Annotated in this window: 53 protein-coding genes and 2 pseudogenes (1 of these 55 only partly in view); 40 read left to right on the forward strand and 15 right to left on the reverse strand. The window is 64.4% G+C overall.

The window, feature by feature from the left end; genetic code table 11:
• Positions 1-71 precede the first annotated feature (71 nt).
• Entirely contained in the window at positions 72-470 is a 399-nt protein-coding gene (locus tag EV140_RS00005) for an IS5 family transposase (RefSeq protein WP_422386071.1), read from the reverse strand.
• Positions 471-604: 134 nt separating this feature from the next.
• Here EV140_RS00005 and EV140_RS00010 point away from each other — a divergent pair, with 134 nt between their 5' ends.
• The 6 genes from EV140_RS00010 to EV140_RS00035 are packed head-to-tail and all read left to right on the forward strand — an operon-like array spanning position 605 to position 6,948.
• Positions 605-1,483 carry a substrate-binding domain-containing protein gene (locus tag EV140_RS00010; protein ID WP_130279828.1) on the forward strand — a complete coding sequence of 293 codons (879 nt, stop codon included), beginning with the start codon at positions 605-607 and terminating at the stop codon, positions 1,481-1,483.
• A gap of 60 nt (positions 1,484-1,543) precedes the next feature.
• Positions 1,544-2,323 carry an ATP-binding cassette domain-containing protein gene (locus EV140_RS00015; protein WP_130279830.1) on the forward strand — a complete coding sequence of 260 codons (780 nt, stop codon included), beginning with the start codon at positions 1,544-1,546 and terminating at the stop codon, positions 2,321-2,323.
• Positions 2,320-3,369: an ABC transporter permease gene (locus tag EV140_RS00020; RefSeq protein ID WP_130279832.1), complete on the forward strand. Its 1,050-nt coding sequence runs from the start codon at positions 2,320-2,322 to the stop codon at positions 3,367-3,369. The genes EV140_RS00015 and EV140_RS00020 overlap by 4 nt, the downstream gene beginning before the upstream one ends.
• A gap of 47 nt (positions 3,370-3,416) precedes the next feature.
• A complete protein-coding gene (locus tag EV140_RS00025) occupies positions 3,417-4,634 on the forward strand; it encodes an ROK family protein (protein ID WP_338418527.1) in 1,218 nt (405 codons plus the stop codon).
• A 48-nt stretch (positions 4,635-4,682) separates the two neighbouring features.
• Positions 4,683-5,537 carry a nuclear transport factor 2 family protein gene (locus EV140_RS00030; RefSeq protein WP_130279836.1) on the forward strand — a complete coding sequence of 285 codons (855 nt, stop codon included), beginning with the start codon at positions 4,683-4,685 and terminating at the stop codon, positions 5,535-5,537.
• Entirely contained in the window at positions 5,521-6,948 is a 1,428-nt protein-coding gene (locus EV140_RS00035) for a glycoside hydrolase family 1 protein (protein ID WP_130279838.1), read from the forward strand. Before EV140_RS00030 ends, EV140_RS00035 begins: the two co-directional genes overlap by 17 nt.
• Before the next feature lie 620 nt (positions 6,949-7,568).
• Here EV140_RS00035 and EV140_RS00040 read toward each other — a convergent pair.
• On the reverse strand, positions 7,569-8,687 hold the full coding sequence (locus tag EV140_RS00040) for a substrate-binding domain-containing protein (protein ID WP_130279840.1): 1,119 nt from the start codon (positions 8,685-8,687) through the stop codon (positions 7,569-7,571).
• A 128-nt stretch (positions 8,688-8,815) separates the two neighbouring features.
• On the opposite strand from EV140_RS00040, the gene EV140_RS00045 reads away from it, so the two are divergent.
• The 11 genes from EV140_RS00045 to EV140_RS00095 all read left to right on the forward strand — a co-directional run bounded on the left by EV140_RS00045 (position 8,816) and on the right by EV140_RS00095 (position 21,559).
• The gene (locus tag EV140_RS00045) at positions 8,816-9,925 is read left to right on the forward strand and encodes an ABC transporter substrate-binding protein (RefSeq protein ID WP_130279842.1); all 1,110 of its coding nucleotides are present in this window, start codon (positions 8,816-8,818) and stop codon (positions 9,923-9,925) included.
• A 95-nt stretch (positions 9,926-10,020) separates the two neighbouring features.
• Positions 10,021-10,734: an ATP-binding cassette domain-containing protein gene (locus EV140_RS00050; RefSeq protein WP_198674296.1), complete on the forward strand. Its 714-nt coding sequence runs from the start codon at positions 10,021-10,023 to the stop codon at positions 10,732-10,734.
• Entirely contained in the window at positions 10,731-12,011 is a 1,281-nt protein-coding gene (locus EV140_RS00055; protein ID WP_198674297.1) for a sugar ABC transporter permease, read from the forward strand. Before EV140_RS00050 ends, EV140_RS00055 begins: the two co-directional genes overlap by 4 nt.
• Positions 12,012-12,119: 108 nt before the next feature.
• Positions 12,120-13,331 carry a Gfo/Idh/MocA family protein gene (locus tag EV140_RS00060; protein ID WP_130279844.1) on the forward strand — a complete coding sequence of 404 codons (1,212 nt, stop codon included), beginning with the start codon at positions 12,120-12,122 and terminating at the stop codon, positions 13,329-13,331.
• Complete coding sequence (locus tag EV140_RS00065) at positions 13,328-14,227, forward strand: sugar phosphate isomerase/epimerase family protein (RefSeq protein ID WP_241971213.1); 900 nt, start codon at positions 13,328-13,330, stop codon at positions 14,225-14,227. Before EV140_RS00060 ends, EV140_RS00065 begins: the two co-directional genes overlap by 4 nt.
• Positions 14,224-15,315, forward strand: coding sequence for a Gfo/Idh/MocA family protein (locus EV140_RS00070; protein WP_130279846.1), 1,092 nt, complete (start codon positions 14,224-14,226; stop codon positions 15,313-15,315). Before EV140_RS00065 ends, EV140_RS00070 begins: the two co-directional genes overlap by 4 nt.
• The gene (gene iolG, locus EV140_RS00075) at positions 15,312-16,322 is read left to right on the forward strand and encodes an inositol 2-dehydrogenase (protein ID WP_130279848.1); all 1,011 of its coding nucleotides are present in this window, start codon (positions 15,312-15,314) and stop codon (positions 16,320-16,322) included. Before EV140_RS00070 ends, iolG begins: the two co-directional genes overlap by 4 nt.
• A complete protein-coding gene (locus tag EV140_RS00080; RefSeq protein WP_130279850.1) occupies positions 16,319-17,206 on the forward strand; it encodes a sugar phosphate isomerase/epimerase family protein in 888 nt (295 codons plus the stop codon). The genes iolG and EV140_RS00080 overlap by 4 nt, the downstream gene beginning before the upstream one ends.
• A gap of 61 nt (positions 17,207-17,267) precedes the next feature.
• Positions 17,268-18,134 (forward strand): 5-deoxy-glucuronate isomerase, encoded by an 867-nt coding sequence (iolB, locus tag EV140_RS00085; RefSeq protein ID WP_130279852.1) that lies wholly within the window; start codon positions 17,268-17,270, stop codon positions 18,132-18,134.
• Between the two features lie 4 nt (positions 18,135-18,138).
• The gene (gene iolD / locus EV140_RS00090) at positions 18,139-20,019 is read left to right on the forward strand and encodes a 3D-(3,5/4)-trihydroxycyclohexane-1,2-dione acylhydrolase (decyclizing) (protein ID WP_130279854.1); all 1,881 of its coding nucleotides are present in this window, start codon (positions 18,139-18,141) and stop codon (positions 20,017-20,019) included.
• A gap of 70 nt (positions 20,020-20,089) precedes the next feature.
• Positions 20,090-21,559, forward strand: a complete 1,470-nt coding sequence (locus EV140_RS00095) for an NAD-dependent succinate-semialdehyde dehydrogenase (RefSeq protein ID WP_198674299.1) — start codon at positions 20,090-20,092, stop codon at positions 21,557-21,559.
• A 39-nt stretch (positions 21,560-21,598) separates the two neighbouring features.
• On the opposite strand, the gene EV140_RS00100 is transcribed toward EV140_RS00095, so the two are convergent.
• The gene (locus EV140_RS00100) at positions 21,599-22,339 is read right to left on the reverse strand and encodes an IclR family transcriptional regulator (RefSeq protein ID WP_130279856.1); all 741 of its coding nucleotides are present in this window, start codon (positions 22,337-22,339) and stop codon (positions 21,599-21,601) included.
• Positions 22,336-23,094 (reverse strand): IclR family transcriptional regulator, encoded by a 759-nt coding sequence (locus EV140_RS00105; RefSeq protein ID WP_130279858.1) that lies wholly within the window; start codon positions 23,092-23,094, stop codon positions 22,336-22,338. The genes EV140_RS00100 and EV140_RS00105 overlap by 4 nt, the downstream gene beginning before the upstream one ends.
• 144 nt (positions 23,095-23,238) lie before the next feature.
• Here EV140_RS00105 and EV140_RS00110 point away from each other — a divergent pair, with 144 nt between their 5' ends.
• Genes EV140_RS00110 through EV140_RS00125 form a run of 4 tightly spaced genes read left to right on the forward strand, consistent with a single transcriptional unit; the run spans position 23,239 to position 28,011 of the window.
• The gene (locus EV140_RS00110) at positions 23,239-24,138 is read left to right on the forward strand and encodes a transketolase (RefSeq protein ID WP_130279860.1); all 900 of its coding nucleotides are present in this window, start codon (positions 23,239-23,241) and stop codon (positions 24,136-24,138) included.
• Positions 24,135-25,070, forward strand: a complete 936-nt coding sequence (locus EV140_RS00115; protein WP_130279862.1) for a transketolase family protein — start codon at positions 24,135-24,137, stop codon at positions 25,068-25,070. Before EV140_RS00110 ends, EV140_RS00115 begins: the two co-directional genes overlap by 4 nt.
• 24 nt (positions 25,071-25,094) lie before the next feature.
• The gene (locus EV140_RS00120) at positions 25,095-26,111 is read left to right on the forward strand and encodes a 1-phosphofructokinase family hexose kinase (RefSeq protein ID WP_130279864.1); all 1,017 of its coding nucleotides are present in this window, start codon (positions 25,095-25,097) and stop codon (positions 26,109-26,111) included.
• A 55-nt stretch (positions 26,112-26,166) separates the two neighbouring features.
• Positions 26,167-28,011 (forward strand): phosphoenolpyruvate carboxykinase (GTP), encoded by a 1,845-nt coding sequence (locus EV140_RS00125; protein WP_130279866.1) that lies wholly within the window; start codon positions 26,167-26,169, stop codon positions 28,009-28,011.
• A gap of 174 nt (positions 28,012-28,185) precedes the next feature.
• Here EV140_RS00125 and EV140_RS00130 read toward each other — a convergent pair whose 3' ends face one another.
• The 3 genes from EV140_RS00130 to EV140_RS00140 are packed head-to-tail and all read right to left on the reverse strand — an operon-like array spanning position 28,186 to position 33,221.
• Positions 28,186-30,213: a hypothetical protein gene (locus EV140_RS00130; protein ID WP_130279868.1), complete on the reverse strand. Its 2,028-nt coding sequence runs from the start codon at positions 30,211-30,213 to the stop codon at positions 28,186-28,188.
• Positions 30,210-31,778: a glycoside hydrolase family 43 protein gene (locus tag EV140_RS00135; protein WP_130279870.1), complete on the reverse strand. Its 1,569-nt coding sequence runs from the start codon at positions 31,776-31,778 to the stop codon at positions 30,210-30,212. The genes EV140_RS00130 and EV140_RS00135 overlap by 4 nt, the downstream gene beginning before the upstream one ends.
• A 3-nt stretch (positions 31,779-31,781) precedes the next feature.
• On the reverse strand, positions 31,782-33,221 hold the full coding sequence (locus EV140_RS00140) for an MFS transporter (RefSeq protein WP_130279872.1): 1,440 nt from the start codon (positions 33,219-33,221) through the stop codon (positions 31,782-31,784).
• A gap of 130 nt (positions 33,222-33,351) precedes the next feature.
• Here EV140_RS00140 and EV140_RS00145 point away from each other — a divergent pair, with 130 nt between their 5' ends.
• Together EV140_RS00145 and EV140_RS00150 are read left to right on the forward strand one after the other, a co-directional pair.
• Positions 33,352-33,990 carry a TetR/AcrR family transcriptional regulator gene (locus tag EV140_RS00145; RefSeq protein ID WP_130279874.1) on the forward strand — a complete coding sequence of 213 codons (639 nt, stop codon included), beginning with the start codon at positions 33,352-33,354 and terminating at the stop codon, positions 33,988-33,990.
• Between the two features lie 80 nt (positions 33,991-34,070).
• Positions 34,071-35,015, forward strand: coding sequence for an alpha/beta hydrolase (locus EV140_RS00150; RefSeq protein WP_130279876.1), 945 nt, complete (start codon positions 34,071-34,073; stop codon positions 35,013-35,015).
• Positions 35,016-35,409: 394 nt separating this feature from the next.
• Here the strand turns inward: EV140_RS00150 and EV140_RS00155 are convergent, their stop codons facing one another.
• The 3 genes and pseudogenes from EV140_RS00155 to EV140_RS00165 all read right to left on the reverse strand — a co-directional run.
• A complete protein-coding gene (locus tag EV140_RS00155) occupies positions 35,410-35,775 on the reverse strand; it encodes a DUF2255 family protein (protein WP_130279878.1) in 366 nt (121 codons plus the stop codon).
• A gap of 15 nt (positions 35,776-35,790) precedes the next feature.
• The gene (locus EV140_RS00160; RefSeq protein WP_130279880.1) at positions 35,791-36,663 is read right to left on the reverse strand and encodes an aldo/keto reductase; all 873 of its coding nucleotides are present in this window, start codon (positions 36,661-36,663) and stop codon (positions 35,791-35,793) included.
• Positions 36,664-36,705: 42 nt separating this feature from the next.
• A pseudogene (locus EV140_RS00165) lies at positions 36,706-36,975 on the reverse strand (aldo/keto reductase); the annotation flags it as partial.
• A gap of 7 nt (positions 36,976-36,982) precedes the next feature.
• Here EV140_RS00165 and EV140_RS00170 point away from each other — a divergent pair.
• The 5 genes and pseudogenes from EV140_RS00170 to EV140_RS00190 all read left to right on the forward strand — a co-directional run.
• Positions 36,983-37,492 (forward strand): annotated as a pseudogene (locus tag EV140_RS00170) (transposase); the annotation flags it as partial.
• Between the two features lie 157 nt (positions 37,493-37,649).
• Positions 37,650-38,261, forward strand: a complete 612-nt coding sequence (locus EV140_RS00175) for a hypothetical protein (protein WP_130279884.1) — start codon at positions 37,650-37,652, stop codon at positions 38,259-38,261.
• Positions 38,262-38,786: 525 nt separating this feature from the next.
• The gene (locus EV140_RS00180) at positions 38,787-39,014 is read left to right on the forward strand and encodes a hypothetical protein (RefSeq protein ID WP_130279886.1); all 228 of its coding nucleotides are present in this window, start codon (positions 38,787-38,789) and stop codon (positions 39,012-39,014) included.
• A 15-nt stretch (positions 39,015-39,029) separates the two neighbouring features.
• The gene (locus EV140_RS00185) at positions 39,030-39,578 is read left to right on the forward strand and encodes a hypothetical protein (protein WP_198674301.1); all 549 of its coding nucleotides are present in this window, start codon (positions 39,030-39,032) and stop codon (positions 39,576-39,578) included.
• A 205-nt stretch (positions 39,579-39,783) separates the two neighbouring features.
• Entirely contained in the window at positions 39,784-40,179 is a 396-nt protein-coding gene (locus tag EV140_RS00190; protein WP_130279890.1) for a hypothetical protein, read from the forward strand.
• Between the two features lie 351 nt (positions 40,180-40,530).
• Here the strand turns inward: EV140_RS00190 and EV140_RS00195 are convergent, their stop codons facing one another.
• On the reverse strand, positions 40,531-41,292 hold the full coding sequence (locus tag EV140_RS00195; RefSeq protein ID WP_130279892.1) for a GntR family transcriptional regulator: 762 nt from the start codon (positions 41,290-41,292) through the stop codon (positions 40,531-40,533).
• A 131-nt stretch (positions 41,293-41,423) separates the two neighbouring features.
• On the opposite strand from EV140_RS00195, the gene EV140_RS00200 reads away from it, so the two are divergent.
• Positions 41,424-42,518, forward strand: a complete 1,095-nt coding sequence (locus tag EV140_RS00200; RefSeq protein WP_130279894.1) for a transaldolase family protein — start codon at positions 41,424-41,426, stop codon at positions 42,516-42,518.
• Entirely contained in the window at positions 42,515-42,940 is a 426-nt protein-coding gene (locus EV140_RS00205; RefSeq protein WP_130279896.1) for an acyl-CoA thioesterase, read from the forward strand. Before EV140_RS00200 ends, EV140_RS00205 begins: the two co-directional genes overlap by 4 nt.
• A 9-nt stretch (positions 42,941-42,949) precedes the next feature.
• Here EV140_RS00205 and EV140_RS00210 read toward each other — a convergent pair whose 3' ends face one another.
• From EV140_RS00210 to EV140_RS00220, 3 genes are read right to left on the reverse strand one after another with little or no spacing between them, the layout of a single operon-like run.
• Positions 42,950-43,729 (reverse strand): SDR family NAD(P)-dependent oxidoreductase, encoded by a 780-nt coding sequence (locus EV140_RS00210; protein WP_198674302.1) that lies wholly within the window; start codon positions 43,727-43,729, stop codon positions 42,950-42,952.
• The gene (locus tag EV140_RS00215; RefSeq protein WP_130279898.1) at positions 43,726-44,739 is read right to left on the reverse strand and encodes a sugar phosphate isomerase/epimerase family protein; all 1,014 of its coding nucleotides are present in this window, start codon (positions 44,737-44,739) and stop codon (positions 43,726-43,728) included. Before EV140_RS00215 ends, EV140_RS00210 begins: the two co-directional genes overlap by 4 nt.
• A 13-nt stretch (positions 44,740-44,752) precedes the next feature.
• Positions 44,753-45,943 carry a Gfo/Idh/MocA family protein gene (locus EV140_RS00220; protein ID WP_277871075.1) on the reverse strand — a complete coding sequence of 397 codons (1,191 nt, stop codon included), beginning with the start codon at positions 45,941-45,943 and terminating at the stop codon, positions 44,753-44,755.
• Positions 45,944-46,182: 239 nt separating this feature from the next.
• On the opposite strand from EV140_RS00220, the gene EV140_RS00225 reads away from it, so the two are divergent.
• A complete protein-coding gene (locus EV140_RS00225; RefSeq protein ID WP_130279902.1) occupies positions 46,183-46,380 on the forward strand; it encodes a hypothetical protein in 198 nt (65 codons plus the stop codon).
• Between the two features lie 117 nt (positions 46,381-46,497).
• On the opposite strand, the gene EV140_RS00230 is transcribed toward EV140_RS00225, so the two are convergent.
• Positions 46,498-47,526, reverse strand: a complete 1,029-nt coding sequence (locus EV140_RS00230; RefSeq protein ID WP_130279904.1) for a Gfo/Idh/MocA family protein — start codon at positions 47,524-47,526, stop codon at positions 46,498-46,500.
• 146 nt (positions 47,527-47,672) lie between these two features.
• Between EV140_RS00230 and EV140_RS00235 the strand changes: the two genes are divergently transcribed.
• The 9 genes from EV140_RS00235 to EV140_RS00275 all read left to right on the forward strand — a co-directional run.
• Complete coding sequence (locus EV140_RS00235) at positions 47,673-48,740, forward strand: substrate-binding domain-containing protein (RefSeq protein WP_157985563.1); 1,068 nt, start codon at positions 47,673-47,675, stop codon at positions 48,738-48,740.
• A 211-nt stretch (positions 48,741-48,951) separates the two neighbouring features.
• The gene (locus EV140_RS00240; RefSeq protein ID WP_241971214.1) at positions 48,952-49,905 is read left to right on the forward strand and encodes an ABC transporter permease; all 954 of its coding nucleotides are present in this window, start codon (positions 48,952-48,954) and stop codon (positions 49,903-49,905) included.
• A gap of 13 nt (positions 49,906-49,918) precedes the next feature.
• Positions 49,919-50,719: an ATP-binding cassette domain-containing protein gene (locus EV140_RS00245; RefSeq protein ID WP_130279910.1), complete on the forward strand. Its 801-nt coding sequence runs from the start codon at positions 49,919-49,921 to the stop codon at positions 50,717-50,719.
• Positions 50,720-50,821: 102 nt separating this feature from the next.
• On the forward strand, positions 50,822-51,796 hold the full coding sequence (gene iolC / locus EV140_RS00250) for a 5-dehydro-2-deoxygluconokinase (RefSeq protein ID WP_277871076.1): 975 nt from the start codon (positions 50,822-50,824) through the stop codon (positions 51,794-51,796).
• Positions 51,783-52,700 (forward strand): class I fructose-bisphosphate aldolase, encoded by a 918-nt coding sequence (locus EV140_RS00255; protein WP_422386070.1) that lies wholly within the window; start codon positions 51,783-51,785, stop codon positions 52,698-52,700. The genes iolC and EV140_RS00255 overlap by 14 nt, the downstream gene beginning before the upstream one ends.
• A 38-nt stretch (positions 52,701-52,738) precedes the next feature.
• On the forward strand, positions 52,739-54,286 hold the full coding sequence (locus tag EV140_RS00260) for a CoA-acylating methylmalonate-semialdehyde dehydrogenase (RefSeq protein WP_130279912.1): 1,548 nt from the start codon (positions 52,739-52,741) through the stop codon (positions 54,284-54,286).
• Positions 54,287-54,368: 82 nt separating this feature from the next.
• Entirely contained in the window at positions 54,369-55,283 is a 915-nt protein-coding gene (gene iolB, locus EV140_RS00265; RefSeq protein WP_130279914.1) for a 5-deoxy-glucuronate isomerase, read from the forward strand.
• Entirely contained in the window at positions 55,280-57,193 is a 1,914-nt protein-coding gene (iolD, locus tag EV140_RS00270) for a 3D-(3,5/4)-trihydroxycyclohexane-1,2-dione acylhydrolase (decyclizing) (RefSeq protein WP_130279916.1), read from the forward strand. Before iolB (EV140_RS00265) ends, iolD (EV140_RS00270) begins: the two co-directional genes overlap by 4 nt.
• Positions 57,194-57,219: 26 nt before the next feature.
• Positions 57,220-57,261, forward strand: partial view of a sugar phosphate isomerase/epimerase family protein gene (locus EV140_RS00275; protein ID WP_130279917.1) — the beginning only. It continues 828 nt past the right edge of the window; the window shows 42 of its 870 coding nt (coding positions 1-42); the start codon lies at positions 57,220-57,222; its stop codon lies off the right edge, out of view.

Raw genomic sequence — 57,261 nt, forward strand, 5'->3', positions numbered from 1 at the left:
CGCCGCTGCTCGCGGGCTTCCCTGTCGATCATGGTCATCAGTGTCGTCCTTTCGTAAGAAGCCGACACCCCTTACACACACCATCTGACACCCTCAAAGCCCCCTGTGTGGCGCGGAAGCGTCGCGCCGTGCTGGTGGACGCGGGCGATCGTCGAGTCGATCGAGACCACCCAGTCCAGCCTCCCGGCCGCCTCGGACCGCCGCTGCATCTCCGCGAGCAGCCGCTCCCAGGTGCCGTCCTCGGCCCAGCGCATGAAGCGCTTGTAGACCGAGTTCCACTTCCCGAACCGCTCCGGCACATCCCGCCACGGCGCACCCGTGCGGTACTTCCACGCCGCGCCCTCAACCGCCAGACGATGATCCGTCCACGACCTGCCCGCCGTCCTCACCGCTGGCAGCAACGGCTCCAGCACCACCCACACCTCGTCCGAGATCTCCTGTCGCACCACAGACCCAGACTCGCCGAACACCAACCCAAAACCCTTGATCAACACGCCCTAGTGGTTCGATCATCGCTCTCATCGGCTTGGCCGGCTGCTCCGGTCAAGCGACCGCCGACAATCCCGAGGGGTCGTCCGACTCTGCCATCCAGCTCGCCGGTGTAATGGCCAACGCCACCGACCCGTATTGGATCTCTGTGATGTGCGGCGCCGACGCAGCCGCCAAGGAGGCAGGCGTCGAGCTGAAGTGGTACACGACTCCGACGACGTCGACCGACACAATGTCTCAAGCATTCAACGCGGCGACACTGACCGAACCCGACGGCCTGATCCTGAACCCCTTCCAGGCGACCCAGTTCTCCACACAGGTCGGAGAGCTGATGCAGGACGGGATTCCGGTCGTGACGAGCACACCGCTCGATCCCGCAACGCAGTACACCGACGTCCCCCTCGCGACGGACGGCTCCAATTTCGTCGACGAGTTCATGAAGATCCTGCCCGAGGGTCCCGGCAGCATCGTCGCACTGGGAGGTATTACAGGGATCCCCGTGCTCGACGCGACGTGGAAGCCTCTCGAGGAAGCGGCCGCCGAGCAGCGTCCCGACATCACCGTGCTTCCGACGGAGTACACCGACTTCGATGTCACGAAGACCACCCAGATTGTCAACGGGCTTCTCCTGGCGCACCCGGACCTGAGTGTCATCATCGCGTCGACCGGCCCCGAGGGTCAGGGTGCGGCGGCGGCGGTGCAGCAGGCGGGAAAGGCTGGTGACGTCAAGATCTGGGCGTACGACGCGGTTCCCGCCGAGGTGGAAGCGCTCAAGGATGGAGTGATCACGGTCCTGGCCGCTAAGCCTGCGCAGGCAGCGGGAGAGAAGTATGTCGCAGTCCTCCTGGAAGCGATCAACGACAATCCGGACAAGGAAGCGGTCTCACCACTGTCCCCGGCGCTCGATCCACTGCCCCTGACCATCATCACCCAGGACAACGTGGACTCGCCTGAGGCGCAGGCCGCGATGTACAAGGAGACCTGCGACGCATGATCAGCCGGTTGGGAGGTCCGATCGGCGGATCTCCCAACCACTAATCGCAAGGAGTAGCACATGAGCAACGAAGCAACGAGGCCGGAGATTGCGATTGCCGGGCGTCATTTGGCCAAGAGGTTCGGCCACGTGCAGGCTCTGAGCGACGCCAGCATCACGGTGCCGTCGGGCAAAGTGGTGGCGTTGTTCGGCGACAACGGCGCCGGAAAGTCGACGTTCCTGAAGCTCCTCCTAGGCATCTACCAAAAGGATGCTGGGGAGTTGATCATCGGCGATGAGCAGGTGGAGCTGCACTCGGTTCGCGACGCCCAGCAACTCGGCGTCGACTGCGTCTATCAGGACCTGGCTCTCGCGCCCGATCTGTCGGTTGTGGACAACATGTTCCTCGGGCATGAGCTGACCCGGCCGGGTGCGCTCGGCTGGGCCGGCTTCGTCGACCGGAAGGAGATGGAGGAGCGCGCCGATGCCGCCCTACGGAACCTGTCCATCAAGTTGCCATCCCTGCGCGTCGCTGTTCAGGATCTCTCCGGCGGACAGCGTCAAGCCGTCGCCGTCGCTCGGGCGGTGATGTGGTCGAGGACAGCTGTGCTGATGGACGAGCCCACCGCAGCGCTCGGAGCCAGGCAGAGCGAGATCGTCTGCGATCTCATGCGCAGCGTCGCCGAGAGCGGCCTTGGAGTGCTCGTCGTCTCGCACGACCTCCCACGCGCGCTCAAGGTCGCGGACACGGTCAACATTCTCTGGCGGGGAAAGACGGCCCTGGAGGCCCCGGCCGCGGGGCTGACTGTTCCCGAAGTCGTGTCCACGATGGTCGGCTACCAGGTTGGAGAGGCAGCATGAGTGCGACGCAGAACGCTCCTGCACAGGCGAAGGACGACGCCGCCGACACCCGAGCAGTCACGCAGGCACACCCGATCGTTCGCTGGCTCGGTTCCAGCGGAGCCTGGGTGCTTCTGCTCGATATCGCGCTCATCGCGCTGTTCTCGATCATCTCCCCCGGCAACGTGTTTTGGTCCCTGCAGAACCTGGAGTCGATGCTGCTGTCCGGCACGGTCACTCTGCTCCTCGCGCTCGGCATCGCGATGCTCCTCGGTGCGGGCGGCATCGACCTCTCCGTCGGAGCGAATCTCGTGTTCTCTTCGGTCGTGGCGGCTCTGACAATCCAGGCGCTCGCGCCGAATGGGGTCGCCTTCGCGCTGATCATGGGGGCAATCGCCGCGGTCCTCGCGGGTGCGCTGTTCGGCACCGTCAACGGCATCATCATCGGGGTCTTCGACGTCAACAGCCTGATCGCGACGCTCGGCACAACGGGGCTGGGCTTGGCGGCGGCGCTGCTGCTCACGGGCGGCTCGGACATCGGCGGCATGCCGGCAGAGCTTCAAGCCGGATTCGGGCTGAACACGCTGTTCGGCTTCATCCCGCTTCCGTTCCTCGTCGCCATCGTCGCCTGGGTCATCCTGTGGGTCGTGCTGAGGAAGACACGGTTCGGCTCTCGCACCCTCGCAATCGGCTCGCTCCGACTTGTTGCTTCGAGAGCCGGCGTTCGAGTCTCCTGGCATATCCTCTCGCTGGCCGTGATGACCGGCGTGCTCGCAGGCATCTCCGGATTCATATCTCTGAGCAACTACGGCGCAACAAGTGTAAGCGGGCATCCTAACGATGCACTCGCGGCGATCACCGCCGTCGTCATCGGTGGAACACGCCTCGAGGGCGGGAGGGTGAGCCTCGCGGGCACAATTTGGGGAACCGCGCTTTCCGTGATCCTGGTGGGCGGACTCGTGATCATGGGCGTGCCGTCCTTCTGGCAGCTCGGCGCCGTGGGCTTCGTGCTGATCGTCGCGGTCTGCCTGGACCGCATCCAGGCCCGGCGCCGACCGTCGCTCTGAAAGAAGGGGATCACCAACCGATGTCTGAGTCCATTGACCAGCTCGACATGCGCCAATCCAACCTCGCCCTCGTGCTGAGCGAGGTGATCCGCGGACCTCGAAGCAGAGCGCAGTTGGCCGACGACATCGGCATGACAAAAGGTGCCGTAGGCAGCCTCGTCAATGAGCTGATCGCTCGCGGACTGGTTCGACTCACCGAGGCCGCTAGCACCGGCGGGGTCGGTCGCCCGGGGCAGACGGTGGAGGCGGTCGCATCCCGCGCGCACGCCATCGGGATCAGCTTCAGTCCGCCCTACGTGATCGGCACAACCGTGAACCTCACCGGAGATGTCGTGGCCCAGGAGAAGGCGACGCTGGTCGAACGGCACACTCCCATTGAGGAACTGATCGTGATCACCCGCGGCATCGTCGACCGACTGCACGAGTCGGTGCGAACGACATCTCCCGACTCGGTGCTGGCAGGGGTTGCAGTCGGTGTGCCGGACCTGGTCGATCCCTCTGCGGGAATCGTCCGGCGATCTCCGACCATCGGACTCAGCGACTACCCGCTCGCGGCCGTGCTCCGGACCGCGCTGGGTGACATCACCCCCCAGGTGGCGATCGACAACGATGCCACCTACGGAGCCCTCGCGGAGGCGCGCCGCCTGGGTGAGGCGGGAGGTGGAAACCTGCTCTACCTGACCGGCTCGATGGCGATGGGGTGCGGGATCATCGCCCAAGGGGTGCCGTTCCGCGGCTCGACCGGCTATGCGGGTGAGGTCGGCCACATGGTGATCAATCCCGACGGGAAGCTCTGCGTATGCGGCAGCCTCGGATGCTGGGAGTCCGAGATCGGGTTGAATGCTTTCCTCACGCTGGCCGCGGACCCGGAAGATCCTGTGCGGGACACCACCATAGACGGGAACGAGCGCGTCGCCGCCATCGTGCAACGCGCGGAGGAGGGCGACCCGCGCGCGCTGCTCGCGATCCAGCAAGTGGCCCGATATTTAGGACTGGGGCTCGCGAGCCTGATCAACATCTTCAACCCGGAGGCGGTAATCCTCGGCGGGTATTTCATCCGGCTCTTCCCGTATCTTGTGCAGCCCGTGCAACGCATCGTGCACGAACGGGTGCTGTCCGAGCGCCTCGTTTCCTGTCGCATCCTCCACTCCGATCTGGAGATGTATGCCGGCGCCACCGGCGCCGGCATCGCGACCATCGACGCACTCGTGGCAGACCCCGCGAGTGTTCCGCGCCTCACCGCGACCTCCGCAGCAGCCCGCTGATCTCAGGCACGCGAAACCGTGCACGCAGTATCTACGAAAGGAAGCACTATGACCTCCACGACGCAGACGGATCGAGTGGGACATCAAGTGGATGTAGCCACCTCCCTCATCAACGGGCTCGTCAATGGCGATGTCGCGGGCGTGAAGGACCTGTTCGTCGGGCCTGCCGACATCGACGACCCCGCCGCGGGCCGACAGATCGACGGGGGTTTCGACCGCCTTGTCACGTCCTGGGCGCCGGCGAATTTAGCGCGGGTCAAGTCGGTCGAGCTCGCCCACCACACTGCCGGAAAGGATGGGAAGTTCGCGGGCTCGGAATTCCACCTTGTTCTCGAAAAGGACGGCGGAGACAAGGATCTCGACGTTGTCGTCATCAGTGAGTTCGATGAAAGCGGCGGCCTCGTCCGCAATCGGCTCTACTACCGACTGGCCCGGGTCACCGGTGTGCAGCACCTCCGAACGCGCATCCTCCCCGAGGAGCCCGTCCACCTCGAGCCCTTCAACCCCGTCTTGGACGCGTATCAGAAGGCGCTTCGCAAGGGCGACCCGGACGGCCAGGCGGACACCTTCTCGGAGGATGGCGTGTTCAACGGACATGGCGAATCTCAAGACCTGCGCGATGGCGTCGGGATGGGGATCTACCGAGGCCGTGAAGAGGTTCGCGCCGTGCTGCGCGAGATGTTCGACATCGGCGATGAGGAAGCCGGGCACGCAGGTGAAGAGCATGCTGGAGCCGTGATCGAGAAGCTGAACGTGATCGACGACGGCACGACGACCGTGCTGGAGTTCAACATCGTGCACCTCAACCACCCCGTCAACCGCACCTCCGCGGGGGTCGCAGCGTACGAGCTCGGCTCCGATGGCCTGATTAAGGAGGCGCGCGTCTATGACGAAGCATGGTGACAACGACTCCCATCCATTCCTATGGGGAGTGTCGACGGCGGCATACCAGATCGAAGGCGCCGCGGCCGAGGACGGACGTGGCCCCTCGATTTGGGACACCTTCTCGCACGAGCCCGGCCGGGTACTGCACGGCGACACCGGTGACATAGCGACAGATCACTACCACCGTCTCGAGGAGGATCTCGACCTCCTCAACGAGCTCGGCGTGGACGTCTACCGCTTCTCCTTCTCCTGGTCGCGGGTGCTCCCGACCGGCCGCGGGAAAGTGAACGAGCGAGGGCTTGAGTTCTACGACCGGCTCATAGACGGGCTGCTCGAGCGCGGCATCCTTCCGGTCCCCACGCTGTACCACTGGGACCTGCCACAGGTTCTCCAGGACGAAGGCGGATGGGCTGCCACGGCAACCGTCGATGCCTTCGTCGAGTATGCGGCCGTCATGGCAGCCCGCTACGCGTCGCGGGTGCGAATGTGGACGACGATCAACGAGCCGTGGGTCGCGACGTACCTAGGGAATGCGATCGGCGTACATGCCCCCGGCAACCGCGATCACGACATCGCTGCTCGAGTCCACCATCACATGCTCGTCGCTCATGCCGCCGCAGCCGCCCGGATCCGCTCCGCTGTGGAGGGGGCATCAGTCGGCATCGCGCTGAACATGAGCCACATCTACTCGGCCGTCGACTCGCCCGCATCGGATCGTGCAGCCGCGCTGGCGTTCGATCAGCTAGTGATGTCGTTTCTCGAGCCGCTCCGCTCCGGACGGTACCCAGAGGGCATCGCAGGATTCAGCGACCGCTGGACTGTTGGTGCGGGAATTGTCGAGGAAGGCCACCTTGCGGCGATAGCGGGCTCGCTCGACTTCCTATCGATCAACGAGTACCACCCGCGTTACGTCATCGACCCCACCGACATCGACGCGGCGCGGCTTGCCGGGTTCACAGGAGGCACCCCGTCCCCTTTCGCCCTCGGGCTTCCGTACCTCGACGTAGAACCGGCGGGCGTCGCCCACACCGTCAGCGGGTGGATGATCGACCCGCGCGGCCTGACGGACCTGCTTCTGCGTGTCAGCGAATTGGTACCCGAGCTCCCCTTGTATATAAGCGAGAACGGAGCGACCGCCCTCGACTACCGCGATCAGACCGGACATGTCGTTGACGATGCCAGGGTCGATTACCTCGACGGGCACATTCGTGCCGCCTTGGATGCCGTCGATCGCGGCGCGGACCTCCGTGGCTACTTCGCATGGAGCTTTCTCGACAACTTCGAATGGGCCGAGGGCTACTCTCAGCGGTTCGGCCTGGTCTATGTCGACTATCCCACCCAGGAACGCACGCCCAAGCGAAGCTTCGAGTGGTATCGCGCGCTCATCGAAGAGCACACTCTCGTCCCCAGCACCTCCGGCCTGAATTGAAAGACCAGTCCTGGTGAATCAGCCGAACATGAAAGTCCCATTTTGGCAGCCTGCTCCCTGGTGGAGTGATTGATCCCGGGTGTCGCCGATGACCACGCGGACCCGCAGAGGCGTGAAAGAGCGTGTGAACAAAGAGCCTGTTTGCAGGGTGTTTACGGGGGCCCGTTCTTCGGCGTATTCCCGTGGGTCTTCAGGACTGGATGCCGAGAAAGCCGTGAGTACACGTAACGGGCTAACGATCGTGTCCTTCCCGACGACTACTCGACCCAATTCGAGTTGCATACTCCGGACGCTGACAGGCGCCTCCTGGGCCTCTCCTCATCGTGCGGCAGCGTTCGGGGCGGGTGGTCAGCACCAGCCACAGAGTGTGCGAAGAGCACGGATCTCCCCTGCGAGGCGTCTTTCTTCGCGTTTGAGTAGCTTGATCGTCTTTCGGATCGCCGCATGCGCTTGCTGACGCTCCATCCAAGACCCCGCCGCCGCGCTGGCGGGCATCGCGGTTGACACATCGACGCGCTGATCCACCAGCTGCCGTGCGAGGTCATGGCGTCTCACAGTCAGGCGAGCACGCAGGTCCAATGAGGAACGCAACTCGGTCTGGTACTTCTCGCGTGCGTCATTCATGCCGGTTCCACCAGCGATGGGGACGCCGATGAACGCCGAATGATCAGTGACGGGGTGGCGACGTGCTCCCGCTCTTGAGCATCACCGGGTTCTTCGATCAGCATGGCGGCGGCAAGGCTACCGATTGCCTCGTTTCCCGGATCGATCGTGGTCAGCCCGATCTCTCGAAGGCCAGAGAGGTAGGTGTTGTCGTAACCGGTGAGAGCCACCTGATTGCCCGTGCGCTCCGCATAGCCGGCGATTGCCGCCATCGCGCCCACGGCCGCCAAATCATTCACGGCGGTAATCGCGGAGGGGGGTGCGGGATCGTCGAGTACCTGCTGCGCCGCGGCGTATCCGGCCGCCTCAGAGTAATCGGCCGCGCTGATGCGGATGTGGTCCCCAAGACCGAGCTCGACCATGGCTTCGCTATATGCCGCTGCCCGTGCGACCGAAACCGGGCCGCCTTCCCCGCCGAGGTGTGCGATACGCCTATGACCTTGCTCCGCCAAGTGACGTACCACCATCCGCATGCCGGCAGTATCGTCTCCGCGCACGGTGCGCGCGTGAGGCAGCCCTTCGGGGATGGCGCTGGCGACCACGACGGGAACATTGAGAGCGAGCCCGCCGATCTCCTGCATGTCGGGCACGGACCCGACGATGAGGATGCCTTTCGGACGCAGATCGTGAAAGAGACTCAGAAGTCGACGATCCAGGATGTGCTGATCGTCGAGACGAGGCAGCGCCGCGCTGGTCATCAGGCTCACCTCGCCTGCGGCGGCCAGAGTGAACCGAGCGGCGTCGACGATCTCCGCGAACAACGGATTGTGAAGATCCGCAACGAGGATTGCGAAGAACCCACTGCCGGTGCCGGCAAGAGAGCGCGCGACGAGATTCGGCCGGAATCCCAGTTCTTCGGCCGCATCGAGCACGAGCTGACGCCGAGTCTCACTCACCGTATGGGGACGGGTGTATACGAGCGATACGAGAGATTTTGAGACCCCAGCCCGCTGAGCGACGTCGCGAATGGTCGGGCGTTTCATCGGCTCGCCACTGCCTTCCGGTCGAGCGAGGCGCCGTTGGAAATTATCACGAAAAGATACCTTCGTCCGTCTGAAGAGAATTACTCTTGACATTCAGGGCATGATGACAGCATCATTATGTACCTGGACCGGTCCAAACCGCCAGGCGGCAACGAAGCTTTCTCACCGAATCTCGCATTCGGTGCGGCCGTTGCCCACTCCATAGCAACGAAGGACGTTCAATGAAGAAGTTCACTCCGCTGATCGTTGCGGTCAGCGCCCTCACGATCGTGTTGGCTGGATGTTCCGGTGGCAGCTCGGGTGGCGACGCCAGCAGCGACGCCGGCGGGGACGGTCAGCAGGTCTTCATGCTGCTGCCGAACTCGACCACGACCCGCTTCGAAGCGCGAGACGCACCGTACTTTGAGGAGGCGCTCGCTACTGAGGCCCCCGACGCGGAGCTGACCGTCCTGAACGCCGAGGGCGATCCAGCTAAGCAGCAGCAGCAGGTCGAAGACGCCATCACTCAGGGCGCGTCCGTGATCGTGCTCGTTTCGGCCGACGCGAACCTCGCCGCCGGCTCGCTAGCTCTGGCTGATCAGGCGGGCGTTCCCGTGGTGCTCTACGACCACGACGCCATCGGCGGTCCGGCGGCAGCGCAGGTGGTTTTCGATTCACTCGCCGTGGGCGAAGAACAGGGTGCGCGGGCGGCTGAGCTCGCAGAAGCCATGGAAGGCGAGGGCTTGAAGGTGGCCCGCATCATGGGCAACCCCGGGGAGTACGGCACTGAGCAGTACACCAAGGGTCAGAACGAGCACCTGCAGCCGCTCATCGACAGCGGCAAGATCGAGGTCGTCTGCGAGCAGAACATCACCAACTGGGATCCCGTGGTAGGCCAGGCCTTCATGGAGGACTGCCTCGCTCAGCAGAGCAACGACCTCGACCTGATTGTCGCCATGAACGATGGTCTGGCCGGTGCATCGATTGCTGCACTCACAACTCAGGGTCTCGAAGGGACGATCCCCGTGACCGCCGGTCAGGACGCCACCGTTGAGTCGTTGAACTACATCGTTCAGGGCTTCCAAGACAGCACCGTCTTCAAGGACCTGCGCCTCCAAGCGGAAGGGGCCGCCAAGATCACTGCGGCACTGCTGCGCGGCGAAGAGGTGCCTGAAGACCTGATCAACGGCGAAGTGGACAACGACTTCCAGATGGTCCCCGCAATGTTCCTCCCTGTATCGAACGTGACCATCGACAACATCCAGGACGTCGTTGACGCCGGGGTGTGGACGTGGGAGCAGATCTGCCAGGGCGCTGAGGAGACCGAAGTGTGCGTGGAGAATCTGCCGTGAGTGACAACACCGCTCAGGTGGTCCGGCCCTCGAGAGACTTCGAGGGCCAGGCCCCCATCCTCAGCCTCACCGGGATCAAGAAGGCTTACGGCGCAGTGACCGTGCTGCGCGGTGTCGATCTTCAGATCCGCCCTGGCGAGGTGGTCGCCCTCGTCGGTGACAACGGCGCCGGCAAATCCACCCTGATCAAGACCGTCGCGGGCATCGTCCGGCCGGACGAGGGCGAGTACATCTTCGACGGCAAGCAAGTGGACATCCGGACGCCCAACGACGCGACGTCGCTCGGGATCCAGACCGTCTACCAGGACCTCGCGCTATGCGACAACCTCGATGCGGTGCAGAACCTGTTCCTGGGCCGTGAGCTCGCCGGAGCCCCCATCTTCGGGCGACGGGTGAAGCGTGCCGAGTCGCAGAAGCGTGCGAAAGAGGTGCTGCGCCAGCTGCGGCTGGACAGCATCTCGCTGACCCGCCCCGTGGGCGCGATGTCGGGCGGCCAACGTCAGAACATCGCCATCGCACGGTCCATTCTGTGGAAGCCGAAGCTCGTTCTCTTCGACGAGCCGACCGCGGCGCTCAGCCACAGCGCGGCCGCGCAGGTCGGGGAGCTCATCAAAGGCCTCGCCGCTGACGGTCTCGGGGTCCTCGTCGTCTCGCACGACATCCACCAGTTCGTCATCGACGTGACAGACACCACCTACGTCCTCCGGCTCGGCCGGGTCGCCGCCCGCTTCAACTCCAAGGAAGTGTCCGGCGAGACCATCGTCAACTCGATGGTCGGCGGCAATGAGGGAGTGAACTCAGCAGGATGAGCACACACAACACGGGGCCTGCCGGCACGACCGGCATTGGCGATCCCGACACGGATATCGCGATCGAGACGCCTTCGGGCACGATCCAAACTCCTCCGCAGAAGCCGAATCGTCGGCAGATGCTGACTGCCCTGGCAACCAATTTCCGCGCTCTGCCGGTACTGGTCGCCCTCCTCGCGCTGGTGATCTTCTTCTCCACACAGTCGGACGTCTTCCTGTCCAGCAGGAACATCTCCAACCTCCTGGTGCAGACCGTCGTCACCGGCACAATCGCACTTGGGCTGGTTTTCATCTTGCTCGTCGCCGAGATCTCCCTGTCGGTAGCGGCGATCAGCGGTGTCACCTCGGTGTTCATGGCCAAGTTGGTCGTCGAGGCCGGTGTTCCTGGCTGGCTCGCGATCGTCATCGCGATTTCGGTGGGCGTCCTCATCGGAATCCTCACCGGAGCGTGGGCGACCCGGTTCCTTGTACCCACGTTCGTCGTGACGCTGGGCCTGGGACTCGTGCTGAACGGCATACAGCTCGCGCTCCTGCCGGATTCGGGTCGTTACAGCCTGCTAGGCACTGGCATTGAGGACATCGCCGGCACCTACCTCACCGGAGTGTGGTCCTGGGGTTTCCTGGTCCTGGCCGTCGCCGCGGTCGGTCTGCTCGCGCTGAGCCGCTACGGACGAAACCGGTCCTTCGGCATCGAGACATCGTTGCTGCGGGTGGTTATTCTGCCCGTCGCGGCCATGGCGATCATCGGCGGCGTCCTCGTCGCCGCTCTGAACAGCAGCCAGGGCGTGCCTCTCCCGGTTGCCATCTTCATGGTGCTGCTCGGACTTGCCGGCTATTTGCTGAGCGAGACCAGATTCGGTCTGCACCTGTACGCGGTCGGCGGCAACGTCGACGCGGCAGCGCGATCGGGCATTTCCGTCCGCCGCATCAAAATGATCGCCTTCGCGATCAGCGGCGGCCTTGCGGCCCTCGCGGGTGTGATCGCGGCATCGCGGCTGCTCGGCGTCTCCGTCTCGTCCGGCGGCGGCATCGGTGGTGGTGCACTCCTGCTGAATGCCATCGCCGCAGCCGTGATCGGCGGCGTCAGCCTTTTCGGCGGTCGCGGACGCGCCTCCTCGGCGCTGCTCGGCGCCTTGGTGATCGGCACCGTCAGCAATGGACTGAACCTGATGGGTGTCGAAACCCAGGTGCAGCTCATCGTCACCGGCGTGCTCCTCGTCCTGGCAGTCACCCTGGACCGGACCATCGAACGTGCCACCGGACCCACCACCAAATAGACCGACTGCGTTGGCCGGCCCGCTCCGCAAAGCGGCCCGGTGGGCTGGCCAACGTGTTCATCACCCTTCCCAGCGGTTCGACCGCTCTCAGCATCCAGGAGATCTCACATGACCGCCTCCGGCGAAACCCCCCGCACCGTTGGTGTCGGCCTGATCAGCGTTGGCTGGATGGGACGACTGCACAGTCGCGCGTACTCCGTACTTCCCTTCTTCTACCCGGAACTGGGTATCCGCACCCGCCTCGTCGCCGCCGCCGACACCGCACCGGCCGGCCGGGAATACGCCGCAAACGTGCTCGGATTCGAGCGGACCTTCGCCGACTACCGCGACGTCCTGGCCGACCCCGAAGTCGAGGTGGTGTCGATCTGCGCCCCGAACTTCCTGCACGCTGAAATCGCAGTCGCGGCGGCCGAAGCGGGCAAACCGTTCTGGGTGGAAAAGCCCGTCGGAAGGTCCGCGATCGAGACCGCCGCCGTCCGCGACGCCGCCGAGAAGGCCGGCGTGCCCACCACAATCGGTTTCAACTACCGACATGTGCCCGCCGTCGAGCACGCCCGTCAGCTGATCAACGAGGGCACGATCGGCACCATCACCAACGTCCGCGGACGCTTCTTCGGAGGGTTCTCCTCCAACCCGGAAGACCCCTTCACTTGGCGCTTCGAGCGGGAGCAGAGCGGCAGCGGTGTCCTCAACGACCTGATGGGCCACCTTGCCGATCTGATCCACTACCTCCTCGGTCCGATCGGTTCCGTCACCGCCGTCACCGGCACCTACCTCACCGACCGACCCGGACTGAAAGGCACCCCTCACGAGGGGACACGGGTCCCGGTCCAGAACGAGGACTACGCCACGATGCTCATCCGCTTCGACGACTCCGCCGTCGCTGCCGGCGCCCTGGGCAGCCTCGAGGCGTCACGCATCGCCGTCGGACCCAAGTCGGAGTACGGCTTCGAGATCTTCGGCACCGAAGGCTCACTGCGATGGGAGTTCGAACGCCTCAACGAAATCGAGATCGCGATTGGTCGCACCGGGTCCCACGTCGGCTACACCCGGGTGTTCGCGGACCGCAGCTTCCCTGAGTACGACCGGTTCCAGCCCAGCTCCGGCACAGGGATGGGGTACGACGACCTCAAAGTCATCGAGGCGAAGAAGTTCCTCGTCTCCGCCACCGGCGGCCCGGCGGAAGGCTCCAACATCGCGGACGCGCTCGCCTCCGCACAGGTGCTCAGCGCCGCCGAGGAGTCGGCCGCGTCCAGCCAATGGGTGACCACCCCGGTCGTGCCCGGTAACACCAGCAACACAAAGGAGAAGAGCGCGTGACCACGCCTGCCAAGATCGCCGGAGCCCCCATCAGCTGGGGTATCAGCGAGGTCGCCGACTGGGGCGTGCAGTTGGCACCCGACCGGGTCCTGTCAGAGATGCGCGCGCTCGGGCTCGCCGCGACCGAAATCGGTCCCGACGGATTCCTTCCGCCCTCACCCGAAGCAAAGGCGAAAACCCTCGCAGCGTACGACCTGACCGCTGTCGGCAGTTTCGTGCCTGTGGTGATGCACCAGGAGGACACGGATCCCTTGCCGCGAATTCTCCGCGAACTGGACGACTACGCGGCTGCGGGAGCGGACATCCTCATTGTCTGCGCCGTCACCGGCCTGGACGGATACGACACCACAAGGGAGGCAATGACCGACCGTCAATGGACGACGCTGCTGAACAACCTGGACAAGATCGCAGAGGCGGCCAGCGCTCGAGGGGTGACCGCGGCGCTTCACCCGCACGTCGGTTCCATGGTGGAAACCGCCGAGGACGTCACCCGTGTGGTCAACGACGCGTCGATACCGTTCTGCTTCGACACCGGCCACCTGATGATCGGCGGCACCGATCCGGTCGCTTTCGCGAAGGAACACGCCGCGCGGATCGCCCACACACATCTCAAAGATGTCGCCATTGCCGGCATGCAACGGGTGAAGGATGGCGAGATCAGCTACTTCGAAGCGATCGTCGCCGACAGCCTGTACCGCCCGCTCGGTCAGGGAGACGTCGATGTGCGCGCCATCGTGAAGAGCCTCATCGACAGCGGCTACACCGGCTGGTTCGTCCTCGAACAGGACAAGGTCGTCACCGCCATGCCCGCCGAGGGGGAGGGACCGATCTCTGACGCCCGACAGAGCGTGACGTTCCTGCGCGGGGTGCTCGACGAGTTGCAGAGCACATCATGACTGGGCTCCGCATCGGGGTCGTCGGCCTAGGACGAGTCGGCGTCATGCATGCGCGCAACATCGCCCAGGCGGACGGCGTGTCCGATGTGATCCTGATCGGGCGCGACACCACCAAGACCGAGCACGCCGCGGACCTGATCCGTTCGTCCATCCTCGACGGCGCACCCGTCGAGCTGGCCGGCGAGTTCGCACCGACCGGCAACATCCCCGCCCGGATCCAGACGACCACAGCGCGATTCGGTGCAGCTCTGAGCGGGCTGGACGGCATCGTCGTCGCCACCTCCACTGAGACTCACCCACAGCTGGCCATCGAGGCCGCAGAAGCCGGAATCCCCGCGCTTGTGGAGAAACCGCTCGCCCTGGACCTGGCAACGCTGGAAGCCACGTGCCGGCGACTGGAAGCGACCGGCTCGCCCGTCATGATCGCCTTCCACCGCCGGTACGACCCGGCACACCGCGCCTTGCGGCAGCGCATTGCCGACGGTGAGGCCGGCACCGTCCGGATCATCTCCGCGACCGACCACGACCGCCTGCCACTCGATGTCGATTACATCCCTCGTTCCGGCGGCATTTGGCGCGACCTGCTGATCCACGATTTCGACATCATCCCCTGGGTCACCGGTCAGCGAATCGTCAGCGTCACCGCGCACGGCAGCGTCCTGGACGCCGCCGCCCACGCCGAACACGGCGACGTGGATACCGCTGCCGCCTTGCTGACGCTCGAGTCCGGTGCCATCGCCACCGTCACCGCAACCCGGCGCAACGGTGCAGGGCAGGATGTCCGGCTGGAGGTGTTCGGCAGCGATGGCACCTTCGGCGCGGGGATCAGTGACCGTACCCCGGTCACCTCCACCGAACCCGGCGGGAACGCGCCGACCGAGCCGTACCAGCAGTTCATCGACCGCTTCGAGCTCGCGTTCCGGGCAGAGACTGACGCCTTCCTCCGCCTGGCAGCCGGAACAGGAGAAAACGGCAGCCCACCGCGAGCAGGCGTCGACGCTCTCCGCGTCGCGCTCGCCGCGGCCCGCTCCCTGGAAACGGGCGCCACCGTCACCATCAACGGAGAAGCCTTGGAGGCAGTCTCATGAGTTCCCCGCTTCGGATCGGCCTCATCGGTACCGGCCGCATCGGTCAGGTGCACGCACGCAGCGTCGCCAGCATCGACGACGCCGAACTGACGTGGGTGTGCGATCCATTCGAACAGGGCGCCCGGTCGCTGGCCGCGCGTTTCGGCGGCCAGGTCACCACCGACTCCGCAGAAGTGTTCGCCGCAGACGACGTCGACGCGGTGATCATCGCCTCGCCCACCTCCACGCATGTGTCCCTGATCGACGCGGCCATCAACGCCGGCGTGCCTGCTCTCTGCGAGAAGCCCATCGATCTGGACATCGGGAAGGTCGACGGACTTCGGCAGCGCGCGAACGAGTCCACCGTGCCATTCGCGCTCGGATTCAATCGCCGCTTCGATCCCCACTTCGCTGCCGTGCACCGCCGTGTACTCGCGGGGGAGATCGGCCGGCTTGAGCAGCTGACCATCACAAGTCGTGACCCCGCCCCTCAGGCCAAAGAGTACGTCGCCAGTTCCGGCGGAATCTTCCGCGACATGACCATCCACGACCTGGACATGGCGCGCTTCTTCGTCCCGGACATCGTGGAGGTGACCGCGCGCGGGGCGAACCAGTTTGACGAAGGAGCACGCGAGCTGGGGGACTACGACGCCGTCCAACTCGTACTGCGCGGTTCCCACGACGAGCTGATCTCCATCACCAATTCCCGCCACAGCGCCTACGGTTACGACCAGCGCCTGGAAGCTTTCGGGGACCGTGGCCTGCTGCAGGTCGGCAATGTCGGCCCCGACGTGGTGCGAGCGTTCACCGGCCAGACGGTGGAAGCCGTCGGCCCGTACTTCAACTTCTTCGTCGAACGCTATGTCGACGCGTACCGCCTCGAGCTGATCGAGTTCCTCAAAGCCGTCCGTGGCGAGAATTCGACCAGCCCCAGCTTCGAGGACGGCCGTGCGGCGCTGGTTTTGGCCAACGCCGCCGAAGAGGCTGCGCGAACCGGAGCCAGCGTGAAAGTGGACGTGCACGCATGAGCGTCCCGCCCCTCGTCGCAACCTGCTGGACCAGCGCCGGCGCCGTGATGCCGATGGATCAGCCAGAGCTCAGCCCCCACTCGGCGCTGGAACGGCTCACCGCGATCGCGATCACCGGCTGGAGCGGATTCGGTTTCAGTCAGGACGACCTCCGGCAAGTCGAAGCCACGATCGGATTCGCCGCCGTGCGCACTGCAGCTGATCAGCTCGGGCTCACACACATCGAAGTGGAGATAGCCGGTGGCTGGTGGGGCCCCGACGATCGGCTCTGGCGGCCGACCTGGGAGCTGCTGCTACGCGCGGCCAAGGCGCTGAATGCGAAGTTCATCAAGGTAGGAACCGCATTCGGTGAACCACTGAAGGACATTGCGCCGCTGGTTGGACCGATGCGCTGCATCGCCGAGGAGGCACACGCGGTCGGCACGACCATCGCACTGGAACCCCTGCCGTTCGCAATGATCGCGTCGATGCCGCAGGGCGCGGACCTCATTCGCGCGGTGGACCACCCCGCCGCCGGACTGGTCGTGGATTACTGGCACGTGTTCCGGGCGAACACGTCCCTGGACGAGCTGGCAGAGCGCGTACCGGTGGAAATGGTGTTCGGCGTGGAACTCAGCGACGCCCAGCACGAGACCGTGGGCACGCTGTTCGAAGACACGCGTGACCGTCGCACTCTGCTGACCGAGGGCGCCCAAGACGTACCCGGGTTCATCCGCACCATCCGTGAGATGGGCTACACGGGAGCCTGGGGAGTAGAGATCCTCTCCGCCGAACACCGCGCCCGCAGCCTCGAAAACGGGCTCGCCCTTGCCCACGAATCCGCTGTGCGCGCCTTCGAGATGGCAGACCGCCCCATCAACGCCACGATCTCGTCCCCCACCTGACGCGCCGCTTCGCGATTTTCACTGCGAACAGACCACGAACGAAACGAAGGAAAGGAACCCCATGGCTCAGCCACGCATCTTCCGCGCCGGCGACTGGGACACCATCACTCCCGATATCGCAGGCTGGACGTACATCAGCTTCACCGTCAAGACGCTCGCGCCGGGTGAATCGATCACCATCAGCGCCGACGAGCAAGAGCACGCGCTCGTGCCCCTCTCGGGCACGGTCACAGCGACCGTGAACGGCCAGGACATCGTCTTCGGCGGCCGAGCCAACGTCTTCGAGGGTCTCGGACACACTCTCTACGTGGGTCGGGACACCGAGATCGTCCTCACCTCTGCCGCGGGCGTGGAGGTCGCGATCGCATCCGCCCCTGCCACCACCAAACACGACCTCCGGCTGGTGACCCCGGATGACCTTCCCGTGGAGGCCCGCGGAGGCGGAAACGCGACCCGCCAGGTCGCGACGCCGATCCCACCCGGCTTCCCCGCGGACCGGCTGCTCGTCGTGGAGGTGTGGACGCCGGGTGGCAACTGGTCCAGCTTCCCCCCGCACAAGCATGAGCACGACCACGACGGTGAAGCCGAACTGGAAGAGACGTACTACTACAGGCTGCGAGATTCCGAGAATGGGTGGGCCATCCAGCGCGCGTACTCGCCGGAACGGGGCTTCGAACTGGCAGAGCCGGTCTATGACGGTGACATCTGCACGTTGCCTTGGGCGTACCACACCACGGTGGCCGCGCACGGACATGACCTCTACTACCTGAACGTTCTCGCCGGTCCGGCACCCGAGCGCACGTTGCAGGCGTTCCAGGATCCGGCCCTCGCGCCGCTGCAGAACGCCTGGCCCACCCTCGGCACCGACGTCCGAGTCCCCTTCATCCCCCGCTACCCCGAGTCGACCTCCTCCATCGAACAGGACTGATGCAATGTCGCAGACCACGTCTCCCCCCACCACCCGCCTCACCGTCGGCCAGGCGGTGATCAAGTTCCTGCAGGCGCAGTACGTCGAGCGTGACGGCGTCACCGAGAAGTTCTTCGGCGGCGGGTTCGGGATCTTCGGTCACGGCAACGTGGCCGGCATCGGCCAGGCCATGCTGCAGTACGAGAACGAGTTCCCCTACTACCAGGGCCGCAACGAGCAGGGCATGGTGCACATCGGCATCGGCTACGCCAAGATGCGCAACCGGCTCGGCGCCCTCGTCGTCTCCACCTCCATCGGGCCCGGCGCCACCAACATGGTCACCGGAGCGGCCACGGCGACTGTCAACCACCTGCCTGTGCTGCTGCTGCCAGCTGACGTGTTCGCCACGCGCGCCACCGGCGCCGTGTTGCAACAGCAGGAGATGCCGTACTCGATGGACATCACCGCAAATGATTCCTTCCGCGCCGTTTCGCGCTATTTCGATCGCGTCAACCGGCCCGAACAGCTGGCCTCTGCACTCCTGGAAGGCATGCGTGTGCTGACGAGCCCTGCCGACACGGGCGCGGTCACCATTGCGCTTCCTCAGGATGTGCAAGCAGAAGCATTCGATTTCCCGGAGGCTCTGTTCGCCGACCGGGTCTGGCACATCGCCCGAAATCGCGCCGACCGCGCTGCGATCGCCCGCGCCGCCGCGATCATCAAGGCGGCGAAGAACCCGGTGATCATCGCCGGCGGGGGCGTCATCTATTCAGAGGCCACCGAGCAGCTCGTGGCGTTCGCGGAAGAGACCGGCATCGGTGTCGGCGTGACGCAAGCAGGCAAAGCGTCCTTCCCCCACCAGCACGACCTGGCCCTCGGCGCCCTCGGCGCCAGCGGCTCCAAGTACGCCAACGAGATCGCCGGCGAGGCCGACGTCGTCATCGGCATCGGCACCCGCTACACGGACTTCACCACCGCCTCGAACACGCTGTTCGGCAACCCCGACGTGAAGTTCGTCAATATTAACGTCGCTGAAATCGACGCGCTCAAAGAGTCCGCCACCCCCCTCGTCGGTGACGCGCGCGAGACTCTGACCGACCTGCTCGAGGCTTTGGCCGGGTGGAGTGTGTCAGACGAGATCCGTCAGGCGGCAGTCTCGAACGCCTCTGCGTGGCGCGCCGAGATCGACCGGATCGTCGAGCTCGACGACGGTGCAACGCTGTCGCAGGCACAGATGCTCGGCATCCTCAACGCTGCCGCTGGTGAACGCGATGTCGTCGTGAACGCCGCCGGGTCCATGCCCGGCGACCTGCACCGGCTGTGGCGACCAGGCTCGACCAAGGGGTACGACATCGAGTACGGCAACTCCTGCATGGGATACGAGATTCCCGGCGCCATCGGCAACGGACTCGCCGACCGCACCCGGCACGTCTTCGGCCTCATCGGAGACGGCACCTACCTGATGCTCTCCCAGGAGATCCTCACCGCAGTGCAGGAGCACTTGAAGATCACGTTCGTGATCGTCGACAACTACGGCTACGGCTCGATCGCGGCCTTGTCCGAAACACGCGGCTCACAGGCATTCGGCACCCGCTTCAACGAGCGCGGCGACGGATCTATGCACGACGGCGCCCGTCTCGAGGTCGACTTCGCCGCGAACGCGGCCAGCTATGGGGCGAAGGTGTGGACCGCCGACAACGCGACCGACTTCACCCGTGCGCTGGAGGAGGCCAAAGCATACGAGGGCACCAGCGTCGTCTACGTCCAGGTCGATGCGCAGGGACGCTTCGGCGGCTCCGGCGCGTGGTGGGACGTTCCCGTGCCTGAGGTATCCACGCTCGAATCCACGCAACAGGCGCGCGTCGAGTACGACCAGAACCGCGCCAAGCAGCATCTCTACCTGTGATCGCATGGCGCCGGGTGTCGCACGTCCCGGCGCTGAGTTCGCAGCATCCGCTATTTGAGAGAGAAGATCCGTGACCACCTCTGCCGACGCCCTCAGCCGCATCCTCCACGACCTGCCGACTGGACTCTTCATCGGAGGCGAGTACCGCGCAGCCTCCGACGGTGCAACGTTTGCCGTCATCGATCCAGCCAACCTGCGGACGCTCACGCACGTCGCCAGCGCGAGCGTCAACGATGCCGTCGCTGCCGTCGATGCTGCAGCCGCGGCGGCAGCCGGCTGGGCAGCAACCCCGCCTCGCCAACGCGCGGTGGTCCTCTCTCGTGCATTCGAGCTCATGACCGAAGCCGCGGACGATCTGGCCACCTTGATCACCGCGGAGAATGGCAAAGTGTTCTCGGACGCCCGCGGAGAGGTCGCGTACGCCGCCGAATTCCTGCGGTGGTACGCGGAGGAGGCGGTCCGTATCCCCGGCGCGCTGCAGACCGCACCCTCCGGCGCAAACCGCATTCTCGTCTCCCATCGCCCGGTCGGCATCGCCATCCTGGTCACCCCCTGGAACTTCCCCGCGGCGATGGCGACACGCAAGATCGGCCCCGCTCTCGCCGCCGGCTGCACCGTCGTGCTCAAGCCCGCCAGCGACACTCCTCTCACGGCGCTGGCGCTAGCGAAGATATTCGAGAGGGCCGGCGTGCCCGCCGGTGTCATCAATGTCGTCCCCAGTCGGCGCTCCGGGCCCGTTGTCAGCGCAATGATCCACGACCCGCGCACACGGAAGCTCTCGTTCACCGGCTCAACAGAGGTGGGTGTCGAGCTGATGCGCCTGGCCGCCGACAACGTGCTCAAGACCTCCATGGAACTCGGCGGAAACGCTCCCTTCGTCGTGTTCGACGACGCCGATCTCGATGCCGCCGTCGCCGGCGCCATGCTGGCCAAGATGCGCAACGGCGGCGAGGCTTGCACGGCTGCGAACCGCTTCTACGTCCAGGAGGGCATCGCCGCACGATTCAGCGAGGCTCTGGCCGCGAAGATGAGTGCGCTGAAGGCCGGCAACGGACTCGACGACGATGTCCAGCTCGGCCCCCTCATCAACGAAGCTGCACGCACCGACATCCACGCGCTCGTCACCGCCGCGATCGCTCAGGGAGCCACAGCCATCACCGGTGGAGAGCTGCCGAGCGGGGAAGGCTACTTCTACCCCGCTACCGTGCTCACCGACGTCGGCCACGACTTCACGATCCTTGACCACGAGATCTTCGGCCCGGTCGCGCCGATCGTCACCTTCGCCACAGAGCAGGAGGCCATCGACCTCGCCAACGGCACGCCGTTCGGACTGGTGTCCTACGTCTTCACCGGAGACCTCGGCCGCGGTCTCCGGGTCAGCGAGAAGATCGAATCCGGCATGGTGGGCATCAACCGCGGCCTCGTCTCCGACCCCGCCGCACCGTTCGGCGGAATGAAGCAGAGCGGCATCGGCCGCGAAGGCGGCGCCGAAGGCCTGCTGGAGTACATGGAGAGTCAGTACATCGCCGTCTCCTGGTGACAAGCAGCGTCACTGACCGGGGTGGCAGTGCGATTGGGGTCACACGCGAGCGGCCGTCGTCTCCAGGGCCTCGGCCGCCCGCCGCAATTCGCCGACCAATGCATCCTGCTTCGTCCTGATCTCGGATGCCAGACCGGCGAGGGAAAGGGCACCCGCGATGGTGCCCGCTCTACCTTTCACCGGCACGCCGAGCGCGGCGATCCCCTCGGTGACATCTTCATCCGAGATGACATACCCGCGCCCACGGGTCTTGTCGACGTCGGCACGGAGTTCTTCGCCGCTGGTGAGCGTCTTCGCGGTGAACCGGGTTCTGGGGGACGAGGCGAGGAAGGTGTCGACGTCGGCGCCGAAGGCCAGCAGGGTTCGCCCCGCAGCGCCGGCGTTGAGTGGCAGGCTCCGGCCCGGCTTGAGCACCAGTACCCCGATTCCGCGACCTTGCTCCCATTCCAAGCACACGGCTTCGTCGTTTCGCAGCACGGAAAGGTATGCAGTCTGACCAGTGCGTTCGACGAGATCCAGCAGGACGCTGTGCGCACCGCTCCACTCTCGCATCGACGCGCGGGCGTTGTCGGCGAGGTGCAACCAGCGCAAGCTGAGTCGCGCCGTCGAGTCGGGCAATGACTCAGTCAATCCGATCGCGTTCAGCCCATCCAGCAGCCGGTAGACACTCGGTCGGGGCATCTGCACACGATCAGCGATCTCGCCGGGAGTGAGTGGACCTTCGGTGCTGAGCACCTCGATCACGTCGTCGGCGTTGACGAGCACCTTGATGGGCCTCATGAATTTTCCAATCCTTCTCCAAAGCCCAGCGCCCGGCTCGCGTCCGCAGCGGCTTCGACGGTCAGCGTAGCGACGTCCGGCGGCCCCAGGATGATCGCATTCCGCAAACCGCTGACGGAGATGGCGCCTTCCAATTCGCCCCGATGATTGAACACCGGAGCGCCAACCGCGCCGATCCCGGGGGTGACGTCTTCGTCAGAGATCGAATATCCGCGCGCCCGAATGAGGTCGATGGCATCGCGAAGAACTTTGTCGCCGGGCACGTCTTCGCCGTCGCGCCGGCGAACGGCGAATCGCTCGAGGACTGCCTCGCGTTCCCCCTCCGGCAGAAACGCGAGAATCGCGAGCGGCGCCGCGCCGCGGTAGAGGGGAAGGGAATCCCCGAGTCGCATCGCCAGGGAGCGCACGTCTCTGCCATCCAGCCTTTCCACACAGACCGCGGCGTCCCCGCGACGGAAGCAGAGAAACGCGGTTGCGCCCGTGTCTCGACGTAACGACACCAGCGCCGCCGTGCACGCGTCGCGGACGCTCAATCGATCCTCCAGACGACTGCCGATTCGCACGAAACGCACCCCCAGGCGGAAGTACCCACGGCGAAACTTCGAATCCACCCACCCGATGCTGGACAGCGAGGCCAGTAGACGGTACGTGGAACTCACCGGCTCGTTCACGGTGTCCGCAAGCTCCTGCGCCGTGGCTTCGCCGATGTCTTCCAGGGCAGCGATGATGGCCCCGGACTTCTCCAGGATCGCCATTCCCTCCGCGCCTCGTTCTATGTCCACCAGACAATTCTCACCGATCGGACGCCCATTGGGCAAGAGTTAAAATATCACCTAGTAGACACCACGTTCGTTGAGTGGTAGTTTGGCTCTACTTCTTTACTTCATCCGAGGGGAATCATGACCGCTGTCGATCACCGCTCCCACGACCACGTGGAGCTGGACACACTGGCACGACGTGCCCGTTGGCACATCGTGAATACCGTCGCCACCAGCAAGGCTGGGCATATCGGCGGGCCACTGTCGGCTGCCGATCTGCTCACCGCTTTGTACTTCCGCCAGCTGCGCATCGACCCCACGAACCCGAGCAACCCGGACCGTGACCGGTTCATCCTCTCCAAGGGGCACTGCGCGATCGGTCTGTACAGCGTTCTCGCGTTGCGCGGCTATTTCCCTGAGGAGGAGCTGGCCACCTTCGACCATGGCGATTCGCGTCTGCAGGGCCACCCGGACATGCTCCTCACCCCCGGCGTCGACGCTTCCACCGGTTCGCTGGGGCAGGGGCTGTCTGCAGGTGCAGGAATGGCGCTGGCGGCGAAGCGACTCGAGAAGGACTTCCATACGTGGGTGATGGTGGGTGACGGCGAGATCGAAGAGGGCATGATCTGGGAGACCGTCATCTCTGCTCCTCGGTTCCGCCTCGACAACCTGACCCTCATCATCGATCTCAACGGCCTGCAGCAGTACGGCTGGCCTCGGGGCGAAGGCGATCGTTTCGACCGGAGCGAGCCTATGGGCCACGTCGACCTCGAAGCCGTCTTCCGCGGGTTCGGCTGGCAGACCCTCTCCATCGACGGCCACGACTGGGAGGAGATCCTCACCGCCTATGCGACCGCAAACGAGCGCCGAGGGGTGGCCGGCACGCCGACGGTCATCATCGCCAACACCGCAAAGGGCCACGGCATCTCTTTCACACGCGGTACCTACAAGTGGCACAACGGGATCGCGACGACCGAAGAACTCGAACTAGCCCACTCTGAGCTCATCGCTGAGCTCCTCCTGGAAGGAAACGACCGATGAAGGCGCAGCGCGTGGTGTGGGGCGAGACCCTCGCCGAAATCGCCTCAACCGACCCGACCTTGGTGGTCCTCGATGGCGACCTCGCCACCTCCACGCGGGCCGACATCGTCGCGGACAAGCAACCGGATGCGTTCATCGAAGTGGGCATCGCCGAACAGAACATGGTCGGCATGGCGTTCGGGATGAGCACCCTCGGGTACCGCCCATGGCTGTCCACCTTCGGAGTCTTCCTCACCCACCGCGCGATCGATCAGATCCGCATGCTCGTATCGCAAACCAAAGCGCCCGTACGTATCGCCGCTGCTTACAGCGGTCTGCTGAATGGGTCCAGCGGCAAGACGCACCAGGACATCGAAGACTTCGCCATCATGCGCGCGATGCCCAACATGACCGTGATCGCGCCTGCCGACGAATACGAGGCGGCCAGCGTGATCCGCTGGGCAGCCGAGCACCCCGGTCCCGTCTACATCCGATTCGCACGCGACGCCGTCACTCCCGTCTTCCCGGAGGACCACGTGTTCGAGGTGGCAAAACCCGTGGCCGTGCGGAACGGGTCTGATGTCACCCTCATCTCCACCGGTGTGCAGACTTCGCGCACTCTGGACGCAGCGAACATCCTGGCCGAGGCAGGGATCGAAGCGCAGGTCATACATCTGGCCACATTGAAGCCGCTCGACGATGCGGCTCTGCTTTCCCTGATCGGCAACCAGGAGAATGTCGTCACTGTCGAAGACCACAGTCGCATCGGCGGCCTCGGCGGTCTCGTCGCCGAACTTCTGTCTGAGCGCGGCGGCACGCGGCTGACTCGGATCGGGCTCGAAGACCGCTGGTCGGAGTCAGCGCCCAACGAGTTCCTGCTGGAGAAGTATGGGCTCTCGGCCGAGCGCGTCGCCGAGAGCGTGAAGGCCAGTCTCCTGATCACTGCGAGGTGAGTGGTGTCACTGGCGGTCACCACCATGAGCCCACTCGCTGAGGCGCACCCGGACAGGACGCGGGTCGTCACCCTCACGCCCGCGCCGGCGGTGGATCGCGTTTACCTTCTGGACGGCCTGCAAGCGGGGCATGTCAATCGCGCCCGACACGTCGAAGCGCATATCGCCGGCAACGGGGTCAATCTCGCCCGCGACTTGCACGCGTCCGGAAATGCTGTCTGCGCCGTCGTGCCGCTCAGCTTCGAGGCCGCCACCGACCTCACCAGTGACGAGCAGATCTTCCGAGTCGTCCCCGTTTCACACTCCATCCGAGTCAACACCGTCGTCATCGGAGCCGACGGTGTCACGACGAACATCAATCAGCCAGCGAACTCCCTGAGCCGCACCGACTGGGATGACCTCAGCCGCGCCGTCGCGGCGGCCGCGGATCATCTCCGGGCGGACTGGATCGTCGTGGGGGGGAGCGTTCCCTCTAGCCGCAGCGGCGAAGGGCTAGACCCCCTCGTGCTGGCAGAGGTCGCCCGCGCCGTCGGTGCTCGATTGTGCCTGGACTCACCGGGCTCCGTGGTGGCCGAGTGGCTCGGGCAGGGTGTGTCAGTCGATCTGATCTCTCCGAACATCCACGAGCTCGAAGAGATCGTCGGCAAGCGCATTCGAACGATGGGTGAAGCTGTTGACTCAGGATCGGCACTGGTGAGCCAAGGAATCGGTGCCGTCCTGATCAGTCTGGGACGTGATGGCGCCGTCGTCGTCACGCCTACCCGACAGATCTGGGCGCACACCTCGCCTGCACGAGTCGTCAACACGACCGGCGCAGGTGATGCCGCGCTGGCCGGCATGATCGCGCTCTGGCGCGGTGAAGACGACCAGGACGCGATAGAAGCGGCTCTCGTTCGTGCCGTGCGGTGGGGACGCGCTGCCGTGGGGCTGATCACGCCGACCATCAGCCCCGATGACATCGCACCTGACCACGTGCATCTGGGAAGTCCGCCGCGCTCAATGACTCTGCTGCAGGACTTGCCTTCCCTGCCGCCTCGATAAGTATGAGCATGTCTATGAGGCGCCGTCGCCGACGAAACCAAGAGAGAGTCAAACCATGAGCGCACCGGAGTGGATCCGCCATCGTGGACTTGTGGCCTGGGTGGAAGAGATGGCTGAGCTGTGCACACCGACGAACGTCCAGTGGTGCGACGGGTCGGATGCCGAGTACGACGCTCTGTGCGAGCAGCTCGTCGAGGAGGGCACATTCATCAGGCTGAATTCCGAGAAGCGGCCGCGCAGCTACCTTGCGCGTAGCGACGCGAGCGATGTCGCACGAGTGGAGGAGCGCACATTTATCTGCGCGCGCAGCGAAGAGGATGCCGGTCCGACCAACAACTGGATGGACCCGAGGGTGATGATGCGGATTCTTCGTGGCCTCTTCGCCGGATCAATGGCCGGCCGGACGATGTACGTGATCCCCTTCAGCATGGGTCCGCTCGGCTCTCCCATCGCTCAGCTGGGCGTGCAGATCACCGATTCACCGTACGCCGTCGTCAGTATGAAGATCATGACGCGCATGGGTCGTGCAGCAGCGGAGCAGCTCGGCGAAGACGGCGAGTTCGTGCCCTGCATGCACAGCGTCGGAGCGCCGCTGAGCGACGGCGAGCCGGATGTCGCCTGGCCCTGCAACCCGACCGAGAAGTACATCGTGCACTTCCCCGAGACGCGCGAGATCTGGTCGTACGGTTCCGGCTACGGTGGCAACGCGCTACTGGGGAAGAAGTGCCTCGCGCTGCGCATCGCCTCCACAATGGCACGCGACGATGGCTGGCTCGCCGAACACATGCTCATCCTCGGGGTGACGGACCCACAGGGTGAGAAGACTTATGTCGCGGCCGCGTTCCCGAGCGCGTGCGGCAAGACGAACTTCGCGATGCTGGTGCCACCTGCGAACTTCGCCGATCAGGGGTGGAAGGTCACCACGGTCGGCGACGACATCGCGTGGATCAAGCCCGGGGAGGACGGCACTCTGATGGCGATCAACCCGGAGGCGGGGTACTTCGGCGTCGCACCGGGGACTTCGTATGCGACGAATCCGAACGGGATGGAGTCGATCCGCTCCGACACGATCTTCACGAATGTCGCCCTGACGGACGACGGCGATGTGTGGTGGGAGGGGATGGACGGCCCGAAGCCGGCGCACGCGATCGACTGGCAAGGAAACGACTGGACGCCCGAGTCGGGGATCAAGGCAGCCCACCCGAACTCGCGGTTCACCTCGCCGGCGCGGTTGAATCCGGCGCTGGATGAGTCGTGGGACGACCCGCAGGGAGTGCCGATCCGGGCATTCGTGTTCGGCGGCCGTCGCGCTGGCACCATCCCCCTCGTCGCTCAGAGCTTCAACTGGGCATTCGGCGTCTACATGGCCGCGACGATGGGCTCGGAGACCACGGCCGCCGCGTTCGGTGAGCAGGGCGTGGTGCGCCGCGATCCGTTCGCGATGCTCCCGTTCTCGGGATACCACATGGGCGATTACATCAACCATTGGCTCGGATTAGGTCGGAACGTGCGCAACGCTCCCCGCATCTTCCAGGTCAACTGGTTTCGGCGCGACGAGGAGGGCAACTTCCTCTGGCCCGGGTTCGGCGACAACATGCGCGTCCTGGAATGGATTGTGGCCCGCTCGCGCGGCCGCGCGCTCGCGATTGAGAGTCCGATCGGCTGGGTCCCGCGCTACGAGGACCTCACGTGGGACGGCATCGACTTCTCTGAGGAGGACTTCTTCGCCTGCATGGCGATCAACCGCCGCGACTGGACTTCCGAGCTCCTAGACGTCGAAGAGCTCTTCATGAAGCTCTACAACCGCTTGCCGAAGGAGATGGAGATGATCCGTTCCCTGACCACGAGCGCACTGTGGCGCTCGCCGAAGCAGTGGGAGATGAACACCGACCCGACCTGATCGCTGGAAGGAATCATACGGCGTCGGCCTTTAGCCCGAACGGACGCGCGCAGCACCGAACTAAGGAGCCCATCAGCCCGCTGGGCGCCCGTGCCGAGGTGGTGACTGCTGCTTCGACTCCGGCACCCAGCATGAATGGGCCTCCGCACGGCGGACGGGCGATCCGGATTCACCTCACGCTGTGACAATCACGCGCGCCCGTGCGAGGTTCTGCACTCGCGCGAGTTCGACCGCCACATCACCGTCGACCTGCGCCGTGACCTGCGCGGTGACGAAGTAGGTTCCAGGTGTGTCGAATGCCTGCGCGTGCTCGAGCACGATCCGGCCGGCGGGTGCGATGTCCAGCGATTCACCCAGCGAGCCGGTGCCGGCGAAGTCAGCCATCGCCTCGATGATGACCCCATTGCCCGGCGCCTCAGCATCGACGCGCACGGTCACCGCCTGGCCGATGCCCACCGTGGTGGCCGCCGCGCCGTCGACGGTGACACGCACGACCGGCTGAACGCCCCCGCGATCATGCGCGCTGTCGGGCACGACGATCTGTCCGTCTTCGACCGAGTATGCGGTCGTGGGGGAGGGTTCGATGCCGTCTTCGACCCAGGCGGCCAGTTGACGGAGGGCGGCCTCGAGCGCACCGAGGTACGTGACCGTGCGGTCGGGGGACTCCTGCGGGTCGTCATCGCCGTGGAGCGCGTTGTCGATGAACCACAGTCGGAACCGCTCGTCGGCGGAATCCCCGAGGTGCTCCTCGACGCTCGCGCGATACCAGTCCGCCTGCCAGGGGAACGCCTCGCGATCGAGGAGACACGAGACCACGATCATCTTTCCGGTGATCTGCCCGGTCGGGACCGTGCCGGCCGCGCCCTGCGTGAACATCGGGCCGAGCAGCATCGGGCGCTGCGGATACCGCGGAGTTCCATCGGCTTCACGGAATTGGTCCCAGACGGCATACTCCCCGCCGGGCACCTGGTGCCGGTGGTAGGTCTGCGCGGCCAGGAAGCCCGAGTTGTCGAGGGTGACCTCGTCGCCGGGGGCGATCGCAGTGACCAGGGCTTCCTGACCCGGCTCGATCGAGACGGTGGCCCCCTCGACCCCCGACAGCTGCAGCACAACCCCGGCCGCAGCACCGGTCCGGACGATGAGCTGAGCGCCCAGCATCCATCCCGACGGTACGTCGGCGAGCCGGAGCGCGGTGGCAACTGGTCCCGCGGACGCGGTGTGCAGATAGGACTCGTCTACACCTCCCACGACGAGGTCTTCGCCGGCCCCGCCGGAGCCTGCGACGAGTGCGGCGATCGCCGTGTCGAGCTGGACGCGGTCGCGGTGCACCGACGCGTCGGGATCCGCGCCGAGGTAGCCCTCGACGCTCCAGAAGTCCTCAGCGAACGTCGGGTCCGCCGCCATGACGCCCGGGTACAGGACGCTGAACGCGTGCATCCCCATCGTCTTCCACCCGAACCACGAGCGCGGGGGGAACCCCATCCGCGTGACTTCTTCGAGAGCCGCTGCTTCCTCGGGGCTGAGATCGAGGGATGCCGGATCCCCGCCGGCATCGTACGCGTCGACGATCTCTTCGAAGCGGTCGCGCAGGATCCGCTGCGCATGCATTCGCACGCTGAACACGTTCGGGATCGACATCGGGCTGCCCGGGACGTACGGGACGAACCCGTCCCAGATGCCGTCGGTGTTCTCCGACGCGCCGATCGTGCGGTACGCGCCGCCGCTGCCACCGTACAGGTAGCCGAACGCGCGGTGCTCGCCATAGATCGTCGAGGCGACGACACGCGAGAAGCGTGCAGCAGCCGCGTTGGCCCGATACGCGCCGATGCTCGGGTCCAGCCCCGCGAACGGATTCGCCGCGTTCGGTCCCCCACCGTTGGTCTCGACGAAGTACCCGCCGCTGCCCACCGCGAATGCGATCTTGTTGTGCTGGCCGGTGACGAGCGGGGCGAGGTTCTCGCTCTGCGGCACGGGAGTGACGTGCTGGAAGAACCGCCCCGCGTAGGCCTCCGCGACCGGGAAGTACAGGGAGAACAGCGTCTCGGTGTCGGCGAAGCCGCCGTGCACGTAGCGGTGTCGCACCGGGGCGTCGCGCCACTCGTCGATGTCGACGAACGGCCCCCCGAAGTACTGGTCCGCCGGGTCGGCAGCCCATTCCGCATGGACGAGGGATATCTGGTCGGTCGTGGTCTGGGTGTTCATCGGTGCGTGGTCTCTCTGATCGGGCGGGTCGATGGGGCGGGTGCGACGGCGTCGTTTCCGCGATAGGCGAAGTCGAGGAAGCGCACGCTCCCCGACTCGGCGAAAGGGCCGACGACGCGCCCGGTGAACGACGCAGCGGTCTCTGCCGACCAGAATCGTCCGTCCCACTCCGCGAGCACGATCGTGGCGCCGTCGGCGCCGGTCGCCTCGAGCGTGATCAGGTCGCCGCCTGCGCCGTCGTTGGGCATGAGGCGGTGGGGTCGCCGGGTGGTGAGGCGCAGCTCGACGTCGTCGCCCACGACCGTGTGCGACGTCGATTGGCGGATGCCGGGAAGCGCTGCCGTCGCGGTCACCACGAGGTGGCCTTCTGCTCCGCGACGTGCGGTGGCGGTCAGGTGGAAGCGTTCGTCGTAGCGCAGACCGAGCCCTCCGGCACCGTCGCACGGTCGGACGAGGATCGCCGTTTCGCTGTCGATGTGTCGTTGGCGGCGGCCGATGAAGATCGGGCGTGCAGCGTCCAGGCCGGCGCCTATGCCGGTCAGGACGAGCGTGCCGTCCTCGATGGCGGCGACATCCGCGGGCAGTCGTCCTACCGCGAGCCATCCGGGGTCGGCGAGGTCGGTGGGGTCGCCCAGAGCGAACGCCTCGGTGAAGTCTTCGGCGCGGCCGGCCAGGTCGACCGGCGCGACGAGGGGCCAGCCGTCCACCCATTCCACCGTGGTTGCGAAGGTCTCCCGTCCCAGGGGGGAGAAGCTGAGGCCGGTCCCGAGCGGTCGCACGCCGAGCGCGACGATCAGATCGGTGCCGTCGGGTCCTTCGATGAGGTCGGCGTGGCCGGTGTTCTGCACGGGTCGTGAGGTGCCGGTGGCCCGCAGGATGGGGTTGGCCGGTCCGGAGGTGAATGGCCCCTCGATGGACGGGCCGCGCGCGATGCTGGCCGCGTGGCCGCGCTCCGTGCCTCCCTCGGCGATGAGCAGGTACCAGTATTCGCCGCGGCGGTAGAGATGCGGTGCCTCGGGGAACTGCAGTCCGGTCCCGGACCACAGCGACCGCGGTTCTTCCAGAGCCTGACCGGTGGCGAGGTCGACACGGACCTGCTCGATGCCGTCGTGCCGCCCGGGCTGGTCGCCTCGCATCCGGTACGCCGAGTAGGTGACGTAGGCGTTGCCGTCTTCGTCCCAGGCCAGGTCGGGGTCGATGCCGTCCACGGCGGGGATGTCGACGCCGTCGCTCCAGGGTCCGGCCGGGTCGTCCGCCGCGAACACGACGCAGCCGCGAGCACTCATTCCCATCGCCACGATCACGTAGAACGTCCCGTCGCGGTAACGGATCGTCGGCGCCCACGCTCCCATCCCCGAAACGCTGTCGGCGATTCCGCTCTGCGCAACGCGGTCGAGGACGTTGCCGATGTGCTGCCACGTCGAGAAGTCCTCGCTGCGGTAGATCGGCAGCCCGGGCAGGTACTCGAAGGAGGAGGTGACGAGGTAGTACGCGTCGTCGACTCGCACGCACGACGGGTCGGGGTTGAAACCCGGTATCAGCGGGTTGGGCAGGACGGACGGCATGGTCTACTTGACGCCCTTGAGGGGGAAGATCGCGACGGCGCCGAGGAACACGAGCACGCCGGCCGTGATCCAGATGCCGACGTAACCACCGGTCACCGCGACGACGGCGCCGGCGAGGATCGGACCGAGCGCCTGCCCGAGGTTCGAGCCGAGGCCGGCGACGCCGAGGTCGCGGCCGGCGGCCCTCTTGTCGGGGAGCACGTCGATGAAGAGCGCCTGATCGACCGGCAGGTAGATGCCGAACGCGATGCCGCCGACGATCGCCTGCAGGAACAGGCCGGGGACGGTGGGCCACACGATCGGAATGATCATGGAGGCGGCCATCAGCAGAGACGCGACGATCACGAAGATGCGGCGCTTGCCGAGCTTGTCGGACAGCTTGCCCGCGATGAAGACGGCGATGATCGTGACGGGCACGCCGGTCAGCAGCAGGAGCGGCGCGAGCTGGGTCGCCTCGATCTGGCTGAGTGCCGGGCGCACGTAGCTCTGCAGCATGTAGAGGCTGAGAGCGGTCGACACGGTGTAGCCGAAGGTCAGCAGGATGCGGGCTACCCACACCCACCGGTAGTTGCGGTTGCGCAGCGCGATCGTGAAGCCGACGAAGAACGCCTTCCAGTTGAACTTCGCGACCACGAGGTCTTTGGATGAGCGGTCGCGTGCGATCAGAACGAACATCACCCCGGCGAAGGCGACGAACGCCGCGAGGATGAAGTAGAAGTCCAAGCCGATCGTCGCGAACAGGGCACCGGCGGCGAGACCGCCCAGGAGGCCGCCGAAGAAGTTGCCGAAGCCGCCGAGAGCCGAGGCAGTGCCGCGCCGGTTCTCCGGCATCCGGTCGGCGACGGTCGTCATGAGCGGTCCGACGGCCGAGTTGAGCACGGCCTGCGTGAGCATGAACACGATCGCCAGCAGCGCGATGGTCGGCGCGAACCGCATTAGCGAGAGCAGCAGCGCTCCGGCGAGGGTGCCGAACAGGATCCAGGGTGCGCGGCGGCCCCACCGCGTGCGGGTGCGGTCGGCGAACACGCCGACGATCGGCTGGATCAGCATGGTCAGCACGACGCCGATCGACGTGATGATCGCGAGCGACTGGGCGCGGGCGGCGTTGAACCCGCTGAGCAGCTCGAGCTGGCGCGCCTGCTCGGCCGTGGCGCTGGCGGTGCCGGCATCGATCGATTGCTGCAGGAGGGTGAGCTGCTGCAGATCGATCCCTGCGTCCGCGCCGGTGAACCATCCGCCGAACTCGATGAGCTGCACCTGATTGGGAAGCAGGATGCCGAGCACGGCGCCCCACACGGCGGTGATCGCGATCGTGAGGATCGTGTACCAGGTGAGGTAACGCCGCGACGACGGCCCCTTCACCCAGATCGGCGAAGTGCCGGGTTCCGTCGACTCGACGAACACGTCCTTCGGCTTCGGCTCGAATGTCTTGGTGCCGCTCATGCGATTCCCATCGTCTGTGATGTCCGACGCTCAGGAAACGGCTGTGTCACACCTGGAGCATGTCGGGTGAAAGAAGCATGGCATGCACTTTTCGTGCGCGCAAGTCCAAATGCGCATACTATGCATGTTTATGGGTGCCGCACGTGGTGAGAGAGGTCCGTACGCGAAGGGGATCGCCAAGCGCGCCGAAATCCTTGACGCCGCGCTCGAGGTAATCGTCCGCGAGGGTTACAGCGGCGCGACCGTGAAGCGGCTCGCCGACGCGGTCGGCCTGAGCCAGAACGGACTGCTGCGCTACTTCGGCTCCAAGGACGCGCTGTTCGCCGAGATCCTGCGTCGGCGGGACGAGTTGGCGAACGACGAGGTCGACATCACGGATCCGGACTTCGCTGAGACCCTGGTCGATCGGCTGCTGCAGGCCGTCGATGAACAGGTCGCTTCGCCCGGCATGGCCCAGCTCTCCCTGCGCGTGACGGGCGAGGCGACCGAGCCCGATCACCTCGCCCATGACTTCATCCGAGAGCGCTACGCCAGCATCCGGAAGGTCGTCGAAGACGCGATCCTCGCGCTCCAGCAGACCGGCCGAATGGATGCCGACATCGACCCGGCCGCGGTGGCCGCTCTCGTGTACGCGAGCTGGGACGGTCTGCAGATCCAGTGGATGTACGACGACACGATCGACGTGCGCGCGCGCATGACCTACCTCGTGCGCGCGCTCGGAATAGAGGCCATGGCGAGCCGCGCTGCATTCGACTCGAAGGTCTCATAGACCGAAGCTCGACTGCGCGAACACGGCGACGTGTGTACTACCGTCCTTGGTGGCGGCGATCGCCGATCAAAGGAGATCCGATGACAGGCGAGACCGTTACCCCACCCCCGGGGCCTGCCCACCTCAGTGACACAGCTCGGGCGGCGATCGAGCAACCGATCATTCGTGCGCCCTTCCCGGCACTCCATGACCGAGCGGGCTGGGAGGAGCACGTGCGAGGTGTGAACGGGTTCCTCGGCTCAGTCCTGCCGAACATGGAGCTTCCGCTGAGCTCTGAGCTCCAGCATCCCGGCGGAGTCCCGACGTATGTAATCACCCCTCACAATGCTTTTGACCAGCACGCGGTCTACCTCGACATCCACGGCGGGGCGCTGCTCTATGGTGCCGGCGACCTGACGCGCGTGATCGGCGAGCTCGGCGCAATGGGCACCGGAATCGTGCACTGGGCGGTCGATTACCGGATGCCGCCGGAGCACCCGTATCCTGCGGGTCTCGACGACCTCGTCGCTGTGTACCGTGCCCTTCTGGGCTCAAGAGAACCATCGCAGATCGTGGTCGGCGGGGGCTCCGCGGGCGGCAACCTCGCGGCCGCGTTGATGCTCCGCATCAAGGCGGCGGGCCTCCCGATGCCCGCTGCCTTGGTGCTACTCACCCCGGAAGTCGATTTGACCGAATCTGGCGACACGTTCACGACCTTGGCAGACGTCAGCGTCGGACTGCAGAGCCTGCGCGACGTGAACATCCTCTATGCGAACGGGCACGACCTGGAGGACGCGTACCTGTCGCCGCTGTTCGGCGACGTCACCGGCTTCCCTCCCACCTTGCTCATCTCGGGAACCCGCGATCTCTTCCTCTCGAACACTGTCCGCATGCACCGCGCGCTGCGGGAAGCCGGAGTCATCGCCGACCTGCACGTCATCGACGCACGCCCGCATGTCGGATTCATGAACGCGCCCGAGGAGCAAGCCGTGAATGCTGAGGTGCGCAGCTTCGTGCGTAGACACGTCGGCCTCGACGCGACCTAACCGGTAGCCGAGGGCGGACCACGACATCGGCGCGGTGGCCAGCAACGGCAGGCGCTTCGTCTCGTTCCGGCAGTCCGGCCGGTCACGCCCGAACTGATGATCCAACGGTGGGACGTCCAGGCGCATGGCTACGAAGGGGGCAACCGTTGCGCGGCAGCCGCTCGCCGCCTGTCCTCCCTAGCTGCCGACTCTGCCTCCCGATCGCCGAAGTAGCCACCCGCAAGGATCTCGGCTGCGCGGTGAAGAGTCTCGGGGAAAGCGGGGTCAGATTCACTGAGCTCGGCGAGCAGTCTCGTCTCCAGTGGGCGCATCTCTCACCTATGCGTTGATGGCTTCGTCGAATACGCTTCGGGTGCCAAGGTGTTGCTCGCTCGAGGATGGTCCTTCCGGGGGGTCATCGGGGGTCGACGCGCAGCGTGGTCTGCCGTGCGAGCGCGCTGGTGATCGAGCGGGAGGGCGCGCCTCGGCCGTACTTGGCGAAGTAGGCGTCGTCGATCTCGGTGTCGTGGGTGTGGTCGAGGGTGAAGACCACCGGGCGGCTGGTGCCGGCATCGTGGAGGAAGCCTTCGAAGTGGTGGGCGACGCCCCGGTACCACTGCCCCTCGGGTCCTTTCACGGATCGCAGGTACAGGTTCCCGTCGACGACGACGTGCCACACGATCGTGAGGGTGCTCGATGAGCCGTCAGCGCGTCGCCCGGCGACCCGCACCTCGGAGGCGCGGTCGAGCTCGGCGAGCTCGGTGGGAGTCCATGCGGTCATGGTCGTCTCCGTTCGTCAGGCTTCGGGGATCTCGCGGCCGAAGGTCTCGAGCGTGATGTCCGCGGGTTCGGGGCCGCGGCGGATACCGGTGTCCAGTGCGTCGATCGCGGCGAGTTCGTCGGCGGTGAGTTCGAAGTCGAAGACGTCGAAGTTCTCGCGGATCCGGTCCGGGCGCACCGACTTCGGGATCGCGGAGCGGCCCTGCTGCAGGTGCCAGCGGAGCATCACCTGCGCGGGGGTCCTGCCACGGGCCGCCCCGATCGTCGTGATGGTCGGGTCCTGGAGGGCGTTCGCGCCGCCGTCCCGGTAGGCGGTGATACCGCCGATCGGGGACCAGGCCTGGGTGAGCACGCCGGCGGCGGCATCCGCGTCCTGCACCGCGCGCTGCGCGAAGTACGGGTGCACCTCGACCTGGTTGACGGCGGGCACGATGCTGGTCTGGTCGAGGAGCGCGGCGAGGTGGTCGGGCATGAGGTTACTGACCCCGATCGCCCGCACCCGGCCGTCTGCGAGAAGGGTCTCGAGGGCGTTGTACGCACCGCGGGTGAGGTCGAACCGGGACGGCAGCGCCTGGTGCAGCAGAAGCAGGTCGATCCGCTCGACGCCGAGCTTGCCGGCGCTCTTGTCGAACGCGTGGAGGGTCTTGTCGTATCCGTAGTCGCTGATCCATACCTTCGTCTCGATGAACACTTCGTCCCGTGTGAGGCCCGAGCGGCGGATCCCTTCGCCGACCTCGCGTTCGTTGCCGTACGCGGCGGCGGTGTCGATGAGCCGGTATCCGGTCTCCAGTGCGGCTTGGACAGCCGCGACTGTCTCGTCGGGCGGGGTCTGGAACACCCCGAACCCGAGCGCGGGCATCCGGATGTCGTTGTTGAGCGTGAGTTGCATTCTTCTGGCCTCCAGGCAGTAGGTGATGTTTGCGGTCGCCGGCTACCGGCCGACCATTCCCATGCCGGCGTCGTCGTACCGGTTCCCGGCCACCCCGAGCCGGTCGACCAGGCTGTTCAGGTCGGCGATGTCGTCTGCGGACAGCCCGACGGTGGTGGCTGCGGCGTTCTCGTCGATCCGCTCCCGCCGACGGGTCCCCGGGATCGGGACGACGTACGGGCGTTGGGCGAGAAGCCACGCCAGCGCGACCTGTGCGGGGGATGCGCCGCGCGTGGCGGCGAGGGCGGTGACGTGGTCGATGAGGGCCTGGTTCTCGATCGCCGCGATCGAGACCGTGTTCCACGGCTCGTCCTGGCAGCGATGCCGGGTCCACTTCATGCGCAACGTGTTGGCGAACGTGCCCAAGACTGCAGGCCCCATGGTTGCCTCGATTATCCGCACGATCTTCGCCCAACCCGACGCCGAGCACGTGAACACCCAGTTCGACGAAGTCACGCGCATGCTCACCCGCTCCCACCCCAAGATCGCCGACATGCTCGAGACCGCGCGCGAGGACCTGCTCGCCTTCACCGGGTTCCCGACCGCGCACTGGCGGCAGATCTGGTCCACCAATCCGCTGGAGCGGGTCAACAAAGAGATCAAACGCCGCACCGATGTCGTGGGCACCTTCCCGAACCCTGCCGCGCTACTGCGCCTGGCCGGGCACGTGTTGATCGAGCAACACGACGAATGGGACGGCGCCGACCGCCGCTACTTCAGCGAACACTCCATGAAACTCCTCAACGCGACAGAACAGGAGGTGGCAATCCCGGAACTGAACGCGGCATAATCACCAAAAGCTGATCCCGCACGGTGTTGAGAAACTCCACCACTCAAAGGGACGTCACCCTATCCGTTCGTCAGTCCCCACGGGCATGGGGTGTCGTACTGCTGTCCTATGCTCAACTCAATGGCAAGGTCTGCCACAAAGTGTCGGAGGAGTTCTCATGCGGGTATCCGTTCGTACCGCTGTCGTTTCGGTCGTCTTCTGCATGGTCGCCGTTCTTGGTGGGTGCTCTGGCGTCGAGAGTGAAAGCCCGGAGCCGGGCGCCTCGTCGACGCCGGGCGCCATTGAGGTCGAGGAGCAAATCTTCACTGTCGACGTGACGCTCGCCCGTTCACTGCTGGATCCGGCGCGCTCGCTGACCGACGAGGAAATCATCTCCGGCGCGGCGGATAACGGGATCTCGGCGGCCGTCGCGGGAGACGAGGTCGTCTACACGTTGACGAAGGCGCAGCGCGACGAGATGCTGACGCAGATGCGGTCTTCTGCTCAGGAAGCCATTGACGAGATGGTTGCCGATGACTCGAACTCGGTCACGGGTGTCGACTTCAACGAAGAGATGACTTCGTTCGAGGTGTCTGTGGATGGCGCTCGGTTTGCGCCGCTGGAGGGCCTTCTTGTCCTCGGGTTCTATGTGCAGGGTGCCTTATACCAGCAGTTCGATGGCGTGCCAGTAGATGAGGTCGACGTCTTGGTGGAGTTCGTGGACGACACGACGGGCGAGGTGCTTGAGACGGGGTCGTACCAGGAAATGCGGACAAACTTAGGGCAGTAGGGGACTGACTTTTGCCGGTCGATGGCAACCCCTGGATGAACTTCAGACGGCTGCAAACAGGAATGCCGCACGGAGAGGTGACATCTGAGATGTCTTGAACGCGCGGGCGTCTCGTAAGGAAGTCGCCGTACCCAAGGAGCCTGCCAAGCGCATGTGGGACGGTGGGCTCCCGAGCATTGCACCGGAGATCACGCCGGCCGGGGTCAGAACTTGGCTCGGTTCGCTCGGATCAGTGTTTTCCGTGCTTGAGGCAAGTTTTTCGACTTTGCGGGCGTGTCAGCCGAAAGTGCCGCACACATGCATTTCATGGACCCTTCAAACGCCGCGCGAGCGCGGAACACTACATTTCACCCACGTGTGGCAGCAGGCGTACCAACAGGGGGTGAGTTCACCGCGCGGGATCGGGCAGAAGACGCCCTCGCGCTCTCCAGTGCGGAGCAGGTCCCTGCCCACACTCCTATGGACCCAGAAGCTGCGCTGCGGTTCGCCGAGCAGTTGGTGGCGAGCAAGACTGCTCGCTTTCGCATGTCCGACGAGTCGATCCGAGACGACATCGCGCAGGACGCGGTCCTGTCTGCCCTCACCTCGGTGTCCAACAACCGTGCCGAAGGACTTACCGAGGGACTGATCGCTAGCGCCGTCAGGCGTGCCATGTCTGCTGCGATCTCCGAGCAAGGTGGCGCGCGCTGGCCCGAAGGTGTCAAGGCGCTTCGGATGCTGGATGAACAGGTGGAGGCGTTCGCCCGCGAGTAGGGTCGAGAACCGACCATGCGCGAGCGCAACGAACTCGCGCTTCAGATTCGAGACAACTGGCCCGACCCGCGACACCGACCACACAACGCCTACCAGGCTCGAGTCATCCAGGAGGCCCGTCATCAGTCTCGGGACGCCCACCTGGAAACGGGCGGTGTCGACCCGGCGGAACTTATCGACGACGGTGAAGACCTTCGGCACTTGATCGAGATGGTGGAGGACGGGTCTGTCACCAAGGAGGTGGTCCGGCTGCGACTGTGGAACGCCGTCGCCAGGCAGGAAGGAGTGCCGCTCATCAACCGTCGACTGCCGGCCGGCACCGACGCCACGAAGAACATCCGCGCGGTCTCCGCAGCAGGCGGGCCGCTCGCGATCGCACGACGCTTCGTCCTGACCGAGGAGCTCACGCCGGAAGTCGAAGCGTTGCTCTACCCGTTCCACATTCGCCTAAGCAGGGACGCGCTCGACATCGCTCGGCTGCTCGTCTCGCGAGGCTCCGCTGGCGAGGTGTTGTGGCAGGCCGCGACCTTCGCCGCCGCTGACCGTTCGATGATGAGTCGGTAAGACCCTGCTCGTACTCCATCGTGTGTCCAGATCACGCGCCGAAGCGACTCACGCGTGACACACGGACTGTCCTCGCAGTGGTCTCGCGCTGCCCTCGGAAGGTCGAGGTGGGTTTCGCCGCGTTTAGAGGTTGACGGCAACTCGACCGTCGTCTCGGCCCGCCTCGCAAGCGATTCGGGTCATCCAACGGAAGGTGATACCTCTCATGACTCAGAACTTCGACCCCCGCAACGACCAGGCCGGCCTGCCGTCTCTCGGGGCTGCCATCGCGATCCTGATCGACCGCGACCCGCTGGCGTTGCAGCACCAGGCGTGGCTGCACCTGGCGGCCGACCGGTTCGAGCACGTGCACAAGTTCGGCGACTTGGGCGACACCGTCCCGCCGGAGGAGAGGGCCTCGGTCTACGCGCCGTTGCTGGTGGCCGCGTGCGGCGGCGTGCTGCCGACGATCTCGCAGTACGCCGCACACATCGCGCTTCACGTCGGAGGCCCGACCCAGGACTCGATCGACATGGTCCTGGAGCAGGAGCCGGCCGTCATGCGCGCCTACTGGCACGTCCTGCCTCCGAGGGCTATCGCTGACCAGATTCAGTTCCTCTAGGGGAGTCCGCCGAGCCCTGCGCCTGTCCGCAATCGGTAGCGACGGAACACTGATTGCGGACACGAGTTCTGCAACGACCTGAACCCCGAGTTCTCGCGGGTCTTCGTGGGCTCTCTGAAAGTGTCCGAAAACCTTCGATTTTGAGACGGAGACGGAGACGGAGCTGACCGCGGTCGGTGGGTGAATTCGCCCTCGGCTCAACTCGGGGCAATTCAAAGTGACGGGCAATGCTCTCGACGAACGTCCCCAGCCCCACGCGCGGTGCTTTCGACGCTGCCGTAGCGCGGGTACCAATGCATTCCCGGATCCATCGGGAAAGGGGAACTCACTCCGCGGTGCCGCTGGCCCCTACTACTTGTCGACGAGGGTTATCTCAAACGTGTAGAGATCAGGTGAGTAGCAGTGCTGTCCGTGTTCGACGGCGCGGCCGGAACTGTCGAAAGCGGTTCGCTTCATTGTTAGCACGGCGGCATTCCGGGGGAGTGATAGGAGCTCGGACTCGGACATGGTCGCGCTGCGGGCGCCAATCTGTTGCTTCGCGATCTTCATCGTGGTTCCGCGCGTTCGCAAGAGTTGGTACAGCCCGCGGTTGGCGAGTTCGTCTTTCGTGAAGTCCGCGAACTCGCTTGGCAAGGTGTTGTCCAGGACCGCCAGCGGGACTCCGTCTGCGTAGCGAACCCGAGTGACGTGAAGGACTCGATCCCCCACTGCCACTCCTAGGGCGTTGGCTATCGTCTCGTCGGCAGTGCCAATCTCGTGCCGGACGACAGTTGTTGTGGGGTTTTGACCGGTTTGGCTCAAGTCTTCGTAGAGACTCGTCAATTCCACATTGCGGGTGACTTGCCCGTGGACTACTTGGGTGCCGATGCCGCGACGCCTTACCAAGAGGCCCTTGTCGACCAACTCTTGGATCGCTCGGCGCACCGTCGGGCGAGAAAAGCCGAATCGCTGTCCAACGGAGACTTCGTTCTCCAGCCGAGCACCCGCCGGCAGCGTTTGGTCTCGGATGGCGCGCTCAAGACGAGTGCTGATCTGGTGGTACAGCGGCATGGGGCTGGACCGGTCCAACTCAAGAAAGAAGTCTGCAGGCAGCACTGTCTCTGGTTGAACCATAAGCCGCTCCTGTCACACCATTGCGTTGTCAGAACAATCTAACACGGACCATTCATGTAAACCCTTTCGACACGTCGCCTCATGGGCTAATATCAGAATGTCCTGACAAAGTTGTTCGCTGGAGGCTCACCATGATTTCTCACGTTGTCGAAGAGGCCGAATCAGAGCTTCCGCTCAAGCACGCGGCGAGACGCTTCCCGACCGTGTTGTGGAACGATTCGGCTGATCCAGTCGAGCTTGCATCGTCGATTGAGTTCGGCGCAGTCGGTGCGACGTGCAACCCCGTGATCGCCGTGGCTGCAGTCAAAGCTCATTTGGACGTGTGGAGGCCCCGAATCCACGAGCTCGCGGCCCTGCACCCGTCGGCAACGGAGTCAGAACTGGGTTGGCTTGTTGTCGAGGAGCTATCGGTTCAAGCCGCTCGCCTGCTCGAGCCAGCGTTCAGGGCCAGTGGGGGCAGGGACGGACGACTGTCCCTGCAGACGGACCCCCGGCTGCACCGAAACGCTGCGGCCCTCGTCGCGCAGGCGGTCCGTTTCGCTGCGCTGGCGGACAACATCATCGTGAAGATCCCGGCGACGTCGGTGGGACTCGTAGCTATCGAGGAGGCGACCTATCGGGGCGTCAGCATCAACGTGACTGTCTCCTTCACTGTCGCGCAGGCGGTCGCGGCTGGCGAGGCCATCGAGCGGGGGCTTAGGCGTCGGGCTGACGATGGGTTACCGGAGCGCGAGTTCGGTTCCGTTGTCACGATCATGGGTGGTCGATTGGATGACTGGCTGAAGAGCTGGGCGCTCAAGAATCGCGTCTTGATCGATCCCGGCTACTTCGAGTGGGCAGGAGTCGCAGCACTCAAGCGCGCCTACGAGGTGTTCACCGAAAGGGGATACCGCTCGCGGGTGCTTTCCGCGGCCTTCCGCAACCACATGCAGTGGTCCGAGCTCCAAGGCGGAGACCTCGTGGTCTCACCCCCGTTCGACTGGCAGGCCCGCATCAATGAAAACCGCATCGAGGCAGAGGACCGCATCGGCGTGCCCGTCGATCCGGAGATTCTGAACACGCTCCTCGCGAAAGTGCCGGAGTTCCGACGCGCGTATGAGATCGACGGGATGACACCTGAAGAGTTCGACACTTTCGGCGCGACCGTGAAAACCCTTCGCCAGTTCCTCGAGGCCGACGAGCAGCTGGACTCGCTCGTACGGGACGTCCTACTGCCGACCGCATGAGCACATCCCAGGATGATGTCGCGTTTCGCTCGCGACGATGGGTGCGCCCAGAGGACCTGAACGCGCACGGTACGCTCTTCGGGGGCAGCCTCCTTCGCTGGATTGATGAGGAGGCGGCGATCTACGCGATCATCCAACTCGGCAACCCTCGCGCCGTGACCAAATACATGTCCGAAATCGATTTCGCCAGTACTGCAGCGCAAGGCGACCTGGTTGAGATTGGGATCCGCGCCACATCATTCGGCACCACATCGCTGACCATGCGGGCGGAAGTTCGCAACATGATCACGCGCGCGCGCATCCTCACCATCGAAAAGATCGTGTTCGTCAGCGTGGACTCCGAGGGAAATCCCCTACCTCACGGGTATCGCGACATCACCTACGACCGCGACAGATTGCCCGAGGGGAAGCAGACAACCTAGCGATGTCACTCACGAAGGTGCAGGGGTCCCGCACGACGCGGATGTGCCACCGTCGACGGGGATGATAGCTCCAGTGATGTAGCCGGCGTCAGGACTCGCAACGAAGAGCGCGACGCGCGCGATGTCTTCGGCGAGAGCGACTCGACCTAGTGCGATCCGGTTTAGAAGTCGGCCGGTGAAGGCGACATCATCGAGTCGGGACCTGGTGAGTCTGGACACCGTGAACCCGGGAGCAATGGCGTTCACTCGCACTCCTGATGCCCCCAGATCCAACGCCAGACCCTGGACCAAGACATTGACCGCTGCCTTCGTGGCGCCGTACGCAAACATTCCCCATTCGCCACGGAGCCCCGCGACCGAAGAGACGGCGAGGAAGTTCCCCCGGGTATCTCGAAGATGTGGGGCGGCGGCGCGAGCAAGAGCAATCACGGCGTCGACATTGATGGATCGCAGGCGATGCCACGCTTCATCGTCGAATGTGTCAATGGCACTTGGTTCGCTCGTGCCAGCGCTGGCAATGACGACATCTAGCTTGCCGAAGTGTTGAACTGTAGATGCGACTGCTGCTTCCGTCGCTCCAAGCACCGTGAGGTCGGCGCTGATAGCGAGGGCCCGGTCGTCAGGGTATCCGCGCACCGCGTCGTCAAGCGACGTTGACGTTCGACCAACGACAGCCACGCTCGCGCCCTGTTCGAGAAACGCACGAGCGATCGCCAAACCGATGCCCGAACCGGCGCCCGTGACCAATGCGACTTTGCCCGCGTAGGGGTAAGTCGCCCAGGCGATCACGCGGCTTGCGAGTCTTCGAGAGCTGCGTTCGCCGCCAGAAGAACTTCTGCCGCCACTGCGATGCCCTCGAGCCGTCCCAACTCGACATCTTCGTGCTCGATGTTGACCATCATGTCGGGATCAACCTCATGGAGTGCGCGGAGGAATTCCGTCCAGTACTCCACGTCATGGCCCTTGCCAAGCGCGACGAAGTCCCATGCGGCGTTCTTCGGCCACTCGTTCGCCCACTCATCGCCGCCGAGGTTGGTGCGCGGCTCATCTGCTGGAATGCGGCGGAAACTGTTGTCGAGCACGCCGTTGAGCGCGGCCCACTCTCGGTTCACTCGTACGTCTTTCGCGGCAGCGTGGAACACTAGAGAGCCGAGGTGGCGAACGACCGTCACTGGGTCCATCTGCTGCCAAAACAGGTGCGAGGCGTCGAGCTCCACTCCCACGTTCGTCGCACCGGTGAGTTCGATGAGCTTGTGAACGTCGGCGGAGTTGAACACGAGATTTTGCGGGTGAAGCTCAAGAGCTACCTTCACGTCATGGTCACGGGCCAGGCGGTCAGTCTCTCGCCAGAAGTCTGCGGCGATCTCCCACTGATAATCGAGCACATCCAGCGCGGCAGAGTTCCACGCGTTGACGACCCAGTTTGTTCTTGTTGACCCAGGTTCGCCGCCAGGGAGGCCAGACATCGTTACCACCCGATGTTGGCCCAGTCTTTGGGCCAACCGAATCGCTCGTCGTACGTCTTCAGCGTGCTTGTCCCCGATGACGCGGGTGGGGTGCAGGGGATTTCCGTTGCAGTTGAGTCCAGCAATCTCGACTCCCGTGCCGTCGAAGATCTCCAGAAAGTCGTCGCGAGCAGCATCGCTCACCAGGATGTCGTCGAAAGTGGGTATGTGCGTGGCGGGAAGGAATCCGCCAGTGTTGAGTTCGATGCCGGTGAGGCCGACTTCGGCAATCGCCTCCAAAGCAGCGGGGAGGGGCCGGTCGTGCAAGATCGCGTTGTACAGTCCGAGTCGCATGAGCGGTTCCCCCCTAATCGTCGAGACGCACGACAGCGCCGCCGAGTCGCTCAGACTCGGCCACCGCTGCGAGCAGTTCCATGTTGTGGACGCCTTCGGCAAATCCGGCGTTACGAGGCAGAGAGATCGACTCGTCTAGCCCCGCGACTTCTTCCAGGAACGCCCGTGCCTGAAAAAGGAAGCCTTCGTTCTGACCAAATCCGACTCCGGCGACATCTATGGGCATACCGCCGGCGACGTACGGGTGGGGATTGCCCAACGGGATACGACGGTAACCCTGTTGAGCCGGATCTCCTTCAGTGAGGAACAGTTCAATCTCCGCCGGGCGCGTTTGATTGAACTTCGCTGCTCCTCGCTCCGCGAAAACCTCAATCTGGAGGTCGTTGGCGTGACCAACCGCGACGCGAGACACCTCGATGGTCCCGGCAGCACCGCTGTCAAACGCTAGCGAAAAGGTGGCGTAGTCGTCGTTGTCGACGGTGTCATAGTCGTCCGAGACCTCTGCATGTCCGTGGCCGGACACCACCCCCACGGGCTTCGGGCGCTGAGGGATCACCGTGGCGAATCGGCCACCGCCTACTTCGGTGACGGTACCGGCCAGAAACTCTGCGAGGTAGCTTGCGTGGCTGCCGACATCTGCGAGTGCGCCAGAGCCCGAGGGGCCTTTGAAACGCCAGCTGATCGCAGATTTCGGGTCTGCCGCGTAGTCGGTCCAGTAGCGAATGCTGACGTGAAGGACCTTCCCGAGTTGTCCGGTCTGAATGAGATCCCGGATGTAGGCGATCCCCGGCGACCGTCGAAATGTTAGGCCGATTCGCGCGACCGTCGATGCGGAGTCGGCGGCCGACGCCATCGCACGAGCAGATTCGAGCGTGTCCGACAGAGGCTTCTCGCACAGTACGTGCTTGCCAGCGGAAAGAAGCCCCTCCACGATCTCGCGGTGCAGGTGGTTCGCGACAACCACGCTGACGACATCGATGTCATCAGCTGCGGCGATGGCCTGCCATGTCGTGTCGTGTCGGGAATAGCCGAATCGCTTCGCGGCGGCCTGCCCCGCTGGCTCGTAGGCATCAGCGATGGAGACAAGGCGAACTGACGGCAGAACGCTTTCGTACAGTGCAGGTGCGTTCCGATAGGCCGCGGCGTGCGCCTTACCGGCCATTCCTGCACCAATGACGGCAACGCCGATACTTGAAGTGGCCAACGCAGTCCTCCTGGACGAAACGGTCCGGCCTTCACAGCGCCGGCGCAGTGGGGAACCCTTAATCAGGGCCCCGATACTCGAACGATATAGTTGTCCGAATGTCCTGTCAATGTTTCCCGAGCCCTGGATCGTATCGGAGGGGGCGGAGACCCGAGTGAACCCTTCTCCCATTGCAGTTGGAACAGTCCAACGAGGGTGGCGCTGACGGCCAATGGGAATCGCCGCGCTAAACCCCCATTGTGATCGCCGGCACCCGCGAGAGCGTGCCGGCGGGGATTGATGCAGTGGCCAACGACAATGAGCAGGGGGCGCGTCTGGCGACGGAGCCGGCGGCCTTTGACGCAGCGTTGATTTTGTTGGTGCAGCCACAGGATGTCACTGCCCTCTTCGGTGTGGGTGACGTGATGGCGAGCGGCCCGCTGGTTGCAGCCCCGTAGTGGGGGCCCGTCGTCCCTCGGCAGTTGTCCGTTGTCGGCTACGACAACCTGTCGCTCGCGCGGACATGGCTAATCGATCTCACGACAGTGGACGACGGCTGTACCGTCGCTGGCGGGTTAAAGGGCTACGGTCCGATGTTCAGCTGCACTTAGACGGGCCGCATCGAGCACCTCGAGGACAGCGACGCCCTCGCGAGCTGGCACCGGCCCTGTTCCTCCGCTTTTCACCGCCGCCGCGAAGGCATCGTAGTACGCGGCATAGTCTCCCTGGAGGGACGGTACGACACGGCACTCGGACGCTGTGGACAAAACTCCCCATCGGGCTTTGTCTTCGTAGCCCCACGTCGCGCGCTGTCCTGCGGGTCGCAACCCGGCCCGCAGCGCCTCGAACTGTACGTCGGTGAAATCTGAACGGTAGGAACCGCACCGGCCGTGAACTCGCAACTCACGAGAACTCAGGTAGTTGAGCTTGCTCGAGGAAACGTGCGAGTGTGCGCCACACTCATGTTCGATCGAGATAACGAACCCGCTGTCAGCAGACCCGGCATCAGTCTTCGCCCAGTCGAGTTGGGCAGACACGAATCGGGCGGGGCCCAAGAGGTAGAGCGCTTGGTCGACGACATGGCTGCCGAGATCGCGCAGCAGTCCGCCCTCGTGCCCTCCGTCGAACGTACCTGGGTCGTCCTGGTCGCAACGCAGGTCCAGCCGGGTGATGTCGCCGAGCTTGCCGGAGTCGATCACAGCCCGCGCCGTGACAATGTCGCTGTCGAATCGGCGGTTATGGAACACGTTTAGCAAGAGCTTCGCGCGGTCCGATGCATCCACGAGTTCACGACCCAAAGTCGCCGATGGCGCGAACGGCTTGTCTGCGACGACGTGAGCTCCTCGAGCGAGTGCCTCCAGCACGAGCTCGTGGCGAGTGGCGGCGGGGGTGGAGATCACCACCGCATCAACGCCCGCGTCGATCAAGTCGCCGAGCGACGCGTGCAAAGGGACACCAGGGTTGTCGGCCTGCGCGGCCCGCACGCGTTCCGGTGCGCGGGTCACGATGCCGACGAGGTCACACTCCGTGGATGCGTGGATGTATGGAGCGTGGAACATCTGCCCCCCGAGGCCATAGCCGACGAGGCCGATACGTATTGCCATGAGATCTCCTTGGCGCGGACTTTGGTAACGATGAGGTCACAGTACGATCAAACTATTGTTAGTATGTGCGGACATAGTCAACCATGTGTCTAGATCAATGCCGATCCCCGCCACTTGTGCGGCTCAACAATGAAGGGAGTCGCGGGATGACGTCCACGCTGCTCGACACTGAGAAAGCCAGAACGAAGCGCCAGTTCGCGTCCGCCACGGCCCTGGTCGCCACGGCGATCACGGGTCTTGTGCTCGCAGGTTGCGCGACCGCAGACCCTGCGGCTGAACCAACTAACACCAGCGGTGGTGGCGACGCCACCGCATCCGACATCAACGTCGTCATCATGGGCGGTGCGCCCGATGATCCCTTCTGGTCCACGGTAAAGCGGGGCGCCGAGTCGGCAGCGAAGGCGGTTGAGGCTGCCGGAGGAACGGTGACGTTCGTCTCGATGCCCAACTACGACAACTTCAATGCTGACGCAGCGAAGCTTGTGGGAAACATGGCCGCCATGGATCCCAGCGCCGTGATCGTTCCCAACTGGTCCCCTGAGGCTCAGAACGAAAACATCACTTCCATTTCGAGCGCTGGAATCCCCGTTGTTATCTACAATTCGGGGTTCACCACTGTCGAAGAAGTAGGTGCGGAGATCTACATCGGGTCCGACGACACGATCGCAGGTGTGGCTGGCGGCGAAGCCTTTGCCGAAAGTGGCGCCACGAACGTTGTGTGTGTAAACACACTCCCGGGCACCACCAACTCGGAAGCCCGTTGTGCTGGTGTCATCGAGGGCGCCAAGTCCGGCGGCGCAGAAGCCAGCTCGCTGAACTTGCCCAGCTCGCAGTTCGGCGACCCGTCAGCTGTCACCCAGGCAATCAAGGGTGCCCTCCTCAACGACCCCTCCATTGACGCCATCATCACCATTGGCACTACCGACGCGGACAGCGCTGCCGGGGCTATCGAGCAGGCAGGGGCTGCAGGCAAAGTGCTGCTCGGCACCTTCGATGTCTCGACGGCGTCGCTTGATCGGATCAAGGCGGGTTCGCAGTTGTTCTCCATTGACCAGCAGCCTTTCGCTCAGGGCTACTACGCGGTGTCTCACGCCTTCCAGCTCGCGGCGTACGGCATCTACCTTCCGCAGAGCCCGCTCCTCACCGGACCGGCGCTCATCACGGCTGACAACGTCGACCTTGCCATTCTTGGAGCCGAACTCGGCGTTCGATGACTGTGTGGGGTGCCGGCGTATCCCGGCACCCCACCCGTCGCACTCTTGAGTGCACGCCCACAAAGAGAGGGAAGATCTGATGAGTTCCACCGCTACCACCGGCTCGACTGCGCAGGTGCGCGTCCCACGGGCCGGCAACACCCCGCCTAGCACGAGCAAAGCGCCTTTCGATTGGCGCCGCCTCACGCACCGACCCGAGACTGGCGCTCTCGTGGGAACGCTGTCAGTCTTTATCTTCTTCGCGACCTTTGGGGGCGCTCAGTTCCTTTCAACAGGTGGCACCGCAAGTTGGTTGAACATCGCCGCTGAGCTCGCCATCATCGCGCTTCCCGTAGGACTCTTGATGATTGCCGGCGAATTTGACCTCTCAGTCGGATCTGTCGTGGCAGCTAGCTCCGTCACTCTTGCTCTCGTATCGGGTACCTATGGGGCGCCAGCGATCGTCGGCGTAGCGGCGGCCTTGGCAGTTGGCCTCCTAGTCGGCTTCGTCAACGGGTACATAGTCTCTCGATCAAAGGTGCCCTCATTCATCGTCACGCTAGCGATGCAATTCGCTCTTGCGGGGCTCACACTGGGCATTGCCCGTTTGATCACGGGCAGCACCAGCATCCCCCTGACCGCTGACCCCGTATCCAAGGCGATCTTTGGAACTCTCATTGCAGGCCAATTCGGGGTCGCCATCTTCTGGGCCGTCGGCATCGCTCTCGTCGTCGCTTGGATTCTCCAGATGACCAAGTACGGCAACTGGATCTTCGCCACCGGCGGCGACGCCGAGAGCGCTCGTGCGGCGGGCATCCCCGTCCGCAAGGTGAAAATTGGGCTCTTCATGGGATCGGCCCTCGGGGCTTCGCTCGTGGGCATCATTCAGACGATGCTGTACAACGGGGCACAAACCGGCGTCGGCCAGTCCTTCGTCTTCAACTCCGTCATCGCGGTGGTGGTTGGAGGGGTCCTTCTGACAGGCGGGTACGGATCCGTGGTAGGTGTGGCCCTCGGTTGCCTTACCTTCGCCGTCGTGAACCAAGGGATCTACTACACGGGCTGGAACTCAGACTGGGCCTCGCTCATTCTGGGCATCCTGCTTCTCGTCGCAGTGCTCATGAACAACACCTTCCGGCGGCTCGCGCTGAGCTCTGGCACCGGTAAATCCAAGGCAAAGAAGTAGAAGGGGACCGGTCATGGTTGCGCCACTGCTCAAACTTAACGACGTTTCGAAGTCATTCGCAGGCAGCAATGCACTCTCCGAAATCTCGCTCGAAGTCAAACCAGGCGAAGTCCTGTGTCTTCTCGGCGACAACGGTGCCGGAAAATCAACACTCATCAAGGTGCTTTCCGGAGTACACAAACCCACCTCCGGAACAATTGAGGTCGACGGCCAGCAGCGAGTGTTCGAAAGCCCCAAAGACGCTGGCGATCTAGGAATCGCCACAGTGCACCAATACGGCGGCACGTTCCCACTGATGTCCGTGGCAAGGTGCTTCTTCGTGGGCGAAGAGCCCACGAAAGGCGTCTGGCCCTTCCACTACTTCGACAAGAAGACCGCAGGACTCATTACCGTGCAAGAGATGCAGAAGCTCGGCATCACGCGGGTCACGGACGGGAGTCGGCTTGTGGGCAGCCTTTCTGGCGGAGAGCGGCAAACACTCGCTATCGCGCGAGCCGTGTACTTCGGCGCTCGAGTTCTCATCCTGGACGAACCCACGTCCGCCCTCGGTGTCAAGCAGGCAACACATGTCTTGAAGATCATCATGCAAGCCAGGGCGCAGGGAATCGCTGTGGTGTTCGTCACGCACAACGTGATGCATGCCATGGCTGTTGGTGACCAGTTCGCCGTTCTCATCCACGGGGAGAAGGCAGATGAATTCCGCAAGGGCGAACGAACTCGCGAGCAGATTACTGACCTGATGGCAGGTGGAGAGGCCATGGCAGCGCTTGAAGCTGAACTCGCCAGCCTCACCGGTCCGGTCCGTCTGCCGTGATCTCCGGGGACGGTAGCCCATGATCTCCCACGAACGGACAAACAGTTCGCCAAACGGACCTGGTTGGGCCACCCCAAGCAACTCCAGGAAAGGACTCGACCTGTGACGGACTCCAGCGAGCTCGAGCCCTATCAAGTGCTGACCATGGGGCGCATCGGTGTGGACATCTACCCCTTGCAGGATGGGGTTGGTCTCGAAGACGTTGACAGTTTCGGTAAGTACCTGGGCGGTAGTGCCACTAACGTCGCGATCGCTGCCGCGAAGCACCAGTTGCGTACGGCAGTGATCTCCGCAGTAGGAAATGACCCTTTCGGGCGATACGCCCACCAGGAACTTCGCAGGTTGGGCGTCGACAACCGCTTTCTCGGCACGGTCGAGGGACTGAATACGCCGGTCACCTTTTGCGAGATCTTTCCGCCGGACAACTTTCCGCTCTACTTCTACCGCGACCCCATCGCGCCCGATCTCATGCTCGACAGCGCGGAGCTCGACCTAGGTGCCATCACGCGAGCAGAGGTTTTCTGGGCCACCGTCACGGGTTTGTCCCGAGAACCCAGCCGCGCAGCGCACCATGCCGCCTGGGATGCGCGCGGGCGCGCACCGCTGACCATTCTCGACCTTGACTACCGCCCGATGTTCTGGAACTCGATGTCCGAGGCGCGCACGGAAGTGCAGAGGTCACTCGGCAAGGTCACGGTAGCCGTGGGAAACCGAGAAGAGTGTGAAGTCGCTGTCGGGGAAACTGACCCGTACCGCGCGGCAGACGCCCTGTTGGAGAGCGGCGTAGAACTGGCCGTCGTGAAGCAAGGGCCCAAGGGCGTTCTGGCAAAAACCCGACAACAAACCGTCGAAGTGGAACCATACCCAGTCGACGTCGTCAATGGACTCGGGGCTGGGGACGGCTTCGGCGGAGCGCTGTGCTACGGGCTGCTGCAGCGGTGGCCACTTGACCGCGTTCTGCGCTTCGCCAACATTGCAGGAGCCATCGTGGCAACACGACGCGAGTGCTCTACCGCCATGCCGACCACCGCCGAGGTCGAGGCCATCCTCAAGGAGGTATCAGGTGTCAATATCTGAACTCGACCACCCATCTCATCAACTCGCCCCTGTCGATTTCGACCGGTTGAGGGCGACACGGTTCGGGAATCCGGATGAGATCGGAAGGGTTCTAAGCGCTCGCGAACGTCGACCTCTCGTCAGAGGCGATGGTCGGCTACTCATTATCGCCGCGGACCATCCAGCCAGAGGAGCTCTGGGAGTCGGCAACGATCCGATGGCAATGGCGAATCGATACGACCTCTTGCGCCGGCTCATCGTCGCTCTCTCCCGCCCCGGCGTCGACGGAGTACTGGGAACCCCGGACATCATTGAGGACCTCGCGATCCTCGGCGCGCTTGACGGGAAGGTCGCAGTTGGCTCGATGAACCGTGGCGGATTGCGTGGCTCGGTGTTCGAGATGGACGATCGTTTCACGGGATTCGACATCGATTCGCTGGTCAGGGCGCGACTGGATGCGGCGAAGCTACTGGTACGTATCAGCTTGGAAGATGCGGGCACAGTCCGGACGCTCGAGGAGACTGCGAAAGCAGTGACGGATTCAGCTCATGCGAAGGTTCCGATCCTCCTCGAACCCTTCATGAGCGACTGGGTGAATGGTCGGGTCGTCAACGACCTCTCTACGAGCGCCGTCATCTCTTCGGTTGCCATCGCGTCCGGCCTGGGCGGCACATCTGCCTATAGCTGGCTCAAGCTCCCCGTCGTCAAGGACATGGAGCGAGTTATGGAGGCCGCGACGCTGCCCACTCTCCTCTTGGGAGGAGACGCAGGAGACGACCCGGGGGAGACGTTCGCGTCGTGGGAAGCAGCTCTATCGCTTCCCGGCGTCCACGGACTCGTCGTGGGTCGGACACTTCTGTACCCCGCAGCTGACGACGTCGCGACCGCAGTTGATACTGCGGTGTCGCTGGTACACGGCTCGTAAGCGCTCACACAATCTCTGCCTTCAACGTTAGGAATCCCATGGCCACGCACGGCAACTCAACTCCGCTCGACACCGACTCAGTGCCCATCGTTGGTCACTGGATCGACGGGAACCACGCTCCGTCGCACAGCGGCCGCACCGCCCCCATTCACAACCCTGCGACAGGAGCCGTCACGGCCCACGTCGCGCTGGCAGATGACGGCGAGATCGCGGCAGCAATAGCATCCGCTCAACGAGGTTTCGAGACATGGAGCGGATACTCGATCTCCAAGCGGCAAACGGTGCTCTTCGCATTCAGGGAGCTACTCAACGCACGAAAGTCCGAACTCGCCGACATCATCACTGCCGAGCATGGGAAGGTGACCTCCGATGCCCTGGGCGAAATCGCCCGCGGGCAAGAGGTAGTTGACCTTGCCACGGGGTTCCCCCAGCTTCTCAAAGGCGGCTACTCCGAGAACGTGTCCACCGGCATCGACGTGTACTCCATCAAGCAACCGCTGGGAGTAGTCGGTGTCATCAGCCCCTTCAACTTCCCGGCCATGGTCCCCATGTGGTTCTTCCCCATCGCGATCGCCGCGGGCAATGCAGTCGTGATGAAGCCCTCAGAAAAGGACCCCTCGGCGTCGATCTGGTTGGCACAGCTGTGGAAGGAAGCCGGACTGCCCGACGGCGTTTTCACGGTGTTGCAGGGGGACAAGCTTGCCGTCGACGGACTGCTGGAGAGTCCGATAGTTCAGTCAATCTCCTTTGTGGGGTCGACCCCTATCGCTCAATACATCTATGAGACCGCGGCTCGCAACGGGAAGCGGGTCCAGGCACTCGGGGGAGCGAAAAACCACATGCTGGTCCTACCGGATGCCGATCTGGATCTTGTCGCGGATCAAGCGGTCAACGCCGGGTACGGCGCGGCAGGTGAGCGGTGCATGGCAATCTCGGTCGTGGTCGCTGTTGAACCGGTCGCAGATGAACTCATCGCGAAGATCGCCGATCGCATCCGGAACCTCAAGATCGGCAACGGTGCAGGTGGAACAGATGGCGAGCCCGATATGGGACCGCTGATTACCGATGTGCACCGAGACAAGGTGTCGTCGTACGTCGACATCGCGGAGGCGGATGGCGCAACCATCGTCGTCGACGGTCGCGGCCTCACTGTCGACGGGCACGAGGACGGATTCTGGTTTGGGCCCACTCTCATCGACGACATTCCGACAACCTCTCGTGCCTACCAAGAGGAAATCTTCGGCCCAGTGCTGTCCATCGTCCGAGTGACGACGTTCCAAGAAGGATTGGACCTGATCAATTCGGGCATGTTCGGCAACGGCACGGCGATCTTCACGAACGACGGTGGTGCTGCACGGCGCTTCCAGAACGAAGTACAGGTCGGAATGATCGGAATCAACGTACCCATCCCGGTCCCCGTCGCGTACCACTCTTTCGGTGGCTGGAAAGCGTCACTGTTCGGAGATGCCAAGGCGTACGGTGCCCAGGGGTTCAATTTCTTCACCCGCGAGAAAGCAGTCACCAGTCGTTGGCTAGATCCCGCCAAACACGGTGGGATCAACCTGGGCTTCCCCCAAAACAACTAGGTCGACTTACTCGGCAACGCCTCTACGGGAACGTGCTGCTGCCCTCGAGAATGCCTCCACGACAAACCGGACAAGCGAGAACATGACTGAACACAACTGGTTCCATCCACGCGGGGCCCTTGCCCGAGACGGGTGGGAGTCTGTTGTGGACGGTGATACTCCGGGCTGGGAACACACCGGTATCCGCATCGCACAGCTGTCGCCCGGCGACGAAGTTACCCTCGACGACCCAGGCGTCGAGCGCATCATCATCCCCCTCACTGGAGCCTTCGCAGTCACCTGGACACTGAATGACGAAGTGACGACCACTGAGCTCGCAGGACGACAGTCTGTGTTCGACGGGCCCACCGACGTGCTCTATCTATCTGCCGGTGCCAGAGCCGCGGTATCCGGAAGTGGCCGGTTCGCGGTCGCGTCTTCGCCCACTGACGAACGACACCCCTCTCGTCACATCCTTGCGGCGGAGACTGCCGTCGAGCTCCGCGGCGCCGGAGCGTCAAGCAGACAGGTGCACAACTTCGGTACGCCGCCGTCGCTCGAAGCTGCACGTCTCATTGTGTGCGAGGTCATTACCCCCGCAAACAACTGGTCGTCCTACCCTCCCCACAAGCACGATGAGTTCAACCCCGGACAAGAGTCGCGCCTGGAGGAGATCTACTACTTCGAATCTGCGCCCCAGCGGGGAAGCGAAATAGTTGCCCAGGACGGAGACCCGTTCGGCATGTTCAGCACCTACTCCTCGCCCGCCGGGGAGATCGACATCAACGCCATGGTGCGGACGGGCGACATTGCGCTTGTTCCTTACGGCTACCACGGCCCCGCCGTGGCTGCTCCGGGATACGACCTCTACTACCTGAACGTGATGGCCGGCTCAGGCCCGGAACGTGCTTGGCTCATCACCGACGACCCCGCACACTCCTGGGTTCGACAGACTTGGAGCGCGCAAGACGTCGACTCCCGACTACCGTTCACCTCAAAGGGAGGCCCTCGCGAATGACCACGACGAAGACCATGACGGTCAGCCAGGCCCTAATCGAGTTCCTTGGGCGCCAGTGGACCGTCGACGGCGGAATCCGTGAGCGCACCATCCCTGGCATGTTCGGAATCTTCGGTCACGGCAATGTGGCCGGCATCGGTCAGGCCCTGCGGCAAGCGAACGTTGATGACCCCGACCTCATGCCCTACTACCAAGCCCGCAACGAGCAAGCGATGGTGCACCAATCAGTCGGCTTCGCCCGCATGCACCGTCGCCGAGCGACCTTCGCCTCGGCTGCCAGTGTCGGTCCCGGCGCGGCCAACATGCTCACCGGGGCTGCTCTGGCCACTACCAATCGACTACCCGCCCTCCTGCTCCCCAGCGATACGTTCGCAACGCGGGTCGCGGATCCGGTTCTCCAGCAGCTCGAGCAGCCATGGGATATCGGGATGACCGTCAACGACGCATTCCGCCCACTCTCGAAGTTCTTCGACCGTGTCCAGCGACCCGAGCAGCTCTACTCGATAGCGCTGGCGGCCATGAGGGTGCTCACTGACCCTGCCGAAACGGGGGCCGTCACGATCTCGCTTCCTGAGGACGTCCAGGCGGAGCGGATCGATGTCCCGCTCGAGTTTCTCCAGGAGCGTGAGTGGCACATTAGGCGACCGCTTCCCGAGCGAGGTCCGCTAGCCCGAGCCGTGGCAGCAATCCGAGCCTCGAAGGCGCCGTTCGTCATTGCCGGCGGCGGCGTTCTCTATTCCAGTGCTGAACAACAGCTACAAGCGCTCGTGCAGGCCACGGGCATACCCGTCGGAACGTCGCAGGCTGGCGGCGGCGTGTTGAACTGGGATCACCCGCAGTACCTGGGTGGCGTTGGGGCCACGGGCACACTAGCGGCTAACCGCCTGGTGGCAGAGGCCGATGTAGTCATTGGCATCGGCACCCGCTACAGCGACTTCACCACGGCATCCCGCACCGCATTTCAAAACCCGGACGTCACGTTCATCAACATCAATATCGCTTCGTTCGACGCGTACAAGCACGGAACTCAACTCCCGATCGTGGCGGATGCGCGGGAAGCGATTCTCGCCCTCGCCACGGAACTCTCTGGCTTCACAGTCGATGGTGACCTGGCAGAACGCATCGCTCGCGAGAAAGCCCTGTGGGATGCCTCTGTCGATCAAGCTTTCGAGAAGTCCGGCCTTTCCCTGCCCGGGCAGTCGGAGATCATCGGCACGGTTCAACAGGCGAGCGACCCGAGGGATGTTGTCGTTCAAGCTGCGGGGTCTCTTCCGGGAGACCTTCACAAACTGTGGCGCGTCCGGGATCCGCTCGGGTACCACGTGGAGTACGCATTCTCGTGCATGGGATACGAGATCGCGGGCGGGCTCGGCGCCAAGCGGGGACTGATCGCTGACGGGGACAACCGCGACGTCATCGTGATGGTCGGCGATGGGTCCTACTTGATGCTGAACTCAGAGCTCGTTACGGCCGTGGCCGAAAACATCAAGCTCATTGTGGTCCTCATCCAGAACCACGGGTACGCCTCAATTGGCCACCTGTCGGAAACGGTCGGCTCAGAGCGTTTCGGCACGTGGTACCGCACCTATGACAGTGAGGCACGCAACTTCCAGGGCGATGCCATCCTGCCCGTTGACCTCGCAGCCAACGCCCGCAGTTACGGCCTCGACGTCATCGAGGTCGACCCATCACCATCTGCAATCGACGATCTGCGAGAGGCTTTGGCCGCGGCGAAGAGGTCAGAAAGGTCAACGGTCATTCACATCAACAGCGACCCGCTCCTTTACGCGCCCGACGGCGCAGGCTGGTGGGACGTTCCCGTTTCGGAAGTGTCCACGCTCACGAGCACACAGAACGCTCGGGCTGAGTACGTCGAACAGCAAAAGTCGCAGCGGCCGCTCCTCGGCTAAGCGCACACGAGACACTGGAGGACCCTATGGTCAAGATCGCCTACGACCCGACCCCGCTGCACCACAAG

Source organism: Microcella alkaliphila (assembly GCF_004216855.1).
GTDB lineage: Bacteria > Actinomycetota > Actinomycetes > Actinomycetales > Microbacteriaceae > Microcella > Microcella alkaliphila.

Coding starts and splice junctions, on each gene's coding strand:
- EV140_RS00160 (WP_130279880.1), bottom strand. CDS start 36,663: ATGCAACTCACGCTCAACAACGACATCCGGATGCCCGCGCTCGGGTTC.
- EV140_RS00120 (WP_130279864.1), top strand. CDS start 25,095: ATGAGCCCACTCGCTGAGGCGCACCCGGACAGGACGCGGGTCGTCACC.
- EV140_RS00080 (WP_130279850.1), top strand. CDS start 16,319: ATGAGCGTCCCGCCCCTCGTCGCAACCTGCTGGACCAGCGCCGGCGCC.
- EV140_RS00035 (WP_130279838.1), top strand. CDS start 5,521: ATGACGAAGCATGGTGACAACGACTCCCATCCATTCCTATGGGGAGTG.
- iolD (WP_130279916.1), top strand. CDS start 55,280: ATGACCACGACGAAGACCATGACGGTCAGCCAGGCCCTAATCGAGTTC.
- EV140_RS00230 (WP_130279904.1), bottom strand. CDS start 47,526: ATGGCAATACGTATCGGCCTCGTCGGCTATGGCCTCGGGGGGCAGATG.
- EV140_RS00175 (WP_130279884.1), top strand. CDS start 37,650: ATGCGGGTATCCGTTCGTACCGCTGTCGTTTCGGTCGTCTTCTGCATG.
- iolB (WP_130279852.1), top strand. CDS start 17,268: ATGGCTCAGCCACGCATCTTCCGCGCCGGCGACTGGGACACCATCACT.
- EV140_RS00130 (WP_130279868.1), bottom strand. CDS start 30,213: ATGAACACCCAGACCACGACCGACCAGATATCCCTCGTCCATGCGGAA.
- EV140_RS00150 (WP_130279876.1), top strand. CDS start 34,071: ATGACAGGCGAGACCGTTACCCCACCCCCGGGGCCTGCCCACCTCAGT.
- EV140_RS00200 (WP_130279894.1), top strand. CDS start 41,424: ATGATTTCTCACGTTGTCGAAGAGGCCGAATCAGAGCTTCCGCTCAAG.
- EV140_RS00195 (WP_130279892.1), bottom strand. CDS start 41,292: ATGGTTCAACCAGAGACAGTGCTGCCTGCAGACTTCTTTCTTGAGTTG.
- EV140_RS00030 (WP_130279836.1), top strand. CDS start 4,683: ATGACCTCCACGACGCAGACGGATCGAGTGGGACATCAAGTGGATGTA.
- EV140_RS00105 (WP_130279858.1), bottom strand. CDS start 23,094: ATGGCGATCCTGGAGAAGTCCGGGGCCATCATCGCTGCCCTGGAAGAC.
- EV140_RS00010 (WP_130279828.1), top strand. CDS start 605: ATGGCCAACGCCACCGACCCGTATTGGATCTCTGTGATGTGCGGCGCC.
- iolD (WP_130279854.1), top strand. CDS start 18,139: ATGTCGCAGACCACGTCTCCCCCCACCACCCGCCTCACCGTCGGCCAG.
- EV140_RS00145 (WP_130279874.1), top strand. CDS start 33,352: ATGGGTGCCGCACGTGGTGAGAGAGGTCCGTACGCGAAGGGGATCGCC.
- EV140_RS00025 (WP_338418527.1), top strand. CDS start 3,417: ATGCGCCAATCCAACCTCGCCCTCGTGCTGAGCGAGGTGATCCGCGGA.
- EV140_RS00185 (WP_198674301.1), top strand. CDS start 39,030: ATGCGCGAGCGCAACGAACTCGCGCTTCAGATTCGAGACAACTGGCCC.
- EV140_RS00115 (WP_130279862.1), top strand. CDS start 24,135: ATGAAGGCGCAGCGCGTGGTGTGGGGCGAGACCCTCGCCGAAATCGCC.
- EV140_RS00125 (WP_130279866.1), top strand. CDS start 26,167: ATGAGCGCACCGGAGTGGATCCGCCATCGTGGACTTGTGGCCTGGGTG.
- EV140_RS00040 (WP_130279840.1), bottom strand. CDS start 8,687: ATGTCAAGAGTAATTCTCTTCAGACGGACGAAGGTATCTTTTCGTGAT.
- EV140_RS00055 (WP_198674297.1), top strand. CDS start 10,731: ATGAGCACACACAACACGGGGCCTGCCGGCACGACCGGCATTGGCGAT.
- EV140_RS00070 (WP_130279846.1), top strand. CDS start 14,224: ATGACTGGGCTCCGCATCGGGGTCGTCGGCCTAGGACGAGTCGGCGTC.
- EV140_RS00245 (WP_130279910.1), top strand. CDS start 49,919: ATGGTTGCGCCACTGCTCAAACTTAACGACGTTTCGAAGTCATTCGCA.
- EV140_RS00135 (WP_130279870.1), bottom strand. CDS start 31,778: ATGCCGTCCGTCCTGCCCAACCCGCTGATACCGGGTTTCAACCCCGAC.
- EV140_RS00020 (WP_130279832.1), top strand. CDS start 2,320: ATGAGTGCGACGCAGAACGCTCCTGCACAGGCGAAGGACGACGCCGCC.
- EV140_RS00155 (WP_130279878.1), bottom strand. CDS start 35,775: ATGACCGCATGGACTCCCACCGAGCTCGCCGAGCTCGACCGCGCCTCC.
- EV140_RS00110 (WP_130279860.1), top strand. CDS start 23,239: ATGACCGCTGTCGATCACCGCTCCCACGACCACGTGGAGCTGGACACA.
- EV140_RS00045 (WP_130279842.1), top strand. CDS start 8,816: ATGAAGAAGTTCACTCCGCTGATCGTTGCGGTCAGCGCCCTCACGATC.
- EV140_RS00205 (WP_130279896.1), top strand. CDS start 42,515: ATGAGCACATCCCAGGATGATGTCGCGTTTCGCTCGCGACGATGGGTG.
- EV140_RS00015 (WP_130279830.1), top strand. CDS start 1,544: ATGAGCAACGAAGCAACGAGGCCGGAGATTGCGATTGCCGGGCGTCAT.
- EV140_RS00060 (WP_130279844.1), top strand. CDS start 12,120: ATGACCGCCTCCGGCGAAACCCCCCGCACCGTTGGTGTCGGCCTGATC.
- iolG (WP_130279848.1), top strand. CDS start 15,312: ATGAGTTCCCCGCTTCGGATCGGCCTCATCGGTACCGGCCGCATCGGT.
- EV140_RS00215 (WP_130279898.1), bottom strand. CDS start 44,739: ATGCGACTCGGACTGTACAACGCGATCTTGCACGACCGGCCCCTCCCC.
- EV140_RS00260 (WP_130279912.1), top strand. CDS start 52,739: ATGGCCACGCACGGCAACTCAACTCCGCTCGACACCGACTCAGTGCCC.
- EV140_RS00140 (WP_130279872.1), bottom strand. CDS start 33,221: ATGAGCGGCACCAAGACATTCGAGCCGAAGCCGAAGGACGTGTTCGTC.
- EV140_RS00180 (WP_130279886.1), top strand. CDS start 38,787: ATGTCCGACGAGTCGATCCGAGACGACATCGCGCAGGACGCGGTCCTG.
- EV140_RS00235 (WP_157985563.1), top strand. CDS start 47,673: ATGACGTCCACGCTGCTCGACACTGAGAAAGCCAGAACGAAGCGCCAG.
- EV140_RS00190 (WP_130279890.1), top strand. CDS start 39,784: ATGACTCAGAACTTCGACCCCCGCAACGACCAGGCCGGCCTGCCGTCT.
- iolB (WP_130279914.1), top strand. CDS start 54,369: ATGACTGAACACAACTGGTTCCATCCACGCGGGGCCCTTGCCCGAGAC.
- EV140_RS00100 (WP_130279856.1), bottom strand. CDS start 22,339: ATGAGGCCCATCAAGGTGCTCGTCAACGCCGACGACGTGATCGAGGTG.